Below are 54,669 nucleotides of genomic sequence, written 5' to 3'. Positions count from 1 at the left end.
TAATTCAAGGGTTAACTAGTTTTCATTGGTGGATTAACATCGGAGCTTAATCGTAAGTGATTTACCGGACATGATATCAACGGAACAACAGACTCACAACTTGGACAAACAACCGTATGCGCCCATAAATAATTCTGCACAGTTTCCCCAGGTAAAGAAGGGAAAAATTCAGCCAACCTTTTCTCCGCCTCATCGCCTACCCACTTCACCCATTTATCAATATCCTGCTGCAAATCTGGGCCAAACTTTAGCGGATATTCCATCGCCGCCTTCATAGTCACCACCGCCACAGGATTTAAATCAGAAGCCAGCACATTTAACCCATATCTCGCCGCTTCAAAAGGTATACTTCCACCACCTGCAAACGCATCTAATACAGTGGGTGTGCGAGTTCCCCAAACCTTCTCACAATAATCCTGCACTTTCTTAATTTGCACAGAATTTGGTGGTGTTTTATATAGCTTTACCTCCTTCCCCGGTACTAACCCCAGCAAATATTCAAATTCTTGCATTGTGATATCTGCTGGTAATAAAGAAGCCAACACACTGGCACGACTAAAAGACAATGGCTTACGCGAATACCAGCGATGTAATCCTTTAAATGGATTCCCCCCATGTTCAAAATTTACTTGCTCGTTTAATACCTGCACAGGCATCATTTTTTCAATAAATACAGCAGGGCGTTTGGGGGTTGAGTCAGTCATGTGTGTGTAAATATTCTGGTATTAATTTATATATTGTAAGGAAAGCACCTTGTTTAGATAAAAAATAGCCACCGGAAATGCTGGCATTAAAGAGAAAGATTGAGAATATAATTATTTTTTGACTGACAATTTACGTTTACTCTACAATATTCTGTTTCAGAATAGCTTATTTAATCCATCCATTCACCAATTCCTGACCAAGCAAACTCTAATGGTCTTCGGTCATATTCAGGGATTTGTCTAGTGACTAGAATCATTAAATGAAGTCCCCCTATTTGATTTAGTCTTTCTCCTATCTGTTTTACTCGTTTTTTATTTACTCCTGAATAAACTTTTCTATTTGAACTATCAATTCCTTGGGAACACTCATTAGACATTCTTAATAACTCATTTAAAAGTTTTCCTACTTCGTCTATTGGCGAATTAAATATATCATTTTTCCATTCACTTTTTATTTTAATCAAACATTTTTGAAAAATTTTACTTAAACTATCAGGTATTTCTGTTAATGAGAGGTCACAGCCAAAATCTAATGGAATTCCATCAATATAAACAATTTTATTTGCATTAGAGAAACCAGATAATGTAGCAGAAGTCCGACAATTTAAAATTGTATGAACATAATATTCTTCATTTACATTGGCGTTTTCTTTTGATTTTGCTAACCATACAATTCTATCACCTGGATGTATCTCACAAAGTTCATGAATAATACCGTTTATAGGATTGATGTCATGATCATTTTTAGATTTTTTTAAAGGAAGTGTAATATAATCATCTTCATCCAGGTAAATTTTATCTTCACCAGGGATGTTGGTTATTAATACCTGATCACCTGCTTTACAAGACCAAAAATCAACTATGGGATTAATGTTGAGTTCATCAGCAAAAGTAGTATAACGCACAAGGAAAATAAAATCATCCGGTTGACATAGCCACCGAAAAGCCATGTTTGTATCTAAGATATTTGTACCTTTTTCGTAAATTGCTCTTTGAGTAACTTCTTGAATTTTTGAAATTGCTTCTTGAATAGGTATTAAAAAACCCTCCCTCTCCTTGAAAAAACGGAAATCAGCTAGTTTTTTATGTATTTTTTGTTCAATTTCTAATGGATTATCAACATCTTCAGCATAGAGAATAGTAAATGGCGCAAGCACACCTGTCGTATATAATTTTTTCGCTCTAGCTTTAGGATCTTTTGTTGTATAACCAATCTTAAACAAATTGTCTTTATAAGAAGGGTTACTAAAAATATAGATGTATCCAGATTCCATAATATTTTCTAAATTACGAATAATGTGTAACTATTGATAATGTATTAGTGTCGTTAGTCAAGAATCATTATTCAACAGTCATCAATCCCCCAATAATACCCGAATCGCTTTCAAAGCCTGATTACGTTTACCATTGCTAATCTTGGCAAACCAGTAGTGTGATTCCTCATAACTCATGGCTCTAATCCCTTGGGCAATATTCGCAATGCGTTCTATTTTAGAAAGCGGTTGCAAAGTCTGAAACAATAATGCCAGATTTATTCCTGATTCCTCATTCAAAACATAAGGAGTTTGGCGATTGTGACTTAGGGTTTTGGGGTCATAATTATTCGCCTTCAAAGAATCATAAATTGCCTGTTTCACCTGAATTAAAGCATTGCCCTTTAAACGCCCAATACGCTTGGCAGAAGGACGCTTTTTTTCACCGGCTTTCTTATAAGCACATTGATACAACTCCAGGGCAAAGTTATTGTTATCTGTAGGAACCACTCGCAATTGAAACTCTTGCATCTTAGTACGTTACTTTCGCCGTCAAATTCAGCCTGTCAACCGGATTACGATTCAGGGCTTGTTTGATATTACTGATTTCTGCGCCGTTTGGTTGCACTGGAGATGAAAATTCAAATACTAGCTTCAGCGACACGTCAGCTTTTACATCCGGGCTACTTAGCAAAGTGTTAACAGCCCCCTGAAAACTCTGAAATCCTTTAACTGGCCCTTGATACTCTAACCTGATAAACTGTTCATTAACAGTAATAGTTGCTGTTTGGTCGATTTGCAAGGGTAGCTTGATCAACATAGGGAAAGCCGTCATCAACTTGCGGTAGTCCATTACTTGCCCAACGGAGATTTCCAACGACTGGATACCCTGAACTTGATTATCTTGGATGCGATCGCCTAATTCATTAAACACCCTATCGAGTGTTCCCTCCAAATCAAATTCTTCCGGTTTGGCTTTAAATAGAGGTGAATCATCCCACGAACCGTTCCCATCTTCGCCTGCGCTTGGTGTACTGGGTGTTCCAGTACCATAAACCAATATCTTCGCTTGGGTTTCCCTTTCCTCTACTTCGCCATTGCCGTATTCAGCTACAATTTTGAAGGTTGTGGTTTTAGCGATCGCTGTCTCATGTTCATCACTAGGGCGAAACTCCCCTGTAACCAAATTCCCATCTTGATACAGCTTAATCGTCAAAGCCCCCGATGCTTTCCACCGTATCCGCACAGGTTTTACCGATTCTGTACTGGACAAGACTTGAGCATTTAGTTCAATTTCTCGCGGTTTTGGTGGTTCCAGAATTCCCCGGCGGTAGAGTTCCATCCGTTCAGAAAACTCTATGGATTCGGGTAGGGTAATTTTACCGTCATCGGTTTTAATAAACAGCTTTTCTCCTACTTTCATATCCCAGTTACCAGTCTGCAACCCTTGGCGGATGGTATCTCGGAGCTTTGAGATTTCGGCATCGACGAATATATTTAAACTCAAGTCTTTGGCGAAAGCTTCTTTTAATGCTTTAGTTGTCCAATGGTTTAACCCAGACAGCCATACCTTCTGCAAAATATAAGCAGGGGCGTAGGATGGTGCATCATCAGCACGAATTTTTTGACAATCTTTCAGTGCTTTTAGAATGACATCTTGTTGATTATTTTTACCCTTAACATCGCTAGAATCTTGCGCGGGAAGGGTATAGTGCATTAAGCCTTTAGGAGCTTTTACTGGGTCATTAGCAGGGTAAAATAAATGGCGGTAGGCATTTGTTAAAGATACTCTTACCCCTAAATCAAGAGAACCTTTTTTATCTTTGAGTTGTTTCTGCTGATTTTCTGATAAATCTTGCAAGCGATTGGGAGAATTTAAAATATTTTGAATAGCCCGAAACTCTCTAGCATTGTCAATTGCTCGGTCTAATTCTTGCTTATTTGCGACTAAAAATAACAAACGATTTCTAAAAGTACGGAATTTACCCGACTCACCTGTTTCATTAAAAATTTTCTCCACCATTGGCGGTGGCCCTTCGGTAGTTACAGAAATAGTCGCCTCGTTAAAGTCAATTAAACACAGGGCAATACTATCGGACACGTCATCCACATCTGCTGGTGATTCCGGTGCAATAACTAACGTCAGTAGTCTATTAGCAAAAATGGCATCGCGGCGACTTCGTAAATCATCCTTCGCCTCGGTAATTCCAACTTGAGCTTTTTCTTCGGCAATAATTTTATTGATTGATGGTTCTTCCTTGAAACGAGCCAGAGTTGTCATTGGATCATTTTCCAAGTACCAAGCAACTTCACTCAACCTTTCTAAGGCAGTATCAACAAAACCAATTTCTAGCCCTGGTGTCAACAAAGATAAATTTAATTCGGCGCGACGAATACCCGCAGATATACCTTGAGTGATGGAATGCAAAAAAATAGTCCGGGCTACCCAGGTTGAAAAAGGAGGTTTACCAGCAGCTTTCCATTCTGCATCTTGTAACTGAGCGTGTGCTTCTCTACCATCTTTGTTGTAAATGTCTGCTTGGATCGTAATTCGCATCAAAGGACGTTCCAAACGGGCAGTTAAATCACTGGTGATTTCTTCTTCAATACCAACAGGAATATGGTGAGAATGAATTAGCGGTATCCATGCACTAGTATCGTCCCACAGATAACGTATAACTCTAGCAAATAACCGCAAAGCGCCTCTGGTGCGTTGGAAGTTTGGGATGGAGGCAATCTTTTTAGTCAGCAGATTAAATAATTCCGGGTGGAAGGGATAACTCTGCTCGATACTTTCAGCGTAGCGTGAATCTTTGCAACCATCTGGTAAATTAATCCGACTAGCTTTATAAGTTTGTAAATATTCTTTTGAAGCATTATTGGCAGCGTTAGCTTCAATGCTGCTGAACATCCTCTGTTTAACTATATTGTAAATTTCAATATCAGTGCTGGGTTTAATGATCCGCTCTTGCCTAGCGCTAGCGGAAATGGTTTCCCGGATTTCGGTGGTTTCTTCGCCAAAACTGTCAGTGGAAGAAGCCAGCGTGTAAACAAATACTAAATTATTACAAGATGCTGCTAAATCCATGAGAGCGAATAAAAACGCAACTACCTGTCCGGCTAAGTTGCTGTTACCAACTAGAGTAGCCTTGGCTTTTCTCAGGTATGAGGCAATTTCATCGATGATAATGACTGTGGGTTGCCCTTGGATTATCCTTTCTAAAACCACTGTGCCTGGACTGACTCGCTGTTCGTCAGAACCTTTAAGCAGGCTATAACCTGCTACACCATTAATTTGATAAGCAATTTCTCCCCAAAGGGTATAAGTGGTAACGCCAGTATCCGCATGGTAAACACCGTTAACTGGATCGAGGTCTTGGCAAGCGATCGCAGCTGCTTGAATGGGTCGATCTGGAATTAAACTTAGGTCAACAAAACGGTCTAGTCCAGAAATGTCCCGCCCATTTTTGGCAATGTGCCACAAAGCAATTTCATCATGGGTTTTACCACCACCAAAGCTGGTTTCCAGTCGAATAATGGGGGAGCCGACAGCAGCACCTACCAACCGCCCGAACACTTCCGAGATTAGGGTTTTTAAACCATCGGTGGCAAAAGTATTAGCGAAAAAGGCTGTGGGATCTTGGTAGACTTGGGGCGCAATTCCTTCGACAACTAGCCGTAACTTAGCGGCAAATAAGTCAGAAGAGAGTTCCCCCTCTAAAATTTCTTCTCTAGGAATGCAGGTTTTAAATACTGACGGAAGCATAGAAATATATTGACCGTTACTAGTTGAGGGTTGACAGTCAATACCAACCGTCAACAACTTAGTGTTTTTAAAAATACACTTACTTGTTTCAATTGATTAATTCTATACACAATTATGATATTTTGGCACTGATTTAAGTCACAAACTACAAAAGTTCTTTGAATAGTTGTCATAAAACTCAGGCAACCGTAGACCTAAATTAATGATTCTAGTGATGTTGACCAGCTACAATTTCGTTGTGAGCAGCCTATATAAATACCTTTATAGCTTTTGTAAGCACTTGCTTGTTGCTTACATACCGAACAGTTAATGTTCATTAATCTCATCAAAAGGGTTGTATCTTTTTCATTCATTTTCCTACGAGAATGTTTGGTATCTTTAGAACAAGTAATATAAGAGCCATATTCAGTACGGCTATACCAGCGAGGTTGTCCGCAATCAGGGCATTGACCAAATGGATTTTCGCCTTGACTGATTTTAGTTGTTATGGAGCCTGGATCTTGTTCAGGTACTAAATGTAAAAAGCTATACAATAATTTTGTTGTTTGTGGTAAATCTATCCGAATAACTGGTGTTAATGGTGAATTGGGATTTAAGTATATCCACAAACACTTACGGTCAATACCAACTAAACCTATACTCGTATTAGCCTTATTATCCCAGAGACGAGTATTTTGTAGCCCAGTAGCAATAGAATTGCGGCTTTGACCCGTGATAAAAAATCGGACACTACGAGAATTACACTGCTTCAATGTGTCCAAAGGAAACTGATTATTGCTAGTTGAGCTTGACCAATCTATGGCGATTTCTTCCTTAGTTGCAAGTAAGTCCAACTTTATTTTTTTTAAAGCATCTTGGCTTTTAGAAAAATAAGTTACTCCTGGTAAATCGCTGAGTGGTTGTAAAGCCCATGTGAGTGATTGGGTCTTAGCTTGAGCATATATACGGTCAACAAATTTACGAAAAATATTAAAAGAGTTAAGGGTTTTCTGAATATATTGATAATTAAATAAACCAATAAATTTACCTTGCGCTCTACTAACAGCAACATTGGCAAGTCGCATAGCTGTACTTTGCGTTCCCCCTGTAACCAATTTTCCTGCCTTAGCTTGTGGTGAACCTTCAACAGCATCAAAAATAATCAGATTCTGTTCTGCCCCTTGAAAGCGATGAACTGTAGCTACTTTTACAGACTTGTCAGTAAGGTGCAAATCTTGCAGCAAACGTTGGATTAAACGTGCTTGAGCATTGTAAGGAGCAATGATACCGACGCTGAAATCATTAGTCTGGGTACTTTGGTAAGCTAGATTGACTGCTACTAAAGCTGAGATGATATTAAAACGGCTGTGAGACTGCTGTTCTTTAAAACAAAAAGCTGAAAGTTGGCTCAAGTCATACAAGATTAGGGCTGACCCAGGATGTGGCTGACTCTGGACAATCGGCATTGTCCTTTGCTCTACACCAGAGCCATCTTGCAGTTGACCATTGTAAAAAAGCTGATTTGGTATTTTAGAAATAGCTGGATTCATGCGGTACTGTGTTTTTAATAGCACCATGCGTGAGTCAATTTGACCATTATTTACCTTTTGAGTAATACCAGCTTCATCAAAGATATCTCGTTGTAGCCATTGCTCCGTTGCCTCTGTCTCTGCTTGTGAAATAGGCCCTAACTGGCGAAAGTCACCAAAAATAGCAATACGACGATTGGCCAGGGTGCTGACATAAGCACAGTGGGGAATATAAGCCATACTCGCCTCATCCACTACTATGGCATCAAAACGGCGTTGGTAGATTTCTTTGGCGATCGCTGCCTTTGATAAAGTGCAGCCAACCACTGTTGCTTGTTTGATCAGTTCAGCTTCTTTCTGCTTCAACTGTTCTTTTAGAGGCTGCAATGCTTGTTTGACAGTGGCAATGTCATTTTGAATACTCTGGCGTTGCAGTTGGGTTAGCTTTTCCTGACGCGATCGCTTGACTAAATCTTTGCGTTGTTTTTCTAACCGTTCAATTTGCTCTATTAAGTTTGGATTCTGCCAACGTGCTACTCCTCTAACGTGTAACTGCGGAAACTCATTTAGACTGCCAGGGGTGGCAACTCCATAGCGTAACACTAGCCCATTTTCATAAATAGGCGCACCTTGCAAATACTCCGCTACACTTTTCATAGCTGTATCAACAGCAGTGTTGCTATGAGCTACCACTAAAACTGACTCACCAGCTTGAACCAATGCGGCTACGGTGATTCCCAGAGTTTTAGTTTTTCCTGTTCCTGGTGGCCCCCAAATAAAACTAACTTGGCGATTAAGTACCTTGTCAACAGCAGATTTCTGATATTCATTGCAACCTATTGGTTTTTGTAGTCGTTGCTCAATTTGATTTAACAGTTTTTGGCTATTGCTTGTTGAAGAGTTGGTTTCACTTTTATCCCCTAGTAATATTTCTGCTAGGTTTCTATTAGCTCCCTTTAGATTAGAACTTTCTAGCAATCGCTTTTTAAGTTCTTCCAATAAAAACCAGGGAGAGGTATAGAGGATAGCTGTAGGAATTGAATCTCCTAAATTTTGCTGTAATGCCAAAATAATATCAAAGCCTTCAACAGAAACTAAAATTCCACTATATCTTTTGCTCTTATACTCTAAATCTACTGGAGTATCATCAGGGAAACGCAGTTCAGTATCTGTGGTAAGGGAATATATATATTGACCACCACGTTTACCTAAAAAGGAACCGTCACTCAAAAAGGTTTTTTGTCCACCACTTTTTCGTAATGCTCTAATTTCATCGTCAAGTGCTTTATTAAACTTTTTTTGATATTCTATATAACTCATTAATGCAACCTGGAAATTCCTATAACTAGATTGGTAAAAAATTTGTCTAATGAATACGAGGTAAACCGTATTCGGTCAAGTACGGTAGAAGTGGCTTTATTATTGCTCAGTATGAAAAGTAAAGTCTTCATGAAGTAATTATTAACGAAAAACACTAAGTGTTAAATTATACATAACCTCACTCAAATAACTGATATATGTGGATAAAACTAGTTACTCGCTTGACTACTTGACTAACTTAGAAACAGCGATCGCGTTTTAATTGCCACAGTACTTTTTCCACACACCAGTCAATGCTGCGGGTAGGATTGCGCCATTACTCAAATTCAATTAATCGTTTGGCAGTAGCTACGTCACCTTGAACCAGAGTCAAAAGCTTTTGCCATTTCCCTGTTTTGGGAATACTGAAGTAATATTGCTGTTTGCGTTCTGACCTGCATACTAATTTTTTTCTAGTAGTTTGGTAGCAACTTTGAGTTTTTTTTGTGTGCCTGTGTTAGTAGAAAAGCTAGGCGTAGAAAAAACGATATTAAAAATAGCCAAAAAAGTAGAATTTTAATTTCCATTGCCCGTGGAAGGTAAATGTTTAATTCCACCATGCGGTAAATTGATTACCTCAAGCATCAGAAATTCGCACATTTTATTTTGATGATGATGCAAAGCTAATTTACTCCAAAAATCCTAACCACACGGCTCTAAACATCAATGGCTTTCCCATTAGATTATTTGTAGTAAAAATCAATGTATAAAATTTATATATAAATCCGAAACTTTACTCAAGTTGCTAGTATATAGATTTCTCTATTTTGGTAGAAATATTTATACGGATGCAAGCTGAACATTAACTTGCATCTACAATGGCCAAAATTCTTTTCAAACAAATCACCTATTCGCTTACAAGTCTCATCCATGATATTGAACTTGGTGAGATTGGCTTACCTGATATTCAGCGTCTGTTTGTTTGGGAAGCTGCGAAAGTACGAGATTTGTTTGACTCAATGTATCAAGGCTTTCCAGTAGGTTACTTGTTGTTGTGGGCAACTGACCATCTCACCAATACTCGACATATAGGCACTACCTCCAAACAGGTTAAAACCCCTCGTCTACTGATCGTAGATGGGCAACAACGATTGACTTGCTTATATACTGTATTCAAAGGGCATAAAGTGCTAACCAAGGATTTTAAGGAAGTTCAGATTCAAATTGCCTTTCGCCCTGCGGATGCTAAGTTTGAGGTAGCAGATGCAGCCATTCAGCGAGATCCTGAATATATATTTAATACTTCCCAACTGTGGTCAGATTCTATTGATATTTTTGAGTTCGTAGACCATACCAAGAGATACTTGTGAGTTTTGCTTAGGTAAAGGGAATAATTAGCTTATCAGGTAAAATCTACAACCATGTTGCCTCGTATCATTAATGATCGCTACGCTTTATCTCCCAACCTGCGCTCTGGTGGTATGGCGGATGTCTACCAAGCCATTGACATGAAAGAAGGATTGCGACAGGTAGCAGTCAAAGTTTTCAAACATGGGCAGATTGAAGTAGACATCTTAGTTGAATCCTTCCGACGCGAAACTCAGGCACTCAGGGAGTTAAAGCATCCCAGCATTGTCGAGCTTTTTGATTCAGGACGAGATAAACAGACTGGAGAATATTTCTTGGTCTTGGAGTGGATGGAGAGAGATTTAGCGGTACTGCTAAAAGAAACTCCATTAGAAGGATGGGATTCTTATTGGGAGAGGTTAGCTCTTCCAATACTAAATGCACTTGCATTTTCTCACGAACGTAAATACGTTCATCGGGATCTCAAACCAAACAATATTCTAATTAGTAGTGATGGCAGGTTGAAACTGGCTGATTTTGGAATTTCCAAACTCAGGGGTTATTTTCGCCCAACTGTAACGTTAAGGGAATTTGTCTCTCGTCCCTTTACACCTCAAGAAGAAGATGACGGTTCTTACCCTTATACCCGTGATGTATTTAGTTTTGGGGTAATGACGCTGAAATGCTTGACTGAGGTTGATCTCGATTACAGTAGCTTTTCGAGTGCGATCGCTGCCCTTGATGCTCCCCCTGAAATCATCGAAATTATCGAACGTGCTGTCTCGAACGATCCTGCTGAACGGCAACCAAACGCAGAAGTATTATTAGCAGAGTTAGAAGCAATTCAGCAGAAGCGATCGCGCAAGCAAACAACTCGAAAATACTCCTGTTATCTCCAACTGACTCGTAATGCTGTAAGAAACCTTGAGAATGAGCTTCAGTTACCAGAGACGGAAATTCAGAAGGTTCTACTTGAGGACTTAAATGCTGGATGTGGCATTGCTAAGAAGTCAAGCAGTGGCACAAATGGACAATCTGCTGATAATCATTATTCAATTTTTGGCTTCTCTTACCGCTATTTAGTTGCAGCAGAGCAAGATTGTCTAGTTATAATCAATGCTCAAAGCTTTTCTAGTGTTGTCCTAGAACAAAACCGGGAACGATCCTGGCAACTGCCTTATGAATTCAAATTTGGAAAACCAATCGTTAAATGGGAAGCTGAGGATGTCATTAGAGAACTTCAACTGGGGGTTGAAGAGCATGAGGCAAATTTAAGGCAATCACGAGCGGAAGAGGAAAAACAACGTATCTTTCGAGTGTGGTGGGACATTCTCAGGGCGAAGACACACTGGGAACAGAAGCGAGAAGAGCCGATTAAATACACAAGTGCTAGACCTGATGGCAGTCGTGTCATTTTTCAAATCAGTGAATTACCAGAGTCAGACATTACCGGACAACCACGCCATGTGACACGTTCCAACGGATTTAGCATTTTGGGTGGAGACGTAGTGGAAGTGGTTGATGACAAACTGGTTTTGTACGTAAAATACGGCGAACCAGATCGCTTACCTCAAGCAGGGGAACTGCGATTTGATACTCGCTTGGCTGAAATTGCCCTGAACCGCCAGAAAAATGCTCTAGATGCAATTCGGTATGATCGTGCTGTTCGCTCTGACTTACGAGAGTTACTAGCCAATCCTCAAGAAATTCAGGCCCCTGCCTTAGATATTGAGATTAAATTCATCCAATTTTTGAATGAATCTCAGAAGGAAGTTGTAAAAGCGGCCCTGTCAACACAAGACTTTCTGTTAGTTCAAGGGCCACCAGGGACGGGTAAAACAACGTTTATTACAGAAGTCATCCTGCAAACCCTTCAGCAGAACCCTGAAGCAAGAATTCTACTTAGTTCTCAAACCCATGTTGCACTCGATAACGCATTGGAAAGGATTCAAGAAAAAAACTCCAACTTGAAGCTGATTCGCATTGGCAATCATGAGCGGGTATCAGAAGGTGTTTACTCGTTGCTTTTAGAAGAACAAATGGCAAAGTGGCGGGAAAATGCGATCGCCCAAGGGCAACAGTTCCTTGCTAATTGGTCTGCACGTAGCGGAATTTCTCAGCAGGATTTGGAGAAAGCTGTTCTATTTCAAGAGTTGAAAAATGTTGCCTTGAACCTAGAGTCTCTAAGAGTAGAACTGGCAAGCCGTAAGCAGGAGAGGGAAGATAATTTTTCTGCACTCAATGATGAAGGAAAACCCAAATCTCGACGACAGCGAAATGTACCAACGGACAGGGTGGAGGAGTTTCAACGATTAGAAGAGGAAATCGAACAACTAGAGAAACAGGCGAAGGCTGCACGGGATGAGCAGAAACACAAAGCAAAACGTCTTCAAGAAATTACACGCATCAAAACTATTGATGAATTGCTAAGACTATCAGCTGAAGAATTAGAGCAGAGGAGCAAGAGCTTGATTGATCCCAACTCACCTAATGCAAAAATCCTCCAACAGCTGATTAGTCTCCAAACACAATGGTTCGAGCAGTTTGGGCGCAATGAACGATTTAATGCACCTTTGATCAAGCGATCGCAAGTCGTTGCGGGAACTTGTATTGGCATCTCTAGAGAAATTTCTGACATTGAATTTGATCTATGCATTGTTGATGAGGCTTCTAAAGCAACCGCGACTGAAGTTTTAGTACCAATGGCGCGTTCAAAAAAATGGATACTGGTAGGCGATCCCAAACAACTACCACCGTTTCAAGATGAAGCCAGCCGAAATTCCGAATTTTTGGAAGAGTATGAATTGGCATCAGGGGACATTCAAGAAACCCTGTTTGATCGCTTGTTAAGAACTTTGCCGGATGCTTGCCGTAAGATGCTGGCAATTCAGCATCGAATGGTTGAGCCGATAGGAAAGTTGATTAGCACCTGCTTTTATGAAGGTCAGTTGGGTAGTAATGGGCCTGCAATAGATAAAACTTTGAGTCAGGTTTTGCAACGACCTGTCACATGGTTGACTACCTCAAAGCTAAAAAATAGCCGCGAACAAGTCCTTAAGTCTAGCTTTAATAACTCCTGTGAAGTCAGAGTTATTGTTCAGTGGCTTAAACAACTTAACCGAGTTGCAGAAGAAGCTCAAAAACATTACACTGTAGCAGTTTTGAGCGGGTATGCAGCCCAACTGAAATTGCTCAATCGCGGCTTGGATGCAGAACAAAGTAGCCTAAAAGCTTTGACAATCGAGTGCAATACTGTTGATGCCTTTCAAGGGCGGGAAGCAGATATCGTTGTTTACTCAGTGACTCGATCCAACAAAGATGGCAAAATTGGATTTCTCAAAGATGAAGCCAGACTAAATGTGGCGCTATCTAGAGGACGGGTTGGTTTGCTGATTGTTGGCGATCATCAATTTTGTCGAGCATTAAGTCACAGCCCTCTACATAGTGTCCTGTACTACATTGAACAACACCCAGAAGATTGTATTCAGACGGAGCCAAACTTATGACCTGGGAAGAATTTACGTCGTCTTTACATCTAGAAGACCTGCGTCGCTATGATAATCGTTCCGGGTTTGACCTGGTTTGCTGCCAGGAAGTTGGGCTGCCCGTCTACAAAATTACTGTTGAAGCTCTGACTCAGGTTCGTAAACCAATTCCGCCGATTGAGGAGTACGTTCTGAAGGCGATTAATGTTGGTCTTTCATCCGAAGAAGAAATTGCCGGATTTTTGGGTTTGGAATTACTAACGAGCCGAGAAGCAATGGTCAATCTACGGGTGAGTGAAGACATTGATCTAATTGCTCCTGATGTTTCACAATTTCAGGTATGGAAGCTAACGAAAAAGGGAGATAAAACTTTACAAGAAGCCAGAATTATTGTGCCAGAAGAACGAACTTTCGATATTAACTTTGATGGACTTTTGAGAATCCCGCGCTGGTATGGTCAATTAAACTCACGCTTGCTCAAGGCAAAAGATTTGCGCGACTTTAGCATTGTTGAAATTGAGCCTTCACCAAAACGTCCTCCAGAATTGTCCGACCTCAAGTTGAAGGATGTTGACGAAATTATTCAGCAGATTGAGAAGGATGGTAAAGCCAGAGTTCGTCAGGAGCGAGATTTACTGGCTTTGAAGGCGATTGATCGGAGACAACGCTTTTTTCAACCAGCTACTGCACTGGTCTTTAAAGCAAAAGAGAGTGATGAGATTCAGGTGGCATTTGTCATTGATGGTATTGTTTCCAGCGAACATGAGGCTGCCTTTGCTCGTGCGGATGGGGTAAAGAAACTCCGAATTGCTGAGACACTAAGTCAGAGTGAACCGCGAAAGCTGGCTGAAGAGATACTAGGGCGTGAGTTTGTCGCTCAGTCACCTGTTGACGAGATTGCAATTCTTAAAAAAGAGACGACTGCGGCTCAAGCCAAAATTCAAGCTCAGATTGAAACAACTCAGGAAAAGATTGAGCAGGCAGAGGACGATGAAGAGAAACAAGCGCTTTATCAACAACTTCAAGATGCGTTAAAACAAATTGAGCAGCTTCAATTTCAACTCGATTCTGTGCTGGCAACAGTACCGATGCGCTGGTTAGATATGTACGAACATCGCCCCTTGCTAGAGCAAGCCCTTAAGGATAGCCTGGAACGCCTGATGATCATCTCACCTTGGATTCGGGCTAACTCGGTCAACCGTTGGTTTCTCCAGCAATTTGAGAATTTGCTAAAACGAGGAGTGCAAGTTTTCATCGGGTATGGGTTAGGTGAGAAGGACGAAAAGCGCAGTTCAGCAGATATTCAAGCTGAGAAGAATCTGCAAAAGCTGGCAAGCCAATATTCCAAGACCTTTACACTTAAACGACTTGGAGATACTCACGCCAAAATCCTCATTTCAGACACCAAATTTGCGGTTACTACCAGCTTTAACTGGTTATCTTTCAAAGGGGAGCGCGATCGCACCTTCCGCGACGAGCGAGGGACGCTGGTTTCTGACTCGCACAAGATTGACGAGTTGTTTGATAAGCTGCTGAAGCGATTGACCGACGAATCATAGTGTAGCTTGAATTTCAGACAGTAATATGGGAATTTATGGATGGGTGATGGATACCATGCAATGCAAGGGAAAGCAAAGTATGATTGATTTACTCAAAGAGAATTTAAAGCACTTTGAGGAGTATAAAGACTGCATTATAAAAGTGTGGCGTAATAATAACGTCATAATCAATTTAGTTATAGGTATAAATATAAAATTTAATAGATAGAACTAAGTTAAAGGGCAGTTGCATTTTATTTTTTAATGTTTCAGCATTGGCTAACGAGCGCCATAAATCGCGCTCTTATGATTGTAGGATACTCCCTAAGCTACATTAATTACGACAATCTACACCAGACACACTTTTGGTGATCCTGTTCGAGGATGCTCCCAGTTGAGCGATCGCAAAAATACAGTTTACTTTTCACCCTCACTTGCCCGCGCTTTATCTAGCCAGCAAGAACCGTCGCTCAAGTAAATTTATCCTGGCACGACCGTACATTTGTCGTTTCAACATCTTCAATCGGTTGATGTGACCTTCAACAGGGCCATTGCTCACTGAAAGCGTTACACCCGCCTTGACAGCATCATAGTCTTCACGCAAACTTTTAGCAAAGTTGCGAAAAGGAGAAAGAATGCTATTGTCAGCCTGTGCCAGCCAAAGATCAAGTTGTTCAGGTTGTCGAGTACGCACCAGTTGGCATAGATGAGTCAAGGCGCAGCGATCGCCTCCGGTGAGGCGTAGCCCATCGATATAACCCTTTTTTGTCTATTTATAACTTTCAGCTTATACAGTTGCCTATTTATGACAGATTCATCAATTAATTCTGCTGATTTGGTTGACTTTCATTGTCACTTAGATTTGTATCCTAACTACTTGGAAGTTATCAGAGAATGTGAAGATTTACGCATTAAAACGCTCACAGTAACAAATGCTCCTTGTGTTTGGACTCAAAATAAAATGTTCCTTAAAGATTGTCAACATATTCGTGCAGCTTTAGGATTACATCCTCAACTAGCTCATGTACGAGCAGAAGAAATAAATTTGTTTGAGAAATACTTACCGGAAACTCGGTATGTAGGCGAGGTAGGACTAGATGGTTCTTCTGACTTCGTTAATACGTTGGAGATTCAACGTAAAGTCTTTCAGAAAATTTTGGAACTGTGTTCTTCTGCTCAAGGGAAAATATTAACAGTTCATAGCCGTCGAGCCACCCGCGAAGTTATTGAAATGATCGAAAACTATCTTCCCGCAGATAAAGGGCGTGTAGTTCTCCATTGGTTTACAGGTTCCTCAAAAGAAGCGTTAAGGGCAGTTGAAGCGGGATGCTACTTTTCTGTAAACATTAAGATGCTTGAATCTCCCCGTAGAAGAGCATTAGTAGAGTTACTACCAAAGGAACGAATTCTTACCGAGTCTGATGGCCCATTTATAAAGTTAGGTAAATCTGTAATGTATCCCAGGGATATATGCAATTTGATTCAGAAATTAGCTGAACTCTGGTCAATTGATGAGAAAGCCGTTTTAAGAGCTATTAAAAATAATTTAAAACTTCTTTTATCATAGTAAACAATTTATTTTTATGACTTTTAACTACAAAGAAAAGAAATGGCGAACCTCTTCCATCCCTCGTAAATACACATCAGCATAATTCTTAACATCATCTGGTGGTAATGGGCCAGAACTTAAAACATTGAAAAGCGCACTATGAGGCTTGGCATATTGAAGTCTCTCTATTGCCATTTGAAAAGCTCGAAAGTCCCGCCCCATCTTACTATCAAAAGCAGGTGGATTTTTTAAAATGTCAACGGAATACATGCAATTATCTAGCTGTACGGAAGCTAAAGCAGCACGTCTAATAATACATGGAACACAATAGCCACAATGATTACTAGGACTGCCCTGCCGAAAACGGCCAGCTTCAGGATGTGAACACGACATACTTAAGTTTGCTGTGCTTTCTAGCACTGCCTTATTTTTTACATTTGCAAGCATTTCTCCCTTTGTAAAAAATTTATAAGGCAGTTCTATAGATGTAACTAATCCAAGGCTTGAAAGTATTTTTTGGTATAACGAAAGAAAATGTGGGTGTGTAGTGCGGGTACTGAGGCTTCCTATACGAGAATGTGTGAGTGGTACATTGAGAGAAATCAGTCCATTTTCAGCTACGACAAGTGGTTTTTGACCTGGAAAAAGATTAGCTACTAGTGTACCTAATACAAGGAATAAGATAGACCTAGAACGCATTGATGGCTCTCCCTTGCCACTTCCTCTTTTTGGGGGCTGCACATAAAATAGAAATGGTGTAATACGCTTACCATAGGTGGCTTGAAGTTTACTGAGTAATAATTGTTGTATGGATCTGGTAATACCAGCACCGTAATGACCTACAAGTGCAACATCTTTGCCTTCTTCAAGCAGATCGATCGCACCAATTAATGAATCAAGCCCGCCAGAGAAAAGACTTACTGTATCTACATTTGAGGAATTTCCTCCTATTCCTTCCCAGTTATCCAACTGCTGTCTTTGTCTTAGTCGAAATTGCCAGCTATCACCTGTGAGAAAATTAAGCATCTCTTCCAAATGAGGAAGAGTTTGTGTCCAGCGATCCTGATTCAGAACTGGTATGTGGATTATAAAATCTCGTGTCCAGCGGTCTTCGCTTAAATTACGTTGAATTTTCAAATCTGCTGTATATATAGCAATTCCTAAGTTTAATAAGTCAACAACTTCAGAGGAAGGTGCTATAAATGCTTTATCTAAAATTTCGGTGAGTAGGTTATTCTTTATTAAGAAAGGGCTACCAGGATTATCAATCGAAGTGAAGATTCTTGGCTCATTTGTTGGGATATTAGGTGTGTATTGATCTAAAGATCCAACTCGAACAATAACGTTCCAACTCACTCAAGCCTCCTCAAGAATACTATAGGCTTCAACAAATATCTTTTCGATAAATTGCTGACCTGATGAACCGTTCCAATCCATAGTGAGCACGTCTACTCCTTGCATATCAAATCGCACGCATTCACGTATATATTCTTTCATATCTCTCTCAAGACGAATTGCATCCTTAATTGAAACAGCTTTGCTCTCAAGTACAATTTCAAGCTCCCCAAGCCAACGATTGTAAATATAGCTACTCACTACTGTTTCAATGGCTTTTCCCACTTCTTGAGCACCCATTTGATCAAGCTTAGTGATATCACCACCATCTAAGACATACTGCTGATATAAGTTTTCAAGAGCTTCATTGACAGCCTTTCTTGCAATCGCTTCTTCCCTCGAAGAACCTACAGGTGCAAGAGCATTTGAAATTGCTGCAAAGACTGTTTCAGCATCTTTCCCTACAAATGTTGACAGTCCAAGACTTTCAAGTGCTCCGTTAATTCCTCGATTTCCAACATTCGTGAGAAATTGACCTATAGCTGCTGTGGTAGAGCGACCAGTTCGAGAAGTTTTTGCTGCTTTTCTTGCTCCTCCTAATGCACGCACATAATTGCGCCCTGGCTTTGCAAAAACGCTTCTCCCGCCTCCACTCGATACCGCTTTTCCAAGGCTTGTCTTGCTTGAACGCCAATTCATACTTCCTTCTACAGGAGGCACTGATGGTAATTCAACCGGAGAATTCGGCGATTCCTGTGTTAACTCCTCACTACCTGGCTCAGGGAAAGCCCATGATGGTAGTAGCGGAGTCCTATCTTTTGGCCCTTCGTAGGACTTTGAAGTTCCCACTCTGCGTTCTTACCTGATTACAAATCTTTTAAACGTTTTATCGCTTTCGTTGCAGCAGCTTTAAGTTGTGTTGAAGTTGCACTAGTTGACCACTTCGTTAAAAGTTCTAAGGTTGGATTAATTTCTCCATTTTCTTTCGCTAGGTTTGCAATTTTAAAAACAATCGAAATTGGTAAATTTCCATCGGGAATTCCATTAAGAAGAGCGATAAACTGGCTGAATAATTCAGGACGAACGGCTACTAAATCGTTAAGTCGATTCAAAGCAGACTTTTCATCTCCTAAGTCTTCTTCTTCCCTAACCCTTTCACTAATAGCTTGAAACACAGCAGAAGCATCTCCTGGACTCATTTCTGTTGCCTTTTTAAAGGCAATATTTCGTGCTGCTTCGCTCTCTTGAAAAAGCTCTTTAAGCATCTCTTGCGCTTGGGGAGTCATGCGTTGTAACGCACCACCAAGTGATCCTTGAAGTATATCGCGGGAGAAAAAGAAGTAGGGTCTAAGATCCTCATCTGCCAACGGGGGATTACTTTTAAGCCAATCGGTAAACCAATTATCTGATAGCCACGTTGAAATTGATGATGTTGATGCCTCAGAAGAAAGAGGAGATGGATTAGGTTTAGCACTAGAGGATTTTTTAATATCATCACTTGTAGCTTTACCTTTAGATGCTATTTTGCTCTTATCGCTAGTTTCTGTTTCATCTTTATCATCGCCAGTTTGTCCATTAGAAGTAGTAGTATTTGCAGAATTTTTCGGTGCATTGTTCTGTTCAGCTATCGCAAGTTCTTTAGGCTGACCTTGTTGTGCTGCTTGAAGTTCAGCCAAACGTTTGAAAAATTCTGGTTTAAAGTACTCTAAAAGCATCAGCTTCGCCAAAACACGCTGCTTCATCTCAACTTTTTTAGCCTTTGCCATTTCCAAACGCATCATCAGTGTGTTGAGAAATCGCTTACACTGCCTTGGATTACCGTTTAAACCGACCGCTAAAACCGGAGCAATACGTTGAGCTATGTTCAAATCTTCCGCTAGTTCTGGAGGAATTTCATCATTTAGAATGCTCTTAGCAATACCATAATTAAAACGAACATCGAGAAAAGAACCTGCACTAGAACTAGTAATATACTCTTGAGCTTTCTTAAAAGCGTCTGAAGTCGGACTGGTTGTTTTTGCGAAAAAAAGGAGATTTATATATGTCTCCAATTCAGATCGGCCAAGTGAAGGAACACGAACAGCAAATTGAACGAGCTTCTCAAGGTAATCTCGGCCAACTTCTGCTCGCTCGCCTGGTAACTCAGGAAAACGTCGCCGGACAGCATATTTCACTAAACGCTCATCAGCACCTAAGATGAAAGCTGTGTGGGGTACAAACAAGAAGAGCTTAATTGCCTCCAGTGTTTCAATGATCGTATCGGGCATACAGCGATCAAGATCATCAATGATCACCACAAGAGTTTTAAGTTTTGTTTCTTTCAGCAGTTTTTCAAAGTCTTTTCGGAATTCACGAATACCACGTCGCAAATTTTGACTAGCGTCTTCTTTAAGAAACTTATCTAATTCTGCATCTTCTAATTTAACTTCTTTAACTTTGTCACCTAGCTCACTTGCGAGTGTTGCGATATCACTGGCACTACTCAGTCCCAAAGCAGGCAATCCTCCAACTGCATAAGCCAATGTTCCTTTCAAACCCATTTTGCCAGTTCTGGTGACAACCTCCATTACATTAATACGTTTAAATAATTTAACAATCAGATGTTTTGCCGCAGGAACAAGTGTCCTCTTACTGGCAATTTCATCAAGGATCGTCCCCATCAGCGCAGTTTTGGCATCCTCGTAGCCCTCAAAAAGCCAGCCGTTGAATGAAAGTACCAACACATCCTTATCAGTCTCTAATACAGCCTGAGTTCTTTTCAGAAGGCTGGACTTTCCGCTTCCCCAGTCTCCGTATACTCCGATTGTCGCAGGTAACAGAGATTCATTACGTATAATTGATGTAATAACGGTTACGAGATGATCAAACCCTAGTAAATCAACTTCAGACTCATTATCAGACCACATTACTGTTCTTTACTCTAAAAACTTAATAATTGAAGAATTCCTACTACAGTAACATTTATAACGAAATTCCAAGAATTTACCAAGTATGTATTAGATACATTTGAATTTTTGAGGGTTTGAAGACATCAAGCTCAAATATAGATTTGAATCAATGATTTTGAAAGTTTATAAGTTATTTACTGGTGATAATTGATGCAAGAAAGCAATAAAACTAAGAAAAACTTTGATTACCAAGCTAAAATACTTTATTAATAAGGGTTTGGGATAGGTGCGACCTCGCAGATGTGTTTGGTCGTGGCTAAAAAGGACTTCCGCCTAGATTGTAATGCCTATGGGCATTAAAAAGTGCAGCGCACAGATGGTTACAGCTAGTCCGAGCAAAGGGAAAATTAGAAAGTTTACAAGCTCGTATATTGGAAATTCCCAAATATATAGTGTCAAGGTAATGATCTAGGTAAAATAGCTCAAACACTGTGCTGGCAGAAGTTTTGCTTTACCTAGATCATTACCTTGATAAAAACCTGAGCTATATGGCATAAGTAGCCATACCCTGGTGATGAGCTACACTTCGGCGTAGGCGTTCACCTGAAGGATTTCGTTTTTGTGATTATTAAGTTAACGCCCGCAAACCCCTACCCCCCTTGTATCCCGACTAGATCGCTTAACCTTTATTTGTCGAAATCAAACTCATCAAATGGAGTGATAATCGACAGCGATGATCACACATCAGGCAAGACAAATTAATTTATGTCCCTCGATTAATCAACCTCATTACAAACATCCGTCAGAAAATCAGATAGTTACTAATATATGAAGTAATGACAAATAATAATTGTGACTGTTAACATACCCAGAACTAATCAACGAGCATTCTGATTTGCAACTAGTACAGCACGGCGGAAATAAACCTACTATTATGAACCTTGAAAAAATCTCGGTTTGTAGCCTTAGAAAATGGTAGGCGTATTTACGCCACACGGTACTAGATATGTCCATTAAAGAATTATTTGTCAATTTTAAGTAATTAGTGTCAAGCCGTATAAGAGGCTAAAATTCTTATAAATACAGGAGTTCACAGTCTTTTATTGTTTTTGTATTCATTGAAAGTTTTTAAATAATTAAATGCTTTTTCTCTAAAAACTAACCAGATAGAACTTAAATAATTAAATGCCTTTTTTTTAGAAGTCTGAATAGACTACTGACTTTTAGCGTTATCTCATAGAGCGATCAGCTACGCTCTTGCGGTTACGCCATCGCTTAGTATAAGTCTAAGCCAAATTATGGTTAAGACGCTTGCTATTTAAGCATTTTACGATTTAACTGAAAAATTCGAGTAGATAATGAAGCTCGTTTTTATGAGTGAAGGTGACAGTAATTGTTTAAAACTGGAATTTGAGGAGCTAGAGCATAACTCTAACTGCACAAGACCCAAAAAACCGAGTGGCTTGACAGTAATTGTTTAAAACTGACAAATAATTCTTTAATGGACAGGTGAGGCAGAAAGCGATCGCCTAACTATCTCCTAAGTACAAAAGAATATTTATTACGCTTTCAATAATATTAATATTTAAAGCTGCTATTTTTTTGAGCAGGAAAATTCTAGCACTTGTGAGAGAAATTAAACTGGTGTTATGCCAAAAATCAACAAGTGTGTAGGCGTATTTAAAATTAATAAAAATACTAACTTACCGAATGATATGAACCCGTATTTTCGTTAAATTCCCATCCCATACCCGATTTATCCTTCCCCTTGCACCATGCCACAAAAAGCGGTGGGTGCAGCTTATTTCGCTGCTCGCGTATAGTTTCTACACTTACACCAAGTCTTGAAGCTAAACCTTCTTCGGTTAATGGTTGCATTCGGGGAGTATGCACTTTGAAGTATGAATTGTTGTTGTACGATTTATTGCCCCGCCTCGGTTGGTTGTTGAGATGATTTTGAATTTTAATAATCGCCTCGGTAAACTGTGTCATTCGGGCTGTTATCCCCTCAATTTTTTCTGATAAATCGGCGAGATTATGGATTGCTCCGGTTTCGTTGCTAGATTCACTTGAAAACTGTGACTCGAGCTTATCAAGTCGTGAGCAAATAGCTAATATCGTTTCATTCGTAAGACTGGGGTTACTATTGTTACCAGCAACCAAGTACTCCTCAACACTTGCCTTAATCTTAGAGTCGAGGCGTTTATCTAAATCATTGCCACCAATTGCATCAAGGTTATCTATATCATCTAGGTAGAGTTCGATAAATTGGGTCAGCGTGGCTGTTGCCGTCGTCCCTTTCGACTTACAACGGGCGATAAACTGCTCCCACATCTTTTGGTCGCAGTTAAAAGATGCCAGTTTCTTGTTTTTCCCTGTTTGGCTCATGTCTAGGTAATGTCTAGGTAAATCTGGACTGGACACGACTGAGTGAGCGTGTCATCCATCTTGATAACTACCTTGACAGTATCATTTTCGAGCGCATGAGTGCGCCCGCTTTCTTGCGATGGTCTCCGACCGACCGGAGGTCATCGCCTCTACCAAAAAGCAGTCAGATTACTACTGTCTGCAACAGTTAGTTAGCCACTGTTGGAGTTGTTCAGGAGTCGTTGGCGCACAATTTGAGCAAAGCCTGTTATCGCTTTTGTACCCAAATCAGGGGGTGACTTCCTGGCTAACGCATCCATTTAGTCAATCATATCTGCCAATAAATTTGTCATCTCTGACTGACCTTTTTTACGGTTATCGTCATACTGGATCAGCACATCTAGCTTGACATGACGGCTGACTTTTTGCGTCTTTCGCACATCTCCTTCTGTTGCTTCTAAAAGAGTTGTAATCCCACTATGGCGAATGCGGTGCGGTGACATTAACTTTTTCACACCAGCTACATCAAAATAATTGACCACAATTTTACGGATGCCGTCCCCAGTGAGGCGATGCCCTTTGCTGCGGTTATCAAGGGCGATAAATAAAGGTGAGGAGGCGGTAATATTACCCCGAACTTGCAACCAATCACAGATAGCATTAACTGTTGCTACTGACAGTTTTACCCATTCATCATTCGTACCTTGCCCTTTTCCCAAAATCCGCAATCTGCTTTCGTGTGGGTCGAAGTCTTTTATATTTAATTGACTCACCTCATTGCGTCGCAGTAAATTTTCCCACAACAGCCGCAATAGCGCATAATCTCTTTGGCCGTGAACAGTTGAGCGCTCAATTAGCTGGATTACACTGTTGATGCTTTGAGCATCCACCCCGGTAGTATCTCGATACGCTTTTACCTTTTCCAACTCTACATCTTCTAGCGTGTAGCTGCACACACCTAACTTGCGGGCAAACTTCACCAACGATTTAATGCTGCTGAGGCGACGGTTGACCGTTGCTTCCTTCAACCCAATAGCCAGTAGCTTGGCCTTATATTTCAGCACCACCGCCACCGCCCGTTTCTCGGTCAGGTGCAGAAATTCCAACACGCTGTCAACATTTGGCTCAATACCAGTCATCGCCACAAAAAATTTCCGCAAATCTTTCTGGTATTCGCGCCGGGTGCTGGGTGCGCGAATATTGGCGAGCATCAAAGCAATGACATCCTGTTCATCCTCTGTTGCGGCAAAATACCGCTCAATTGGGGCTTTGAGAGATTTTTTTAATGACTCTACCGCATCATCAAATCCGGTATCATCGTTTGCTTTTGGGGATGCCCGTCTGGGAGAATATGGAGTATCAGACATAGCATTGGGCGCGAAAAGGGTAATTTTCGATATCAAACCTATTCTCTCTCGATTTGCCTGACTACACTCACTTTGGCGCGATAAATCTTCCATTAAACCAACACAATCTGAATGTTGCTAAATATACTGCTATGGTATTAGTGCTATTCGCTTGTTACCCAACGCTTGACTGTACTACGTTATGTATTTTGACTGAATTATTATAGATGCAAAAATTAAACCATCCCAGTGGTTGGAATGGTTTAAGGGAATCAGGACTTACGCAACTGGCACAGCGCGATCACTATTTAATAGTACATAAATACTATGATAAAATTAACCGCTATCTCAAGAATGAAAAGCTAACGCCAAGGTTGCTTTGGGATAATGTTAAAGATATCATCGAAGTGAGTAAGAACGCATATTTAGTTTTTGATGACACAGTAATTGATAAACGATATGCTATAGAAATAGAAACAACTAAACGACAATATAGTGGTAATGAGCATAGAGTCATCCAAGGAATTGGACTAATAAATTGTATATATGTCAATCATGAACTCGGAAAATTTTGGGTGGTTGACTATCGTATTTATGACCCGGACAGAGATGGAAAAACAAAGATAGTTCATGTGACGGAGATGCTGCAAAACCTTGTGTATCACAAAGATTTACCATTTCAAGCCTTGTTGATGGACACTTGGTATGCGACAAATAAATTGATGTTATATATTGATGGGTTAGGAAAATATTATTATTGTCCTTTGAAGCGTAATCGACTTGTTGATGATACAGACAAGCAAGAAGATTATAAAAGAATTGAATTGTTATCTTGGGATAATGAGGAGTTAAAATCAGGTAAAATAGTTAAAATAAAAAAGTTTACCGCCGCCAAAAAAGTGAAACTGTTCCGGGTAACTGTCTCTACCGACAGAACGGATTTTATCGCTACAAACGATTTATTTCAAGATTCAACGTAGTTGTACAACAAGTGTGTAAGGTTCGATGGAAAGTTGAGGAGTTTCACCGAGAATTAAAACAATTGACTGGCATTGAATCATGCCAATGCCGTAAGGATCGTATTCAAAGAAATCATATTGCCTGTGCTATTTTAGTCTGGCTTAGACTCAAAGATTTAGCTTATCAAACTGGTCAAACTATCTATCAAATTAAGCATGGATTGTTATCAAATTATTTGGTTCAGCAACTAAAACGTCCGGCTGTTCCTATGTTTATTGCGTAGTTGTTTAGGCGCACGGCGCGGTGTAACCGCCCCATTGCTTGTGACAGTTGCGTAAGTCCTGGGAATTATCAATTTTTCTTACTGCTCCTTTTGCTTATAGGAGGCAACCAATTGTTGTTGGCGACAATTCAGGCATTCCTTTTAACTTGATAGTTTCGGCGACTTGGTTGTTATTTTGGCGTAATGAAAAGATAGGATTGCCCGTTAGCTTGATTTGAGCTTGATGCTATTAGAGTTGCGCTTCCAAGATCCGACCTATACTTCTTGGCGATAGTGCTGGCAACCCCTTGCTCTTTGCTTCTTCAGCAACTTGCATATAGTAATGGTGCTTTGAACGACTGGGTTTTCGGTTCTTGCTCCATTCGCTGATTTCGACAATTTTGCTCGCCTCTGCGCTCTTGCACTTCTTAGGTGTGAACGCAGGCAGACCTAATACATCATTTACCTTTGCGATCGCATCTTCCAAGGTTTCCGAGTCCGCGACAAATTGATGCAGAATTGCAGGATGAACCATCTGCATCACAGAGGAAGAGAATATTTCACTTAATGCAAAAGTTTAGTTCGGTCTACTGAAAGTCACAGTTTCCCAATTGGAATTAATTTAATTCACGGATATTACACATAAGCTCTACAATATGAGTAATATCTTTGTCCTTACCTTTGTATTTTCTTAAAAAAGTATTTATTTTTACTTTTTTAAATCTATCTCTAAAAATCTACTTAGAGATGAATTTTTATGAGATAAATTTTTACTTTATGGAGCTGAAAGATGAGTGGAAGCAAAACGTTTACTGTGATGGCAGGGGTTGCAGCCGCACCAGCAGTAGGAGTTTTAGCGGGTTTAGCAGGAGTGGCAACTGCCGCAACATCAGTTGTATCCATGACTGGCAGAGCTTTTGAAGCTTATCAAGAGCGAAGGCGTCGTGAAAAAGAAGCAGCCAAACAACGAGAGCAAGCAATTCAGCAAAAAATAGCTCAGATTCGGGCAGGGACTAGTTCTAGTTCTGGCCCAGCGAGGATTCCTGTTGAGTTACCAGAACACACTGGGGCTTCCCAGATGAATCCAGCCGCCGCAAGTGATGTTCACAGGCGAGTTCAAGGACTGCGATCGCGACTGCCCAATATCAGAGCAGAGTATCAAACCCTGATCAATCAACAACTCCTAAATGCTCAAAATGTCCAACAGGCACTCCAACGGACAGAGGAAGCATTAAATGCCAATGATTTAACGGCAGCGCAAACATATTTACAAGCCTTAGATGACGCTCGGATTCAGGTGATTCAAAAGGTTAGGGCGCAGTGGACAGCCCAAATTGAATATATCCAAGAACGATTAGAGGAATTGCAGATTCGCCTTCCCCAAGCCATCTATCAACAAATACAAACTAACATTGACGAGGTTAGTAACAATTGGCAACAACTATCACAAGCGGATATAGAAACACTGCACCACCTGCTAAATGAAGTTGCAGCTCAGACAGACCAAATTCAAGAAGTAGCAGAGAATCTAGCTGCATCTTGGAGTCAGGCAGGTTATGTAGCCAAGGTTCTACAGATAGATGATGGCGATGTTGTCATTGAAATAGAAACCCATGAGGGCGCAAATACCCAAATGCGAGTCCAGTTTTCTGGGCAGCAGATTGAATTAGAAGGACCCCGCGATCAAGAAGGAGTTGCTTCCTGTGCAGAGCGAACAATGGCAGTGATGCGGCTGTTCCAAGAGCAAGGTTATCAACTGGAGTTCTCCAAATGGAATGGTGAACTAGTTCCAGAAGAGATGCGAAGTTTAGCTCCGGTTGCTCTTCCAGCCTCATCAGACACATCGATAAAAACACCTCAACCCTCTCAATCTCAACCCTCTCAATCTCAGCCATCTCCACGCCGTCTTGAAGGTCAGGGGTATTAAGATGACCGCTCCGAAATTATTAAACGTGGCATCATGGCTTCCTCGTTCCCGCGCCAACGGCCCGAAAACACGAATGGTACTGTGGCTGCAAGGCTGTCCCTTTCGGTGTTCGGGATGTCAAAACCCAGATTATCTGGAATTCCAGATGAATCGCATTGTAACTGTAGAACAAGTGTGGGAAGTATTCCAGCAAATGCCAGATTTAGCAGGAATGTCTTTTTCTGGGGGTGAACCTTTTGCCCAAGCAGTGGCTTTGGCAGAATTAGCCAGTCGCGTACAGGCTGCCGGTAAGACCGTGTTGTGTTGGAGTGGATATCGTTTGGAACAATTGCGATCAAGTCAAATTCCCGGAGCAAAAGACTTTCTCGAACATATTGACCTGTTGATTGATGGGTTGTTTGTGGAGTTACAGGCAGAAAATTTAGTCCTGCGGGGTTCAAAAAACCAGCAGTTACATTTTCTCACAGGCAGAATTACCGAGGAGGATTTGGTCGATATTCCTCGTCAAGAGTGGATGGTGACACCGGAAATGGTGACTTATACAGGATTTCCTATTGAAGTGGATAGTAAGAAATGAGTATTGTGATCGTAGGCGATCGCGCTGTTGGCAAAACTAGCACATTACTAGCCTTAGCCAATCCTAGTGAAAGGCAATATGTGCAAGTCATAGACCCAAACTATGAAAACCTGTCAGAAAATTATATCAACCCAGAAACAGGAGACACTCCTCCAACTAGAGCAGTAGAGCAATTACCTTTATTAATCAACGTAGACTTACCCGGAGGTCAAAAACAAATCCGGGCAGTTTGGATGGATACCCCTGGGGAGTATTGGGAAAACAAAGATTGGCAGACCCAAAATCCCAGTGCCTGGCGCGGCATCAAAGAAACCTTAAATCAAAATTTAGGGGTAATCTTACTGTTACCGCCCCATCGGGATATGGTTCAACCAAGCTTACTAAATAGTGTAGATATTACAACCAACATTAATAAAGATGATTTAATGACTCCCACAGCTTGGGTTAATAGATTAGCCAAATGGCTAGACCTGTTTAGTCAAGATTGCAGTCAAGTTGAACATCTTATGATCTGTCTTCATAAAGCTGATTTGTTTTGTAGCAATATTGCCTTAACTGGAAAGCAGTTTCAATATAAACCAGGAGGCGGGACTCCATTTTACCAATTTAATAAAAATGTTCGTGAGATGTATTTTACTGCTGCTGAAAAAGTAATTCATAACTACCATTTACGCGGAGGTAAACCGATTCAGTTTTTTGTTACTTCTACTAAAAGTCGTTCCTTATTAGAGTTGCCTTGGCTTTACCTTAGCCCTTATATACTATATAGTTCAAAATGACAGAAATCCGTATTATTGGTCCTAGAGGTTCTGGCAAGACAACATATCTTGCTAGTTTAGCTGCTTTTCCTCATAAAGAACTGTTCCCCGGATTAGAAATAATTCCTATTGGGCCAGATGCCGAAAATCTCGCAGGAATGGCAGAAGATATCCTCAAACAAGGTGCGAGGCTACCTCCCACGCGCAAGGGGCAAAGAGCATTTTATAAGTTTCAAATTAAGCTGCCATCATCAGAAAAAATTGAATTAGTTGCTGTTGATTATGCCGGAGAAATATTTGAAGATATTGCCCTTGCCCACAAATGGGACGACGTAGAAAAATACGTTCAAGACTTGTTCCAAGTCCAAGGTTGCATGGTGATGCTAACCGATTGGCAACCAGAACAAGATATGCGTTTATATAAGCCCGTTTTTACTAAATTATGGCAAGAAATGAGTGCCGAAGCTAAAAATCAATCAGCAAAAATTCGATTGAGAATAGCTGTTGTGATGGCTAAATGTGAACGAGGAGAAATTTGGCCTGGTCGGCTTGATGCTGGAGAAGATTTATTTAAAGTTCGCTTACCTCAAACTTATCAATTTCTCACTAGTAAATTTTCACCACAAACCCTAAAATTTTTTGCCTGTTCATCATTTGGTGTATTAGGAGATAAAAACCCCCGCCCAAATCGTTACATTCCTGATGATGGCACTTCATTTGACAACGCTTACTTATTTGAAGCTAGTGTCTGGCAACCCCACGGTTTAATAGCACCCATTTATTGGCTAAGTACAGGCAGAATGTTACGGGATCATCGACTTTAGGCATTTACGAGAGGTAAGTAAGGATGAGAACACTTTTAAATTTAAATTTGCAAAGTAATAGTCCTTTAGATTTACAAGGTAATGGTGACATTCGCATTATTGGAGACCGTGGTGCCGGCAAAACCACCTTTATGGCAGCCTTAGCTTACTGGCCAAATGGCAATCCTGAAAGCAGTCCTATTCAGTCGATTGACCCTTTTGCTCCCGATACTGGCATCTTGATTGAAATGGCGCAGAACATTTTAGAAAATGGGCAGACCTTACCGCCAACTCGCCCCGGTCAGCCTCCGCTATACAGCTTTATCGTTCAGCTAAAACCCAGCTTTTGGAAAAATCCTAGAGAAGCCGTGGTTGGGCGCAACCTCAGATTACAGGTGTCTTGCCGAGAGTATGCCGGAGAACTAGTAGACCAACTACGTAGTAATCTTGATGATCCAATATTAAGTACATACTTAGATGACTGTGCGACTGCAACAGGGTTGTTGCTATTAGTTGATGCCACATCCACTTATGACAGGGAATTTGCCCAAGCTTTAACAAATTTGGAACGCGAATTGAATCTTCGTCTTACCCATAGCAACAGAAATAAACGCCAATACCGCATCGCGTTGATGTTTTCTAAGGCAGAGCAACCACAAGTTTGGAATTATCAAAATGAAATTCCAAATTTTGTCAAGCTCAAATTTCCGAAAACACAACAAGCTCTGCAAAACTGGCGAAGAGTTTGGGGATGCCAAGTTTCCACCTTTTTCTCATCTGCCTTTGGCATGATGGGTAACCCACCTCAGCCAAATGTGCGGGTAATCCAGAACGATGGACGAGGAACAAGTGCAGTTATTGCACGGCCTAAATTTTGGAAACCATTTGGACTTGTTGCCCCAATTTACTGGTTACACACTGGGCAATCGGATGAGCGATTGCAACAAATCTAGTGAAATAATACATAGCAAAGCAGGAGAATTCACAATGGCATATCAAATCTATGAATTCCATCTAAGTTGTAATCCTGTACAACTCGAAACTGGCGAGTGGGTATCTGGAGGGTTTACGGGAAAAATACGTGGACAGGGCGAAATTCCACCTGAAGTTAAAAATGCTGTCTTTACACGTGATGATGCAGGGTCATTTCAAGTAAATAACAAATTTAGCATTCGCGATAATCATCCACCTAAAGACAAGAAGACAGCATTGATTGCTAGGGATCTTGGTAACTATTGTGTACTAGCAGTTTTTAATAGAATTAAAGATAATATAAAGCGAGAGTTTGTTGGCGAGCAATTTTTTTGGCTATCAAAACCTGAATTATTAAATTCTTTTTCTCAAGATTATAGTCATTCAATTTCCCTGAATGACATAGATGGAATTGCAACTCTACTATATTTTTGGGAATATAATAAACGTCCTAGTTATCATGTTGATATAGATTCAAATCCGCTACGATTAGAATATCGATTTAATGATATCTGCATTAAGAAAGAAGTTATTAAAAAATATTCGTCGAGAGTGGATGAATTGTTGCAAAAGTTCAAATCTGAACCTAATCCTCGAATCAGTGACATAGAGCCTGACGACATACACTGCCTTGCTCTTGACGCTAATTTTCGGAGCGCTCGCCAACTCGCTTGGGCTTGGAATGTCCGTAAAGTTGAGGCTCAAGATTTTACCGCTATTTACTACGCAGATACAAATATTTTACAATATTCTCCACCACAACAAAAAGCAGAAGAACAAAATGCCCTACTAGCATCAAGCACAAGTAATCAGCATCATATAGCAGAACAAGAAACTAATCCAATTGCAGAGGATATTAGAAGGTGTTTGTTCGATATTTCTAATACAAAAATGAACCTACAACACGTTATAAAATTACTTAGTTACTACAGAGAACATCAACAAGATTTAACTAAATACTGTCAAAAGTCACAAGTGAAAGAATTTGTTAATAATTTAGAGGATAATCCTGTCGATGGAGCCATCAGACACGTAGCTTTATTAGTTGCAATTGCTCCGGAAAAAGAGCAAAAACTAGGAAAAGGTTTATTAGCTTTAAATTTAAACAGAAAACAAATAGCAATTAGATTTTTAGATGAGTTAGAAATTAATTTAGATAATTTAGAAAAAGCTAATCCAATTTGTAGTAGTGACCCGTGTTTTAATAATTTATATAAAAAGGTTACTAAATTGAATAAAAAATTAGAAAGAAGTATTCCTAAAATAAATGAGGAGAGGCTACCAAGTTTTTTCGATTTATTCTCTGGCTCTTCATCTCATCGAAGTAATCAAAGGAGGCAGAGAAAACCAACATTGCCTACTTCTCAACCAAGATTAACTGCTAATCAATCTGATGAAATAGGAGACCCTACACCATTATTTATCTTTTCCATACTTATTGGCGTATTAATAGCGGCTATAGGTTTTGTATTCTTACCAGAAATCAAGCAATTATTAAATATAGATAAAAATTCTCAGCCTCCTATTGAAAATAGTTCCAATAACCCTCCCGTTCAGCAAAGTTCTGAGCAACAATTAGAAAAATCAACGAACAATCAAATTAGCGATCGCAATCTGTTAAAAGAGTATGAAAAATTAGAAGCTGCTGAAATGGCTTTTCCAGAAGTAAAAGAATTAGCAGTAGCAAGTCAAAAAATCAGACAAAAACAATTGATTCCATCATTGGAAAAATTAGTTACTCAACTTCAAGATCAAAATCCTGATACGAATGATCCAATTTACAAAGAATTACAAATTATATTGCCAAAATACGATCCAAACAAGTTGCGAGTGTTTAAATTAGATGAGACAAACACAGAGGTAGGTATTATCCAAAAAGCCCTATACAGAGGTGGTTATTATCAAAACATCAATTCTGGTATTGAACCTCCTGATTATTCCAAATTTGATTTAGCTACTCAAGAAACCATAAAACGTTTGCTAAAGAAAGACCCTTTCACTGAACAGCCTCTGACTGTTAATAATTGGAAACAAGCTTTGTCAGAAATAGATAAATTTATTGTATACGAGCGAGTAGAAAGAATCATTAATTATTTGCTCATAACATTACGATCGGGTCAAAAGTATAGCAAATTTCAAAAACCTGTTAAGGACTGTAAATTGCAAGCCAAGAATGCTGACCAACCTCTAATCTTTGATTCTTGTATGGAGAAAACATTATCTAAAGGAAAATGAGAATTTATTTATATTCTATCTTCGGCATTATTTCTGCTCTAATTGGTTGGGGTATTAGTCAATTTTTCTGGCTTGACTTAGGCTTAGAGAAATTTTTTACCCAAGGAAGCATAAGGCCGCCATCAGAAATAATTGTGATGCCTATTGTCGCTGCTTTTTTGGCTGCGGGAATGGTAAGTACAGAAGTGTTTGTGAGTAATCCCACACGCTATAAAGCTAACATACGAGTTTTACCGCCTTACTTTTGGTTGGCGATCGCCTCTGGTGGAATTTCAGGTTTAATCGCAGGGGCAATTTATTGGATTTTGTCAATAACTCCACTACCTGACGCACTTGTCAGGATCGCAGCTTGGGGATTAATTGGTTTTTTTATCGGTTTGGGAGAAAGTGTCAGTTGGCGTTTTCGTAGTATAGAAGGCGCAACTAGCAAAGCACAGCAACGCATCCGTAAAGGGATTTTATTTGGAGCGATCGCCGGACTCGTAGCAGGAACTCTTGCTGAACTGATTAGGATGAGTGGTAATCAATTGTCAGGATATCAAGTCCCAATTCAGTTTCTAGTTTTAGGACTTTCTTTGGGGCTATTTCTCAGCCTTGCTGCTTCTCCTAGTTATCAAGTAGCCCTTCGAGCTGGTGAAGGATTTGAAATTGTCCATCCTAACCAAATTACTAATAATAAAGATAGACCTCGCTTACAAAATGATGTACTACGATTTGTTACCGAAGATGATGATTGGGAAATTATTGAAGAAGGATTATCAATTCAGCTTCCAAACAACACCAAAGTAGCTATTAACGTTGGCTCGGCTTCTGAGGCAGATATCTACATCCCCAATCTTCCTTCAGAGTGTGCATCATTGCAAATAATGTCTCGTGAAGTAGTGATTAAATGTCTAACTCCTGGCTCAGTTCAAATTAACCGCAAAAAAATGAACCGTCCTGGCGAAAAACTCAAACTCAAACATAATCAAATTTTAACTTTTTACAATCCAGAAAATCCAGATAAATTTTATCGTTTTGTATTTTATGATAGATTCCTCGATCCACAAGCATAAGCTTATTATCCTGACTGTTTTTTTAGGCTTAATACCCTTGGGTTGTAGCCGCACAACATTGACTCGTCAAAGCTGCACAGAAGGAAATACTAAAGGTTGTGTACAAGTCAGCAATTGGTGGACTGAAGGCAATAACGTTCACTTGCGCGTGAAAGTGTTAAACGAGTCGAATATTCCTAAGTCTGACCTCAAACCAGGAGATTTTCGAGTCGTAACCGCCGACGCATCTGAAGCAATTGAACCAACTGTAATTTTACCCAAAGCAGAAGGCGCAAAAGCTACACCTGCTGATTTCATTATTCTGCTGGATATGAGCGGTAGTATGAAATATCCAGATGCACAACAAGTAAAAAAACTGGATGGGGCAATTAATGCGATTAGAGAATTTCTGAACGCTGTTGAACGTGAGAATTTATCTGTGAATATTTCTCTAGTTCCTTTTGGAGAAAGTGGTGCGGGATGTTCTAATAAAGATGGAATTTTGACTGTCAGTGAACAGAAGATTAAAAGTAATTTTTTATCAGCTACAGATAATCAGCTAAAAACTCAGTTGAACTATTTAGCAAAGGTTGATGTTTGTGCTGCAACTAATTTGTATACACCATTAGAAACAGCTGTTAAATATCTCAATAACGAATCAGTTACAAATGGTAATTCTTCTACAAATGAGCCAATAAGAAAACAGTTAGCAGTCATTCTCTTATCAGATGGTTTTCACACTCATAAACGCGCAACCGAGAGCTTACAATTTGAGGGATTAAAAAAGATTTTGCAACAGTCAGCACCATATGTGACAGTACATACATTAGGCTATGGTGAATCCTTGAGTCAACTGTACAAAAAATCATTGTGTCAGCGTCTAATCATCCCAGAGGAACTATCTGTAGATGCATTAATTGAAAATAAATGCCAACAAAAAGACAATCCCAATACTGTTGATATTGATGAGTCAAAAACTGATATTTCCGAATTTCTAGTTGACCAACCACGCTTAGAAGAAATAGCTAAATTAACTGGCGGTATTCATCAATTTCCTGATAACGCTCAAGATGTAGCCAACAGTTTAATTACATTTTTGGAAAGTCTCCGGGAGTACGAGTTAATATACAAGCAACCTGGTGCAGACCAGGCTACTTTACATCACAGTATGGTGAAAATTATTCCCAATAATTTGACCTCTGCACCAGTCGATATTCGCATGGGTAATATGGACTATGTTTCTCTGAATTTAACGGAACGCTTATATTTGATGGCGGGGGTTTTGATTTTGTTTGTGTTAATAGGAGCGCTACCATTCATACAATGGAGCCGATATTTAAAACAGGAGAAATAAACAATGCCCGAATATACCTTAGTTATCAAAATTCCTTTTGCCGGAAATAGAGAATTTTTATATGGCACTATTCTGAACGGCTCCCATGAGAGTTATCCTGAAGATTATTTTCGAGTTAAAGAAAACCGACAAAATCTTAGTCGAGCGATCGAAACTGAATCGAGTAGAAAAATCAGCACCAGTCAGTTAGATCGTATTGTCAGTCTATGGATTCTTGATATTAAACAAGGATATCGGCGTACAACTGTTGCTTTAGATATGCCTACAGATACAGCAAAAATACCTTCATCTGTTACTTCTGCTACTGCTAACTCGGTTTCTTCTCATTTAGTTGATTTGCAACAGATACCTTCTACAGAACAACAATCAACAACACAGACAACTTACAAGTCAAAACCGCCAAATATCAATAAATCTCCAACAACTGCAAGTAATCAAGACCCTGTTATCGGATTTCCTCCTAAACAGAATTCAACTCCTGCAAAAAATGAATTGACTCAACCTGCTAATGATACTAACTCCCAGGAAAATGTAGAAGAATCAAAATCTCAAACTATAACTTCTGAAACCTGGGTTAGTGATAACAGGGCAGATTTTTAACCAATAATATGCAGTTTTTTTGACACCAGATAGTAGCTAACACAACCTTATTAAGATCAAAGTCTTATTAAGCAAAAAATATGGATGCAAGTCAAATTCAAGAAGAATATGAAGCTGGAAAAAGAAATTTTCGGCAGGTAAACCTGAGTAAGGCGTACCTACGTGGTGTATGTTTGCGTGATGCCGATTTGAGTGAGGCTAATTTGAGTCATGCATTTTTATACGATGCTAACTTGTCTGGGGCTGAACTGAGTCGGGCAAATTTATCTGCTGCCGATCTCAGCGAGAGTAAGTTGACTGGGGCTAACTTGTGTGGTTGTGACTTAACTGGGGCGGATTTGACCGGATGTGACCTTGAGGGTGCTTTATACAATGAAGGTTTACAAGGAACTCAGTTCCCTCAAGGGTTTGACCTTAGTGCAGCAAAGATGTCTCTGGTTGAGATTGCAAACCCAAGCATAACAAATCCAACTTTTATCGATATGATTGACGAACTTCCTTATGCCAAATGTCAACAAGAACTGCAATATCTATTGCAAGCACAGTGTCCGCTAATTTTTTTACGCTCTCCAGAAGAAAGCCGAGCTTTAAATTGTGCCATTACAGCTCACCAAGCAATTATTTCTAACCTCAATGATGACAATCGCAACCATAGCGAATTAGCACGGTGGAATAGTATTAACGGTTTTTTAAAACATTCGCTAGTAGCACAAAACACAAAATGGGACTCTCTCGAACCAAGGTCAGAACGAAGCGCACAACCTGTTGAAGAGGCGCTTAATGTCTTACAAAAACGTTTACAAGAACAAGCTGCTAACTATATCGATAGTCAAAATACTTATCTTTTACCAGATTGGTCAGCACTCATTTCACCTGAATGCCATTTGACGGCGCGTCAACTTAAAGAATTAGTTATAGCTATAGAACAAAAAAAACCCCGACCCAAAATGACACTGATTGTCATTGGTTCAGATTGGTCAATGCCAACGATTTTACGTCCTCATGTTCATATCCTCGATTTACCTCTACCAATAGGGGAAGAACTTTATGCCGATGTATTTAGTAATGCAGTCAGTAAATACAATCTGCCAAAACAAGAGGCTCAACAACTTGCTGAACAGGCACAGGGAATGCCTCTACACTCGGTAACTCAAACTGCTAAACTCATTACTGCCCGTCAACTTTGGTCAAAGCCGCTAGATGCTGGACAGTTACTTTTAGAAGTTAAAAAGCAAGAAATTAGAAAAACAGGGGTGTTAGAGTACTACGCCCCTCAAGGTCAGGGGCTAGATGAAGTGGGGGGATTAGAAGAGATTAAAAATTGGATTATTAACCGTCGTCCTTGGTTCGAGCAGGACTCCAGCCCGGAACTCCGACCCCGTGCTATTCTCCTCGAAGGCTTTCCCGGATGTGGAAAGACATTTATTGCCAGAGCGATCGCCCAAGAATGGCGCGTACCACAAATCAATTTTGAAATATCACGATTACAATCTAAATGGGTAGGCGAATCTGAAAGTAACACTTTTCAAGCCTTGCGAGCAATTGAAGCCTCGGCACCCAATATTCTATTTATGGATGAAATTGAGAAAGCCTTTGCTGGTGTAGGCGGTGATAGTTCTGGAGTTAGCACTAGGCAGTTTGGCACGTTCTTATCCTGGCTAAACGACCATAAATATCCGATTTTTTTCATTGCCACTTCTAATGACAGAACGATACTTCCTCCCGAACTGTTTCGTGCTGGCAGATTTGACGAAATCTTCATTGTCATGCCACCCAACACAAACGAACGTGCCGATATTCTTCAGAAACGCGCCCAGGCTTACAATATCAAAGAAGATATTCCACCTGATATCATTTCATTGTTAGTAGAAAATACTAAAGGCTTTTCTGGTGCAGAAATCGACAAACTGGTTAAAGAAGCGATTTATCTAGCAGGTTTTCCCGCATCGCCAAAGCAACCAAACTTGCCAAATAAAGAAGTTTGGCAACAAGCTTTAAAACAAATTGCTCCTCAGTATCCTACTCCGAAAATGCAAAACTTGTTGACAAAGTATCTGTATTTATTAAACGAAGGTGGTGGAAAACCCGCATCTTTGCGAGAGGAAGGTTTCTTAGAAAGTCTGATAAAACCACAAAATCAAAGATACTAAATAATTCGTAATTTGTAGCTAACGTAATTCGTAATTTGTTTAACCTTTGATTACGGCAATTTATGCAATAGGATTCGTCTCATGAGTATATCCAAAGTCACTGGTATCGAAACTGAGTATGGTATTTTGATTCGGGGGGTAAAGGAGTCTGATCATTTCTTAGCTTCACGAATGTTGTTACAGCAATGTGGAGTCATGGAACTCAAAGCAATTCCCGATAGCGAAGTTGCTGCTTCTCCAGATATATTTCTAAGACCTCTGTATAGTTTAATGCTTCCGAATGGAGCTCGCTTTTATATCGATCACGCCCACCCTGAGTACTGCACTGCGGAAACAATTCATCCTCGTAATGTGGTGGCTGCTGACAAAGCAGGAGAGATAATTGTAGAGCGTTGTCGGCGTTTAGCTAACGCTAGTGGAACCTTACCAAAAGGACAAGAAATTGTCATTTATAAAAACAATAGTGACTATAAAGGTAATAGTTATGGTTGTCATGAAAACTATTTGCTTGCAGCTAGTACTTATAAAGAATTGATTAATCCTCAAGGACACTTAAGTTTGAGCATTTTAGTGCCATTTTTGGTTACTCGAAATATCTTCTGTGGTGCGGGAAAGGTAGGTTACGAAAATGATAATTCTCCAGCTAATTTTCAATTAACCCAGCGAGCAGACTTTTTTGAAACTCTTTTTGGTTTGCAGACTACATACAACCGTCCTCTGATTAATACACGTGACGAGTCTCATGCAGAAAGTCTAGACTTTCGACGGCTACATGTAATTGTCGGTGATGCAAATATGTCGGAATACTCCACCTACTTAAAAGTAGGAACTACTCAGCTAATACTGATGATGTTGGAGGATAACTATATGACGCTGGATTTGACTCTAAAAGAACCTCTCGTCGCCGTAAAAACTGTTTCGCGTGACCTGACTTTTGGCGAAGAATTACCGTTAGCAAATGGTAGTAAAGCCAGTGCAATTGAAATTCAGCGTCAGTTCCTCGAACTCGCTAAACAGTACGTTGAGGAACATAACTCTACTGTATTTAAAAAAGTTATTCAAGTGTGGGAAGAAACGCTTAACAAACTGACACAAAACTGGCAGATGCTTAATCAATATTTAGATTGGGCAATCAAGCGTAACCTTTTAGAAAGATATTTACAAACACAAAATTGTAACTGGCAAAGTATAAATAAGTGGGAACCTGTGATTCTCAAGACGCTATTTCTCAAGCGAGAAGTAGTTGGCGATCGCCAGGCAGATTTAGTACAAGTAATCCGTTCCCAAGTGAGCGATCGCACTCAACTTGAAGACTTAGACTTGACAGACTACTGGCGACAAAGAGAAGTTTACTTCACACTGCGGCGGCTGGATTTGGAATACCACGATATTCGTCAGGGTAAAGTGGAAAAGGAAATGGGTTTGTTTTATCAGCTACAGAATTGCGGTGCAGTGAAGCGATTGCTTAACGACGAGGAAATTCAGTATTTTGTCAATCAGCCACCTTCTGATACCCGTGCTTACTTGCGCGGATACTGTATTTCAAAATACTTCGATCAAATTCAACAGGTAGATTGGAGTGAAATTAAATTCTATGTACCTGAGGAAAAACAAAGTTATTATCTCAAATTACCCGATTTGCTCAATGGTAACAAAGCACATGTAGAAACTGTTTTAGAAGCACAATCTTCAACTGACTTACTGAAATTGCTTGACTCTCTAAGCAAGTTGAATTTTACGATCGCAACAGAAAATAAAATACATTAATTTAAATTAATCATCAAAAATTGTGGTATTAACAGTATACTTTTAATTCCAAGAAAATCAGGAATTTATACCTATTGGTCTGTAGTATTGAGATTAGCAGACCCCGGCAGCAGTTTTGTTTAAAAAATCACCAAATAGGTCAGTCAATCGCCAAAAAAATCGTCAAAATAGAAACTAAGCATTGTGAGATCGGGTAGCCAAATCAAAAGTAACTGGGAGTTGAGGGTAAGGGAGTATGAGCAACCTTGAGCAAATTAGCGAATCATCAAACCGGAAAAAACCTGTCCAAAATGATCACGACACAGAGCAACACAATCACCAGGCAGAGCAGATAGCTAAAAATTTGCAAGACCTGGGAAATGAGGTCGACAATATCGTGGCTAATTTCATCGCAAGAGAAGAAACTCAAGTTCTCGGCGCATCTGAGCAAGGTTCCGAACTTAGGGACATATCAGCAGAAGATTTTGTGAGAAGCTTCATTCAGAAGGGTGGACAGTAAGGTGCGTGAACGAGTCTTCAGCCTAGAAACAGAGTACGCTATTGCCTTTCAAACCCAAGGGGGAAATCAATCACCCAACGAAGAATTAATTGTTAAGGCGCTTTGCCAAAAACTCGAAGAACGTTGTGGCATTCCTGGTAGCCAGTTTCTTGTCAACGGCTCTAAGTTCTATTACGACGTGGGACATGCAGAGTGGTCGTTACCAGAATGTCGCAGCGCTTATGAAGCGGTAGTTTATGATAAGGCTGCTGACTATACGCTAAGTTCTATAATCCCAGATGCAGAACAGGTACTAATAAACCAAGGTTTTCAGGGGCAACTGCTTCTGATAAAAAACAACGTTGATGCTAGTGGAAATACTTATGGTTGTCACGAAAATTATTTAGCGCAACGGCAAACGCAGTGGTTAGGTTCGGAAGATTATCTCTGGCTAACCAAGCGCTATCTCATCCCGTTTTTGGTGACTCGACAGGTATTTTGCGGTGCCGGTCGAGTCGGTTTTGGTCAAAAGTTGGAAGAAGGGATTGGCTTCCAATTGATGCAACGGGCTGATTTTATTGAAGAGTTAGTATCATCTGAAACCAGAAAGCAACGGGCAATATTGAGCCTAGCCCGTGAACATGAACCGTTAGCGAAAGGAAATTATCGCCGTCTGCACTTAATCTTGGCTGATACCAATATGTCAGGTTGGGCGACCTACCTGAAGTTGGGGACAACCGGTATTATACTGCGGATGCTCGAAGATATGGATTTTAGAGAAATTCCCCACTTGTTAGACCCGATACAAACGCTGCGACAGATATCCCGCGACCCAAGTTGCACCGTGGAAGTTTCCTTGCAAGATGGTCGTCAACTCACGGCAATTGAAATTCAGAGAATATATTTAGAACAGGCAAAACGCTATTTTGGTGAACATCCCATCTCTGCTGATGAACAGCGGATCATGCAAATCTGGGAAGATGTCCTGAATCAGCTGACAACTGACCCCATGCAGTTAGTTGGCAAACTTGATTGGGTGACGAAAAAAAGCTTTATGGAACGGTATTTGCAAAGTGTAGGAATGCAATGGAAGGAAGTATTACAGGGATCGGAAGTTTATTACAAACTATTACAATTAGATATTTTTTATCACGATTTATTTATTGAAAATAGCTTATTCTACCGCTTGCTCAAAGACAAGCCAGATACATTAGTGACTGCAAAGGAAGTGTTAACAGCACAGAGCAGCCCACCACCCTATACTCGTGCTTGGGTACGAGGAACTGCGATCGCTGCATCTCGTGACATGGGGTTAAATGTAGAAGTAGATCGATGGGACGATTTGAAGGTTAATAACAGAAAAGTCGTATTGCCCGATCCCCTGAAGTTCTTTTCTCCAGAACTATACGTCATATTGAGTAATTCCACAGCCTTAGAAACTGTAACGGAACGTAGCCGCTACAACATTGTTATTTTTTCTTCAGATCATAATATTGGACAAAATATAGCTAATCAATTGGTTGGTCTAGGTTACAAGCAAGCTCGATTGCAAGATAAGCCAAATCCCGAATTTAATATTAAGTGGAATAATGCCTCGAATTGGATGATCGATGAAATTGGAGACATTATCTGCCGAGAGTTGGAATTAGATGATGTCCAAATTTGTCGTCGGTATGGAGAAGGGCGAAATGATTGCATTGACATTAACTTGGGTGGTTTAGTTGCTCCTTCATTACCAATTTTGCAGCGCGATCGCTACAGCATAACTATCATATCCTCTAATCTTGAGATGGGTGAGAGTCTGGCAGATGAACTAGGTAGCATCAATTATCGAACTGATATCGTACTTCCCGAAGGTACTTCTGGGTTTAGTATTAAGTGGGGGAGTGCTACTGAGGCAGTTATTGATGAGATTGTGAGTATTTTATGCCGAAAATTTGCATTGAGTAACGCTCAAATTAAACGCTTGCACAAATTGAACTTGGAAGACGACCGTATTTTTATTAGTTTGTATACTCTTCCTAAGAGTTTCTTCCAAAGGGTTATTAATTTTGGTAAACGGATCATCATAGATTCAAATAATTCGTAATTCGTAATTCATAATTCGTGATTCGTGATTAAATCAATTATTCTTGTATTTTAGTGCGTAAATACTATGGACACATTTGAACCATTACAACAGCAGATACTATCCCATATATTGCAAGCAATTAACGAAGATAATCCTGAGATTAAACGCCAAGCTGCCGAGGCTTTATGCTACATGAGTTCAAAACAACAAATTGAAATACTAACACAATTACTTCATTTAAATGTCGAAGAATCTATACAAGTTGCTGCAATTGAAGCTTTGGGGACTATTGGTGGAAATGAAATTGTCGAAGTTTTGATATCATTACAGTCTGATGGCAAACCTTTAGTACGTTGGAAGCTAGACGAGGTGTTAGATAAATTATTATCAGGACAAAAGCTTGTAGCTCCAGTTTCAATTCCTTCCATAGATGATGAACTAGTCAGCATCATTAATTAATATTTCAAAAACTAAAAATAGCATCAAGGAGTACTTCAGTGACCTTATTGGTTTTCCGCGATCCAAATAGCACCTCTTTAGAAAAAGAGTTTGATGACGATATCCGTTTGGGTACAGCAGCAGACAATGATTTTAAATTGCCAGAAGGTTTAGGTATTGCTGCTTATCATGCAGTTATCTCTCGTTCAAAACTTTATGGGGTATCAGTTTTAGTCGATTTAGCTGGTGACAAAACGAAAACAAAGGTCAATGGATATTCTGTGGTCAAAATTAGTACTTTGCGCCATCGCGATCGCATTGAGCTAGGTCAGGCAAAACTAGAGTTTTGGGAGATGACAGTGAATCGGCTCAAATCAAATTCCCATCTGATCGGTAAAACCTGTCAGGTTTGCTACGAAAATTTTGCTCCTGATGAAAAATTAATCATTTGTCCGCGTTGTCAAGCTCCCCATCATCAAGATTGTTGGTTTCAAATACCAATTTGTTCTCGCTATGGATGTGGATATCCAGTGCGAGAGTCCATGCAGCGATCGCTTGCTACCTATGTACGCTTTGAAGAACTAGACGAGGATTCAGACTTAGTTAAACAACAACGCTTATGTATGGCAGAAAATCCTCGTGATGAAGCACCTTTTAAGGCGGGAAACTCAATTGCCAAATGTCCTAATTGTCAGACTCCTTTCCACACACCATGTTTTTTCGGGCTACAAAACTGCCCAAATTGTAACTATGATGTGGCAAGCCTAATGCAATCGGTGTTTAACCCTAAGCAACTATATCCAATTCTGATAATTATATAGTCTGAATTTATACTATTTTAGGACTTACGCAAAAACCCTCTCAAACTCTCATTCCTCCGTGACCTCTGCGCCCTCTGTGGTTCGTTTTCCATTACCCGTGCGTAAGTCCTATATTTAAACCAATATTTTTCCATCCCAAATCTAAAATTCGTATTCACCTATGTTTCAACCCAATCCCAGAGAGCCACTGCTCGAAATTGGCGACCCAGAACAAGACCGCTACGCCAGTTTAAATTTAATCAGCTGGTGGGAACAAGAAAGATTACGTAGTAGCCGAGTGATGGTAGTAGGGGTGGGAGCGTTAGGCAATGAAGTCCTCAAAAACCTAGCACTTTTGGGTGTAGGCAAAATATTCATTGTAGACTTTGATTTTGTAGAAGCATCTAATCTTTCTCGGTCAATTCTCTTTCGCATTCAAGATACTGGCCGTCGCAAAGTAGATGTCGCTGCTGAACGAATACGTGAAATCAACCCTGATGTCAAAGTTGTTACCTTTCATGGCGATATCAGGTACGACCTCGGTTTAGGAGTTGTTCGCCGCATGGATGTAGTTTTGGGTTGCTTAGACAACCGAGGCGCACGCCTAGCCCTTAACCGAGCTTGCTATCGTGCTGAGATACCCTGGATTGATGGGGCTTTAGATATCCTTATGGGGATGGTGCGGGTGTTTGTACCACCTGAAAGCGCCTGTTATGAATGCGGTATGACTGAGGAGGACTATCGACACATAAATCTGCGTTACTCCTGTCCCCATCTTCGCCCTGAAGATGTGATGCCGGGGCGTATACCCACTACCCCAACGAGTGCATCGATTATCGCAGCGCTACAGGTTCAAGAAGCGGTGAAATTACTACATGAATGGGAAATTCCTGCTGGTAAAGCCTTTTATTTTAACGGTCAGACCTATAAAACCTCGCTGATTACCCTCAATCGTCGCCAGGATTGTCCAAGTCACGAAACTTATGAAAATATTATCCCTCTTGATGCTGGGGTAGACGATTTAACTGTGGGAGGATTATTAAATATGGCATCGGAAATTTTTAAAGAACATGTAGTGCTAAGGTTGAATAACGACATCGTACAGCAACTATTTTGTCAACGATGTCAGCATACAGAAGTTATCTATCGACCATTTGAAGAAGTAATACCCAGCTTGATATCATGTCCTGAATGTAACTCTAACCGTATCCCTAACATCATTAATCGGCTCGCTCGCAATTCTGCTGCTGACATCAGCCTCAGGCAGTTAGGTGTTCCATATTTGCATATCCTTCTATTAGAAAGTCACAAGCATCAAAGATTTGTGGAATTAACAAAAGATGAAGATTTAATTCTACCGATGTGGAATAAATAGCATTTTATATAATCTGTAATAAGTAACACGGAAAACAGCACTGCAATACCAGTTAAGCTAGTATTACACTGGTATTTTAATTTACTAAACAAAATATGACTACAAATATTAGAGAAAAACGCCTTGTCCATGAATTTCAAAGAATGCTAAGTATTCGTAGAGAGGGAGGGCTAATCAATTTTTCTTGTGCCGACCTTTCTACAGAAGAAGAAGAAAAATTTTTGACAAGTTCATTAACTGAGGATTTTATCTTGGGTAAACTGGGTGGATTTCTTACCCCAGAGGATTTTCAAAACCGTTTTCCTGATAAAGCCCCGGAAAAATATTGTGTACTTTTTTGCTGTAAGGGATTGCAAAAACTATCAGAATACGACGAACCGACAATACGTGATGAACATGTGATGGAGATAGTTTTTGGTTATGATTATCCCTCTGCACCACCCCGTTATGTTTGGCTAACTAATATTTGGCATCCAAATATTAAACCACCTTATTTATGTGATAAAGGCAGACCTTTTGCTGTTTCGACTACCTTAGATCAGATATGTCTAATGGTTGGTCAGATGATCCAATATCGCATTTACAACACTGAAGACCCTTTAGATAAAGATGCTGCTAAATGGGCAGCCCAAAATAAAAAGTTATTTCCCATTGACACCCGTGACTTACTAACGGGTGAGGAACATTTAGACCCACCACTAGTGAGCTTTATTGATGGAGAGCCGATGGAATTAATCGATGCAGAACCAAACCAAAGTCAAACCGAAAATATGGTTAATACAAATATAATTGAACTGATTTAACTTAAGATTTGTAAATGTGATATTGTAATTTGCAAACTACATTCATTGCAGAAGTGATGGTGAACTATTGATTGAAAAAGCAGATCAAGTAGAGAAATGGTTGCGGACTCTATCCTTTGAAGGATGGAAATTTTCTGGTGCTTTAACTGGAGTCTCAAACAGTTGGTTATTGGAACGTAATGAAGACAAAATATACGTTCATCTTAACTCTAACTGGCTTTGTTTTACCTTACCACTGAGTAATCATCCAGCAAACTCCACTTTTTATAAAAAGTGTTTGGAGCTTTGTCGTCGTTCTTTCATGTGTAAGTTCAGTTTGAGTCCAGATGGAAAACTATTGCTACAATTAGAAATTCCCTTTCAGAGTATAGAAAAAAAACAATGCTACAAGGCTGTTGACGCTTTGAATGTGTATTTGAAGTGGTATGAAGCTTTAAAATCTGGTAACTCCAGTATCCATAGCCAAAGTGCGAATCAAATACAAATCAAAATTGTCAGGAAGCAAGAATATTTCCCGAAGGAATCTTTGTATCTTTATTTCAATGCAATTGAACATTTAAACTGGGGATTAAAAGATAACTTAGGAGACAATCGCTGGAAAGCAATTTACAAAGGAAATGACCGCCCTTTTATGACTTACCTTTATTTTAATCAGTATTGGCTATATTTTCAAATTCCCATATTGGGACAAACGCCTGATTTGAAATTACAAAACGATGAAGATAATATGTCTCTCTACTCTTATTTATTAAAGCTAAACGAGCATATATATTGGACTAAATTTGGGATAGACGAAAATGGCAAAATTTTCATGTTGTTGGATATACCTCTAGAAAAACTTGACTTAAATCTTTTCCAGCATGCAACCAAAACAATCGCAGAATACGCTAATAAATTTGCTTATGACCTTCAAATTATGGGTAATTTATCTCAGGAGAAAGAGTTATTTGATTTGATTCCAAATTAACTGCAACTAGTAGAATCGGCTGATGTTCTCAATCAAAAAGAAGGCATATAGTAATGGTTAGAGTTAGAGTCTTCATTGAAGACCATACTGGTAATAAGCGACGTGAAGCTAAAGTAGAAGCGGATACAGATATTGATAAACTGATTCCAGCGATCGTTACGGCTTTGAGATTGCCGATCAGCGACCCAAATGGTACACCGATAACTTACCATTTAGCGTTTGATAATCGCCAGTTGCCGAGAAACCAGACTTTATCTAGTGTTGGTATCGCAGAGGGGGCAATTGTCACCTTGGTGCCGGAGATGACTGCTGGAGGAGGAGTATACAATGAGTCCAATCTTTGAGAACAGCGAGCATATAGTTACTCTTGGAGAATGTTGGGAGAAACAACCTTACCAAGGATTTCCACCGCAACTTCAGCCATTTCCGGTTACAAAAAATATTAGCTATGCCATCACCCTGGAAGCACAAACTACTATCAGCACCCATGCACAAGAAACTCCAAATGTCGAGGTCGGTGGACTACTTTTAGGAGAAGTTTACCAACAGGACAGAAGCTACTTCGTAAATATCACAGATGTCTTACCTGCAAAGCATACTCAAGCTGGAGCCTTGGATATTACTTTTACCAGTCAAACTTGGTTAAATTTAATCGCCCAGCGATCGCGCTATCCAGAAAAAGTTACCGTAGGATGGTATCATTCCCACCCAGGCATAGGTGTATTTTTCTCCAGTCAAGACTTGTTCACACACCGTAGCTTCTTTGCTAATAAACCTTGGTATATAGCCCTAGTCATCGATCCTAAATCTGGAGAGCAAGGGGTTTTTGTTTGGGATGAAGACCGTATTGTTTCTTGTCCGATTTCATCTATCAGCCTCAAGAGGTCTGACAGGAGTCGCTAACTATGAAATATTTCAAATTTCGTCTAAATGACACCGCCGGAAACCTCATTTATGAAAAAGATGTAGAAGTAAAAAATGTATTCGCATCGTTTCTTAGCAAGCTAGCTTCTCGATTAGTGATGCAGGAAATTTTTGTTTTAGGGGAGCATTATTCAGCTATAGTTATTCCTCATTATGGAGACTCTTTGGCAGTAAATCCAATAATTATTTATGACAAAGAAGAAGTACTAGAACAGACACAATGGATAGACCTTTGCTTTGAAGAGCCTATCCAACCCGATCAGCCTGTTAAGTATATCACAATTGAACTGCGAGTCCGAGAACGAAACTTGATTTACCGCAAAGATTTTGAGATGAAGCAGATAAACCAGTATTACACCTTATACGGAGTCCGAACACTATTAAATCTTGGGATCGTACAAGGAAATTTGCTTTTTCTGAGTCCAAAATTTTTTGCCCGCGAAGACGATGAAGCGCGATTTGACAGAGAGCGAATTCCTAAATTAGAACAGCAAGCTGAGTTACTTGTGGAGTTAATACCTGACGATTCTGAAGATGAGGATAATTTTGCTTTCCTTTATCATGACTCATCTTTTTATGCAGAAACTAAGGTTGTTGGTAATCCCTGCACTGATGATATTCGCATTTATATCAATCAGAAAGTAATGGAACCCCTGATCAAAGAAGGAAAACTTTCTTTGACAGTAGAAAGAGGTGGTATTTTAGTTGGTTCGGTGTATGAAAGTAACGATGGTGGTCGGAGAATTGTGGAAATCAGTGATATGATTCCCAGTGAGCATAATGCTTCAAGTATAATTAATCTGCGCTACACGTTTGAGAGTTGGCAAGCTCAAAGTATTCGGATGAAAAAAGAGTTTCCGGGTAAAAGAATAGTTGGCTGGTATCACACTCACTTGATTGATATTTCTATTCGTACAGAACAAGACAAAATAGAAAAAACAAAGCTTTTTTTCTCACGTGATGATTTATTTATGCATAAACAGTTTTTTCCTGAAGAATGGTATGTAGCAATGGTTTTAGATCCTCAAGGAAATAGTATGTTTTTTCAATGGAAAAATCAAGAGATAGTTACTTGTGGAGGATATTACATTTTTGAAGATGTTGGTGTCGCCGGATAAAACGAGAAGAACAAAGGAATTAACGTTAATGCAAATATCTTCAGAAATAGCACTTTTAGCGCAAATAATGATGCGGCAAAAAAACCGTAACTTAGCCTCATTTACGTTGCTTTTATGTAGTGAATCAGCCCCAGCTTCAGTAGAAGAAATTGAACGTGAGGTACTATTAGATAGTATGCTCAAAGAAGACATAGAAGCATTAACTTCTATAAAAAGGCAGAGAACTTTTAGTGAAAAATGGAAGAATTTAGAAGTAGAAAAGCGTTATAAATGTATTGAGCAAGCTTTTATTGAAGCCAAAAAAAAGACACAATACCAGCCAAAGATGGAGAGTTACAATGGACTAGCTCAACTAATTAAATATGGTTACTTTGATACTATAATCACAACCAATATTGATACTTGTTTGGAAGATGCTTTAATTAATACAGGTATAAATTTTAGCGATTGGCGAGTTTTGATTAATGGCAGAGATTCTTTAGAAATTATTAGTCAAGAACTTAAACATCCAACTCCGCGTATTAAGATTATTAAGTTGTATGGTGAATTGAATTCTAGAAAATTTGCGTTTGATTTGAAAGAAACAAAAGAATTTATTGAAAAAATTAAGCCAGTAATTCAAAATTATTTAAATGGTTCAGTTTTAATGGTTGGAGAAAGCACAATTGATAAAGAAGTTAGCAGTTGTATACCTAGTGCTAGTGTAAGTGACAAATTTTATTATGTTAATGTCAGTCAACCCCAAGATAATTCTAAGATAAGGGAGGTTTTGTTAGAACTGGAAAATCATACTATTATTTGGGGAGAACAGGCGAATTTTAGCTCATTTTTTCAAATATTAAGTCAAAAATTAATAGATTTTGAACAAATTAGCGAACTTGGTATTGATATTAATCAAAAATCTGATGAAAAAGTTTTCACAGCATTACAGTCAGAAGAACCATTAATTGAACTTTTAGAAGAAGACGATGATACATCAACGGCAACAACCACAGCAGGGGAACCTTTAGAAAATCAGGATTTATTGCTAGACGTGATTGAACCAACAACATTTTACATCCGCTACGACCAGCGTCTCACCTTTGCCGTACAAGGTAAACTCAATTATGAAAGTGGTCCAGGGGAAATTTTGGATATTGATACTGAAGATTTAAACAGTGAGCTGATGGATATGGGTCAAGACTTAGCTAATTCGCATCGTCTTCAGGAGCAAGGAAAAGAAGGGCGAGATTCTTGGCGGAGGAAGGTACAACGACAGGGTAAGCGTTTATTTAAGGATTTACTAGCCGATAAATCTAATTTAATGGAAAAGTGGGGCAAAGCCCAACAAGCAGTTCAAAGTGAATACCTCAATCTCTGCTTTATTGGTCCCCGGAATTACTTAGGAATGCCCTATGAACTTCTATACGGTGCGGATCCTTGGGCGGTTCGTTATCCAATTAGCAGACGTGTAACAGATGTAGATGTGTCTACAAAAACCCAAAGTTTTGGCACATTAGTGAGTGATTTAGTTCGGAATCAAGAGTCATTAAAAGTTCTTTTAATTGCATCAAATACGGGGGGAATTAATCCTGATACAGAAATCAAAGTTTTAGCAGAAAAGATTCAGCAAAAAGCAGATGTAATTAGACTTAAGGTTCAAATTGAGCTAGTCCCGACAGAATCCGCCTCAATTCAAAAAGTAGAGCAGTTACTAAAACAGTGTAGTTATCACATTATTCACTATGCGGGTCATAGTTATTTTGATCAAGCGACTGGCGAAGGTAGCGGTTTAATTTTTTGGGAACATCCAGAAAATCGAGGTAGCAAGCAACGCTTAACAGCCCGTGCTTTGTCTCAGCTTTTACGCGATTCTCAAACTATCTTATTTTACCTGAGTAGCTGCGTTGGTGCAGCCGTAGGAGGTGAACATCTACTGCGTGGAAACGACTATTTAGGGATTATGGATGCGATTATTCAAGCGGGTATCCCTACTGTTTTAGGATATCGTTGGTATGTTACTGACAGTGGTGCTAGGCAATTTGCCACCAAATTTTATGAATCCCTCTTAGAAACTCAATCACCTAATCGCGCTGCACTTTATGCTCGGCAAGACATCTACCGTCGCAATGCTATGGACGAAACTTGGATATCACCAATTCTCGTGGATCAAAATCTATAAATCATTTAAAGTTACATATATCATTGGTGATTAATTAGTATCAAAAAAAGAATATTAGAGGAGTTTTAATGATGAGTAAAACAGAAAATTTTGATGAAATTTATGTTGTTGGCTCTTTAGAAAATGAAACAAATGATGGCTATGGCGACGGACTGCGGACAGATTTTGGGGATATAAGTGCTAAGTTACGTGCAAGGAAAATTCAACTATCAGAATTGACTGAAAACTTTAGGCAGTTCATGTATCAAATAGAAGAATTGCTTAAGGAAACTCCTGTGGAGGTAGAGAACTTTGAGTTATCGGAGTTTGAAGTTTCTGCGGGGATTACGGCTACTGGCAAACTAGCTCTGTGGGGAATTGGAGGTGAAGCCGGGACTAAGGGTGGACTAAGGTTTGTTTTCAAACGAAAAACCTCCTCATAATTCAGGTGAATGGAATGCCAGGTGATAAAAATGTTTCTATTAAGCAATAGGTCGTCCTTGGTATGCTAGCGTCAATTCGGCAAAAAATTCGCACTGCTTACGCGGAGAATCCACACTTGGCACTATGTTACTGGTTCCATGAGTTTGATAATTATGTCAATAGTGGCAACTTTGCAGGGTGTGAAGAATTATTCAGTGAAATTGATGAGCAAGATTATCCTCCACTTGCTCCAAAAGAACAAGCTTATGTAGATAGTCGTAGAGGTGTCCTGTGGCTAAAAAAAGGGATTGAGCATCATAAACAGAGTCGGTTTGAAGAAGCGCAAAATCACTACCAACGCAGTCTAGAAATTCAGCAGCGTGTTCAGTGCAGAAATGCTCAAACTAATGTGGAGTTATTTCAAAGTGTGCTGGAAGAGGATTGCCAGAATGGAGAACCATCGTACCTCAAGTTAGACAGTTTTGCTCAAGAGTTGCATATGCTAGGAAGTAGTGAATTACTGTTGTGCGATCGCCTCAGCACATCTACCACACCAGAGGAGCGTTCTCAAATCCTATTAGCAGCCGTGCAATCTCGTCTGACTAAGCCGCTAGTGCAAGCCGTCAGATCGCCAGACGAGCAAACGCGGATGATGGGGATGGCAGGATTAGGACGTTTTAAACAAATCAATCAGATACAGGTACTTCTAGACGGTTTGTACGACTCTAACTGGTTTGTGCGTTGGCGAGCTGCTGAAGCACTGGCACACCAAATAGTTACCTGCTCAACCTGTAATGGTGAAAACCCAATTGGCATAAAGTTTTGTCAAGCCTGTCAAGCAGATATCAACTTAGCTGGAGTGACTACAGACTTATTTATTCAAAAATTATGTGCAGTGCTAGATCGAGAAACATCTCCAGATGTACGGCGGATACTGGTGATGCTGTTGGGACAAACAAACAACACTGGTGTAACTCTAACACTGCTAGCAGCACTCGACGATTTGGATGCAGATGTGCGGATTGCTGTGATTGAAGCATTGGTAAAAATTGGTGTTCCCTCTGGTGCGATCGCCAAGCTTCAGAATGTAAGTGACAGTAAAAGCTTATTAGGCGGTAGCATCAAGGAGACGTTGGAAAAAATTATCGGCACGATCGCCGAGCAGTCACTTCGCTCTGAAACTGCGATCGCCACGTACATCGTTTCTCAACATGGAGATGGCGATTATGGCACCATTAGTGAGGCGATCGCCAGTGTACCACCAGGCAGCCGCCTCCTTGTGCAGCCTGGTTTATACAACGAAGGACTGATTATCAATAAGCCACTAGAAATTATTGGTGAAGGTTCGATTACAGATATCATTATCGAGAGTCATAGCTCCAGTTGTATTTTAATGCAGACCAAATACGCTCTGGTGCGTGGCTTTACCTTGCATGGAAAAGCAGAAAAATGCTACGTGGTAGATATTCCTCAAGGACAGCTCGTATTAGAGGATTGCGACATTACTGGTGATTATCTTTCTTGCGTGGCAATTCATGGTTATACAGCCAATCCTGTTATCCGTCGCTGTCAAATTCACGATGGCAAAAACAGTGGCATTTATTGTTGGGAAAATAGCCAGGGAATAATCGAAGACTGCGATATTAGAAACAATGCCACGTGTGAGGTGACAATTGAACAGGGAGCTAATCCCACGATTCGCCGTTGTCATATCCATGATGGTAAGCAGTGCGGCATTCTGATCCGCGATCGGGGTCGAGGAACGGTAGAAAATTGTGAGATTTTTGGTAATAGCTTTGCAGGAATAGAAATCAATACGGGATCTGACCCCAAAATTCACAAATGTCGCATTTACGCTAGTAAGGCCAATGGTGTATCTGTCTATCAGAAAGGACGAGGCACTATTTTTGATTGCCAAATTTTTGAGAATGCGAATGCGGGGGTGGCAATTGCAAAAGCTGCTGACCCCACAATTTACCAATGCCTGATTAATCAGAATCAATATCAGGCAGTATGGGTATATGACAATGGTGCAGGTAGGGTAGAAAATTGTGATTTAACTGGCAATAGTCATGGTGCATGGAACATTGGTGCTAACTGTGAGGTGTACCGTAGTGGAAATCAAGAATAAAAACAAAATAGTTAACTGGCTTAATAAATTCTTTGTTTCTCCATACTCCAAGGATCTTGTTTTTCCTCTCCCAGGTAAATATTTACAGATTTAATTTCTTCTTGCAATTGATTGGTTGCCAGTTGTTCTGCATTTTCCTTAAACTCTTCTTGCATTGCATCTTTCAAATCATTTAGTTCCAGACCAAGTTGGTGACTACCACGAGTAGCAATCTGCCGTTTCAAAGCCATCTTCTTGCCTCGAGAAACAATGCTCACTAAAACTGCTCCACTAACGTAAATGCTGAGAGGAAATTTGTGATACTTCCCTGCTTTTGTTACCACCTCTAAGTAACTATTAACGGAAAAGAGGAATTCTACTGTATCCACAATTATTTCCTCTGCTAGTTGCTCTCGTAGTGCTACTTCCTCAATAAATTTCCTGACTTGCTCATCTGCACATAAATTAATTAAATTCTGGCTTTCTTGCTTTGCCTTGCGAACATCAAATTTATCAGGAATTGCGGCAATTATTTGGTCTAGTAATCCGCTCAGATTTTGACCCAACTTGTTAAGTGTTTTTTGCACAATATGAGGTTTAAAGGTCAAAACAGGAACAGGAGAAACTGTTGAATCGGTAAAGTTTATTAAACCGTAAGGCTGTAGTGGCAAATCAGGTGTTAAGTGAAGCGCCAAAATTGCTATTGCTGAATCACGCGAAGGTGGATCAATCTTAATTTTAATATCTAAGCGTCCAGGTCGTTGAATAGCTGGATCAATCATGTCTGGTCGGTTACTAGCTCCGATAATCACTATATTCTCTGTGGCTTCAACTCCATCCATTTCCGCGAGAAACTGAGGCACAATAGTTGTTTCGACATCAGATGAACGTCCTGAACCCCTAGTGCGAAACATTGCCTCCATTTCGTCAAAAAAGATAACTACTGGCGTATAGAAAGTAGCACGGCGTTTTGCTTCTGCAAATATTTTGCGAATGCGGTTTTCTGTTTCACCCACATACTTGTTCAGAAGTTCTGGGCCTTTGACATTCAAGAAGAAACTGCGGATTCCATCCTCACGTCGCAGGATATTCTGAATTCGTTCTAAAGAGTTATTGATATCTTCCAAATCGATATTACTCAGGTGTAAATCTGCTACTAATTGCTGCTGTGCCTCCTTTGAGGAAATATTGTTCTGGATTAGAGCAACGGTTTCTAGCGATCGAGAATTATTTGCGAG

General features: G+C 39.8%; 40 protein-coding genes and 2 pseudogenes (1 of these 42 cut by a window edge). 29 read left to right on the top strand and 13 right to left on the bottom strand.

Features of this window, described 5'->3' with window-relative positions:
* Positions 1 to 11: 11 nt before the first annotated feature.
* From RMZ95_RS18635 to RMZ95_RS18615, 5 genes are all read right to left on the bottom strand, one after another.
* A complete protein-coding gene (locus RMZ95_RS18635) occupies positions 12 to 704 on the bottom strand; it encodes a DUF1156 domain-containing protein (protein ID WP_409883145.1) in 693 nt (230 codons plus the stop codon).
* 170 nt (positions 705 to 874) lie between these two features.
* Positions 875 to 1,978 (bottom strand): GIY-YIG nuclease family protein, encoded by a 1,104-nt coding sequence (locus tag RMZ95_RS18630; protein ID WP_409883142.1) that lies wholly within the window; start codon positions 1,976 to 1,978, stop codon positions 875 to 877.
* Positions 1,979 to 2,059: 81 nt separating this feature from the next.
* Complete coding sequence (locus tag RMZ95_RS18625) at positions 2,060 to 2,488, bottom strand: hypothetical protein (RefSeq protein ID WP_015130210.1); 429 nt, start codon at positions 2,486 to 2,488, stop codon at positions 2,060 to 2,062.
* A 1-nt stretch (position 2,489) separates the two neighbouring features.
* Positions 2,490 to 5,723 (bottom strand): ATP-binding protein, encoded by a 3,234-nt coding sequence (locus tag RMZ95_RS18620; protein ID WP_409883139.1) that lies wholly within the window; start codon positions 5,721 to 5,723, stop codon positions 2,490 to 2,492.
* A gap of 194 nt (positions 5,724 to 5,917) precedes the next feature.
* Positions 5,918 to 8,551 (bottom strand): AAA domain-containing protein, encoded by a 2,634-nt coding sequence (locus RMZ95_RS18615; RefSeq protein WP_409883137.1) that lies wholly within the window; start codon positions 8,549 to 8,551, stop codon positions 5,918 to 5,920.
* A gap of 857 nt (positions 8,552 to 9,408) precedes the next feature.
* Here RMZ95_RS18615 and RMZ95_RS18610 point away from each other — a divergent pair.
* From RMZ95_RS18610 to RMZ95_RS18600, 3 genes are read left to right on the top strand one after another with little or no spacing between them, the layout of a single operon-like run.
* Positions 9,409 to 9,900, top strand: a complete 492-nt coding sequence (locus RMZ95_RS18610) for a DUF262 domain-containing protein (RefSeq protein ID WP_409883134.1) — start codon at positions 9,409 to 9,411, stop codon at positions 9,898 to 9,900.
* 51 nt (positions 9,901 to 9,951) lie between these two features.
* A complete protein-coding gene (locus RMZ95_RS18605; RefSeq protein WP_409883131.1) occupies positions 9,952 to 13,383 on the top strand; it encodes an AAA domain-containing protein in 3,432 nt (1,143 codons plus the stop codon).
* A complete protein-coding gene (locus RMZ95_RS18600) occupies positions 13,380 to 14,921 on the top strand; it encodes a hypothetical protein (RefSeq protein WP_409883129.1) in 1,542 nt (513 codons plus the stop codon). The genes RMZ95_RS18605 and RMZ95_RS18600 overlap by 4 nt, the downstream gene beginning before the upstream one ends.
* Before the next feature lie 424 nt (positions 14,922 to 15,345).
* On the opposite strand, the pseudogene RMZ95_RS18595 reads toward RMZ95_RS18600, so the two are convergent.
* Positions 15,346 to 15,597 (bottom strand): annotated as a pseudogene (locus tag RMZ95_RS18595) (transposase); the annotation flags it as partial.
* 108 nt (positions 15,598 to 15,705) lie between these two features.
* Here RMZ95_RS18595 and qatD point away from each other — a divergent pair.
* Positions 15,706 to 16,467 carry a Qat anti-phage system TatD family nuclease QatD gene (gene qatD, locus RMZ95_RS18590; protein ID WP_409883127.1) on the top strand — a complete coding sequence of 254 codons (762 nt, stop codon included), beginning with the start codon at positions 15,706 to 15,708 and terminating at the stop codon, positions 16,465 to 16,467.
* Positions 16,468 to 16,494: 27 nt separating this feature from the next.
* Here qatD and qatC read toward each other — a convergent pair whose 3' ends face one another.
* From qatC to RMZ95_RS18565, 5 genes are all read right to left on the bottom strand, one after another.
* Positions 16,495 to 17,805, bottom strand: coding sequence for a Qat anti-phage system QueC-like protein QatC (gene qatC, locus RMZ95_RS18585; RefSeq protein WP_409883125.1), 1,311 nt, complete (start codon positions 17,803 to 17,805; stop codon positions 16,495 to 16,497).
* Positions 17,806 to 18,483 carry a Qat anti-phage system associated protein QatB gene (qatB, locus tag RMZ95_RS18580; RefSeq protein ID WP_409883122.1) on the bottom strand — a complete coding sequence of 226 codons (678 nt, stop codon included), beginning with the start codon at positions 18,481 to 18,483 and terminating at the stop codon, positions 17,806 to 17,808.
* A 167-nt stretch (positions 18,484 to 18,650) separates the two neighbouring features.
* The gene (locus tag RMZ95_RS18575) at positions 18,651 to 20,690 is read right to left on the bottom strand and encodes a P-loop NTPase fold protein (protein WP_409883119.1); all 2,040 of its coding nucleotides are present in this window, start codon (positions 20,688 to 20,690) and stop codon (positions 18,651 to 18,653) included.
* 1,680 nt (positions 20,691 to 22,370) lie between these two features.
* Positions 22,371 to 23,096, bottom strand: a complete 726-nt coding sequence (locus RMZ95_RS18570) for a hypothetical protein (protein WP_409883117.1) — start codon at positions 23,094 to 23,096, stop codon at positions 22,371 to 22,373.
* 263 nt (positions 23,097 to 23,359) lie between these two features.
* Positions 23,360 to 24,499 carry a tyrosine-type recombinase/integrase gene (locus tag RMZ95_RS18565; RefSeq protein ID WP_409883115.1) on the bottom strand — a complete coding sequence of 380 codons (1,140 nt, stop codon included), beginning with the start codon at positions 24,497 to 24,499 and terminating at the stop codon, positions 23,360 to 23,362.
* A gap of 212 nt (positions 24,500 to 24,711) precedes the next feature.
* Between RMZ95_RS18565 and RMZ95_RS18560 the strand changes: the two are divergent.
* Positions 24,712 to 25,628: pseudogene (locus RMZ95_RS18560) on the top strand (transposase); the annotation flags it as partial.
* A gap of 229 nt (positions 25,629 to 25,857) precedes the next feature.
* Here the strand turns inward: RMZ95_RS18560 and RMZ95_RS18555 are convergent.
* Positions 25,858 to 26,142 carry a hypothetical protein gene (locus RMZ95_RS18555; RefSeq protein WP_409883113.1) on the bottom strand — a complete coding sequence of 95 codons (285 nt, stop codon included), beginning with the start codon at positions 26,140 to 26,142 and terminating at the stop codon, positions 25,858 to 25,860.
* A gap of 255 nt (positions 26,143 to 26,397) precedes the next feature.
* Between RMZ95_RS18555 and RMZ95_RS18550 the strand changes: the two genes are divergently transcribed.
* The 24 genes from RMZ95_RS18550 (at position 26,398) to RMZ95_RS18435 (ending at position 53,452) form a co-directional block, all read left to right on the top strand.
* Positions 26,398 to 27,534 carry a hypothetical protein gene (locus RMZ95_RS18550; RefSeq protein WP_409883111.1) on the top strand — a complete coding sequence of 379 codons (1,137 nt, stop codon included), beginning with the start codon at positions 26,398 to 26,400 and terminating at the stop codon, positions 27,532 to 27,534.
* A 1-nt stretch (position 27,535) separates the two neighbouring features.
* Positions 27,536 to 28,111: a 4Fe-4S single cluster domain-containing protein gene (locus RMZ95_RS18545; protein ID WP_409883109.1), complete on the top strand. Its 576-nt coding sequence runs from the start codon at positions 27,536 to 27,538 to the stop codon at positions 28,109 to 28,111.
* On the top strand, positions 28,108 to 28,890 hold the full coding sequence (locus tag RMZ95_RS18540) for a hypothetical protein (RefSeq protein WP_409883107.1): 783 nt from the start codon (positions 28,108 to 28,110) through the stop codon (positions 28,888 to 28,890). Before RMZ95_RS18545 ends, RMZ95_RS18540 begins: the two co-directional genes overlap by 4 nt.
* Positions 28,887 to 29,693: a hypothetical protein gene (locus RMZ95_RS18535; protein WP_409883105.1), complete on the top strand. Its 807-nt coding sequence runs from the start codon at positions 28,887 to 28,889 to the stop codon at positions 29,691 to 29,693. The genes RMZ95_RS18540 and RMZ95_RS18535 overlap by 4 nt, the downstream gene beginning before the upstream one ends.
* 23 nt (positions 29,694 to 29,716) lie before the next feature.
* A complete protein-coding gene (locus RMZ95_RS18530) occupies positions 29,717 to 30,625 on the top strand; it encodes a hypothetical protein (RefSeq protein WP_334847877.1) in 909 nt (302 codons plus the stop codon).
* Positions 30,626 to 30,659: 34 nt separating this feature from the next.
* Positions 30,660 to 32,879 carry a hypothetical protein gene (locus RMZ95_RS18525; RefSeq protein ID WP_409883103.1) on the top strand — a complete coding sequence of 740 codons (2,220 nt, stop codon included), beginning with the start codon at positions 30,660 to 30,662 and terminating at the stop codon, positions 32,877 to 32,879.
* On the top strand, positions 32,876 to 33,934 hold the full coding sequence (locus RMZ95_RS18520; RefSeq protein WP_409883101.1) for a hypothetical protein: 1,059 nt from the start codon (positions 32,876 to 32,878) through the stop codon (positions 33,932 to 33,934). Before RMZ95_RS18525 ends, RMZ95_RS18520 begins: the two co-directional genes overlap by 4 nt.
* A 58-nt stretch (positions 33,935 to 33,992) precedes the next feature.
* Positions 33,993 to 35,267: a vWA domain-containing protein gene (locus RMZ95_RS18515; RefSeq protein ID WP_409883099.1), complete on the top strand. Its 1,275-nt coding sequence runs from the start codon at positions 33,993 to 33,995 to the stop codon at positions 35,265 to 35,267.
* Positions 35,268 to 35,270: 3 nt separating this feature from the next.
* The gene (locus RMZ95_RS18510; RefSeq protein WP_409883097.1) at positions 35,271 to 35,867 is read left to right on the top strand and encodes a hypothetical protein; all 597 of its coding nucleotides are present in this window, start codon (positions 35,271 to 35,273) and stop codon (positions 35,865 to 35,867) included.
* Positions 35,868 to 35,947: 80 nt separating this feature from the next.
* The gene (locus RMZ95_RS18505; protein ID WP_409883095.1) at positions 35,948 to 38,017 is read left to right on the top strand and encodes an AAA family ATPase; all 2,070 of its coding nucleotides are present in this window, start codon (positions 35,948 to 35,950) and stop codon (positions 38,015 to 38,017) included.
* A gap of 81 nt (positions 38,018 to 38,098) precedes the next feature.
* Positions 38,099 to 39,784, top strand: a complete 1,686-nt coding sequence (locus tag RMZ95_RS18500; protein WP_409883093.1) for a proteasome accessory factor PafA2 family protein — start codon at positions 38,099 to 38,101, stop codon at positions 39,782 to 39,784.
* 235 nt (positions 39,785 to 40,019) lie between these two features.
* Positions 40,020 to 40,283 carry a hypothetical protein gene (locus RMZ95_RS18495; RefSeq protein ID WP_409883091.1) on the top strand — a complete coding sequence of 88 codons (264 nt, stop codon included), beginning with the start codon at positions 40,020 to 40,022 and terminating at the stop codon, positions 40,281 to 40,283.
* 1 nt (position 40,284) lies between these two features.
* Entirely contained in the window at positions 40,285 to 42,351 is a 2,067-nt protein-coding gene (locus RMZ95_RS18490) for a proteasome accessory factor PafA2 family protein (protein WP_409883089.1), read from the top strand.
* Between the two features lie 66 nt (positions 42,352 to 42,417).
* Entirely contained in the window at positions 42,418 to 42,792 is a 375-nt protein-coding gene (locus RMZ95_RS18485; protein ID WP_409883087.1) for a HEAT repeat domain-containing protein, read from the top strand.
* Positions 42,793 to 42,830: 38 nt separating this feature from the next.
* A complete protein-coding gene (locus RMZ95_RS18480; protein WP_409883084.1) occupies positions 42,831 to 43,592 on the top strand; it encodes an RING finger protein in 762 nt (253 codons plus the stop codon).
* A 160-nt stretch (positions 43,593 to 43,752) separates the two neighbouring features.
* The gene (locus tag RMZ95_RS18475) at positions 43,753 to 44,946 is read left to right on the top strand and encodes a HesA/MoeB/ThiF family protein (RefSeq protein ID WP_409883082.1); all 1,194 of its coding nucleotides are present in this window, start codon (positions 43,753 to 43,755) and stop codon (positions 44,944 to 44,946) included.
* Between the two features lie 95 nt (positions 44,947 to 45,041).
* A complete protein-coding gene (locus RMZ95_RS18470) occupies positions 45,042 to 45,749 on the top strand; it encodes a ubiquitin-conjugating enzyme E2 (RefSeq protein WP_409883080.1) in 708 nt (235 codons plus the stop codon).
* A gap of 67 nt (positions 45,750 to 45,816) precedes the next feature.
* On the top strand, positions 45,817 to 46,716 hold the full coding sequence (locus RMZ95_RS18465; protein WP_409883078.1) for a YbjN domain-containing protein: 900 nt from the start codon (positions 45,817 to 45,819) through the stop codon (positions 46,714 to 46,716).
* A gap of 53 nt (positions 46,717 to 46,769) precedes the next feature.
* A complete protein-coding gene (locus RMZ95_RS18460) occupies positions 46,770 to 47,060 on the top strand; it encodes an EsaB/YukD family protein (protein ID WP_409883076.1) in 291 nt (96 codons plus the stop codon).
* Positions 47,044 to 47,619 (top strand): Mov34/MPN/PAD-1 family protein, encoded by a 576-nt coding sequence (locus RMZ95_RS18455; protein ID WP_409883074.1) that lies wholly within the window; start codon positions 47,044 to 47,046, stop codon positions 47,617 to 47,619. The genes RMZ95_RS18460 and RMZ95_RS18455 overlap by 17 nt, the downstream gene beginning before the upstream one ends.
* 2 nt (positions 47,620 to 47,621) lie before the next feature.
* Positions 47,622 to 48,758: a hypothetical protein gene (locus tag RMZ95_RS18450; RefSeq protein WP_409883072.1), complete on the top strand. Its 1,137-nt coding sequence runs from the start codon at positions 47,622 to 47,624 to the stop codon at positions 48,756 to 48,758.
* A gap of 28 nt (positions 48,759 to 48,786) precedes the next feature.
* Positions 48,787 to 50,919, top strand: a complete 2,133-nt coding sequence (locus RMZ95_RS18445; protein ID WP_409883070.1) for a CHAT domain-containing protein — start codon at positions 48,787 to 48,789, stop codon at positions 50,917 to 50,919.
* A gap of 68 nt (positions 50,920 to 50,987) precedes the next feature.
* Complete coding sequence (locus RMZ95_RS18440; RefSeq protein ID WP_409883068.1) at positions 50,988 to 51,341, top strand: hypothetical protein; 354 nt, start codon at positions 50,988 to 50,990, stop codon at positions 51,339 to 51,341.
* A 62-nt stretch (positions 51,342 to 51,403) separates the two neighbouring features.
* Entirely contained in the window at positions 51,404 to 53,452 is a 2,049-nt protein-coding gene (locus RMZ95_RS18435; RefSeq protein WP_409883066.1) for a right-handed parallel beta-helix repeat-containing protein, read from the top strand.
* A 20-nt stretch (positions 53,453 to 53,472) separates the two neighbouring features.
* Here the strand turns inward: RMZ95_RS18435 and RMZ95_RS18430 are convergent, their stop codons facing one another.
* Positions 53,473 to 54,669 carry the 3' portion of an AAA family ATPase gene (locus tag RMZ95_RS18430; protein WP_409883064.1) on the bottom strand. It continues 1,110 nt past the right edge of the window, so the window shows 1,197 of its 2,307 coding nt (coding positions 1,111-2,307); its start codon lies off the right edge, out of view; it ends in the stop codon at positions 53,473 to 53,475.

Origin of the sequence: Nostoc sp. DedQUE07 (genome assembly GCF_034530975.2) — a bacterium.
GTDB lineage: Bacteria > Cyanobacteriota > Cyanobacteriia > Cyanobacteriales > Nostocaceae > Nostoc.
The sequence above is the reverse complement of the archived record's forward strand: the minus strand, read 5'-3'. Positions and strand labels throughout refer to the sequence as shown.

Excerpts from the sequence above, each read along its gene's own strand:
- RMZ95_RS18635 (WP_409883145.1), bottom strand. The coding sequence starts at position 704 with ATGACTGACTCAACCCCCAAACGCCCTGCTGTATTTATTGAAAAAATG.
- RMZ95_RS18630 (WP_409883142.1), bottom strand. The coding sequence starts at position 1,978 with ATGGAATCTGGATACATCTATATTTTTAGTAACCCTTCTTATAAAGAC.
- RMZ95_RS18625 (WP_015130210.1), bottom strand. The coding sequence starts at position 2,488 with ATGCAAGAGTTTCAATTGCGAGTGGTTCCTACAGATAACAATAACTTT.
- RMZ95_RS18620 (WP_409883139.1), bottom strand. The coding sequence starts at position 5,723 with ATGCTTCCGTCAGTATTTAAAACCTGCATTCCTAGAGAAGAAATTTTA.
- RMZ95_RS18615 (WP_409883137.1), bottom strand. The coding sequence starts at position 8,551 with ATGAGTTATATAGAATATCAAAAAAAGTTTAATAAAGCACTTGACGAT.
- RMZ95_RS18610 (WP_409883134.1), top strand. The coding sequence starts at position 9,409 with ATGGCCAAAATTCTTTTCAAACAAATCACCTATTCGCTTACAAGTCTC.
- RMZ95_RS18605 (WP_409883131.1), top strand. The coding sequence starts at position 9,952 with ATGTTGCCTCGTATCATTAATGATCGCTACGCTTTATCTCCCAACCTG.
- RMZ95_RS18600 (WP_409883129.1), top strand. The coding sequence starts at position 13,380 with ATGACCTGGGAAGAATTTACGTCGTCTTTACATCTAGAAGACCTGCGT.
- qatD (WP_409883127.1), top strand. The coding sequence starts at position 15,706 with ATGACAGATTCATCAATTAATTCTGCTGATTTGGTTGACTTTCATTGT.
- qatB (WP_409883122.1), bottom strand. The coding sequence starts at position 18,483 with ATGAATTGGCGTTCAAGCAAGACAAGCCTTGGAAAAGCGGTATCGAGT.
- RMZ95_RS18575 (WP_409883119.1), bottom strand. The coding sequence starts at position 20,690 with ATGTGGTCTGATAATGAGTCTGAAGTTGATTTACTAGGGTTTGATCAT.
- RMZ95_RS18565 (WP_409883115.1), bottom strand. The coding sequence starts at position 24,499 with ATGGAAGATTTATCGCGCCAAAGTGAGTGTAGTCAGGCAAATCGAGAG.
- RMZ95_RS18555 (WP_409883113.1), bottom strand. The coding sequence starts at position 26,142 with ATGGTTCATCCTGCAATTCTGCATCAATTTGTCGCGGACTCGGAAACC.
- RMZ95_RS18550 (WP_409883111.1), top strand. The coding sequence starts at position 26,398 with ATGAGTGGAAGCAAAACGTTTACTGTGATGGCAGGGGTTGCAGCCGCA.
- RMZ95_RS18545 (WP_409883109.1), top strand. The coding sequence starts at position 27,536 with ATGACCGCTCCGAAATTATTAAACGTGGCATCATGGCTTCCTCGTTCC.
- RMZ95_RS18540 (WP_409883107.1), top strand. The coding sequence starts at position 28,108 with ATGAGTATTGTGATCGTAGGCGATCGCGCTGTTGGCAAAACTAGCACA.
- RMZ95_RS18535 (WP_409883105.1), top strand. The coding sequence starts at position 28,887 with ATGACAGAAATCCGTATTATTGGTCCTAGAGGTTCTGGCAAGACAACA.
- RMZ95_RS18530 (WP_334847877.1), top strand. The coding sequence starts at position 29,717 with ATGAGAACACTTTTAAATTTAAATTTGCAAAGTAATAGTCCTTTAGAT.
- RMZ95_RS18525 (WP_409883103.1), top strand. The coding sequence starts at position 30,660 with ATGGCATATCAAATCTATGAATTCCATCTAAGTTGTAATCCTGTACAA.
- RMZ95_RS18520 (WP_409883101.1), top strand. The coding sequence starts at position 32,876 with ATGAGAATTTATTTATATTCTATCTTCGGCATTATTTCTGCTCTAATT.
- RMZ95_RS18510 (WP_409883097.1), top strand. The coding sequence starts at position 35,271 with ATGCCCGAATATACCTTAGTTATCAAAATTCCTTTTGCCGGAAATAGA.
- RMZ95_RS18505 (WP_409883095.1), top strand. The coding sequence starts at position 35,948 with ATGGATGCAAGTCAAATTCAAGAAGAATATGAAGCTGGAAAAAGAAAT.
- RMZ95_RS18500 (WP_409883093.1), top strand. The coding sequence starts at position 38,099 with ATGAGTATATCCAAAGTCACTGGTATCGAAACTGAGTATGGTATTTTG.
- RMZ95_RS18495 (WP_409883091.1), top strand. The coding sequence starts at position 40,020 with ATGAGCAACCTTGAGCAAATTAGCGAATCATCAAACCGGAAAAAACCT.
- RMZ95_RS18485 (WP_409883087.1), top strand. The coding sequence starts at position 42,418 with ATGGACACATTTGAACCATTACAACAGCAGATACTATCCCATATATTG.
- RMZ95_RS18475 (WP_409883082.1), top strand. The coding sequence starts at position 43,753 with ATGTTTCAACCCAATCCCAGAGAGCCACTGCTCGAAATTGGCGACCCA.
- RMZ95_RS18470 (WP_409883080.1), top strand. The coding sequence starts at position 45,042 with ATGACTACAAATATTAGAGAAAAACGCCTTGTCCATGAATTTCAAAGA.
- RMZ95_RS18460 (WP_409883076.1), top strand. The coding sequence starts at position 46,770 with ATGGTTAGAGTTAGAGTCTTCATTGAAGACCATACTGGTAATAAGCGA.
- RMZ95_RS18455 (WP_409883074.1), top strand. The coding sequence starts at position 47,044 with ATGAGTCCAATCTTTGAGAACAGCGAGCATATAGTTACTCTTGGAGAA.
- RMZ95_RS18450 (WP_409883072.1), top strand. The coding sequence starts at position 47,622 with ATGAAATATTTCAAATTTCGTCTAAATGACACCGCCGGAAACCTCATT.
- RMZ95_RS18445 (WP_409883070.1), top strand. The coding sequence starts at position 48,787 with ATGCAAATATCTTCAGAAATAGCACTTTTAGCGCAAATAATGATGCGG.
- RMZ95_RS18440 (WP_409883068.1), top strand. The coding sequence starts at position 50,988 with ATGATGAGTAAAACAGAAAATTTTGATGAAATTTATGTTGTTGGCTCT.
- RMZ95_RS18435 (WP_409883066.1), top strand. The coding sequence starts at position 51,404 with ATGCTAGCGTCAATTCGGCAAAAAATTCGCACTGCTTACGCGGAGAAT.